A 57,671-nucleotide genomic window follows, 5' to 3' on the forward strand; every position below is an offset into this window, starting at 1 on the left:
CTAAAGGCCCTTCTGCGCTACTGAATAGCTCTCGTTTTTCAGTGGGGCAAAGATAACAACTTATTACTAAGCAAAACAACTTTATTTAACATAAATGTTACTATTTTGTAATATTAAACCCTAAATCGCTGGATAGCAAGGAGAAAAATTTTAAACAAAAAATTCTTATTTCAGATTTATATAAAGCAAAATCAGAAATATACTTCTGAAAGCCATTTTCTAGGGTTTACTTTCTTTGTATATAACGCTTAAAAATTCGGCGTATGACTTTTCAAGACCAATAATATCTCCTGATTTAAGGTTTAAACCTCCTACTCCTAAGTTATCTGGCTTCACTTTTAAGGATGAAATCTGAAAATAAACATTATCATCGGTAGCCTTTGGTTGAATTTTTACTGTAGATCCTAAAAGTTTCTTGGTTGAAACAGTATAGATTTCGCCCGGAATGACCTTTAACTTTAAAAATGATCTGGGAGAAATGATATAGTCTTTACGATTGATACTTATTTTCTGATCTTTTTCAGAGGATGCAAATATATACATCTCTCCGTGTTGAACGGATAATTTTTCTTTAGGTGTATAATATAAGGCTACTTTATAATTAGAAGCATTAAATGCCTGAGGTGTTCCATCTACATTTTCGAAAGGTTTTAACTGAAATGTATTGGCCCCAATCTCTTTTGCTTTTTTATATACTAAGGAAAAGGTAAGTGCGTCATCTTTTGAAAACCCTTGAACTTCTACTTCTCCCAGATAAACGGCATCTGCAATGGTTTCTTCTTTTTTATAAAAGAATTTATCTGTGTTATCGTTTGTTTTTTCAACTTTCGTCAGATAAACATTCTGTGCATTCCATAGCTGCATACACAATACAGAAAAGATGATTGCAATATTCTTCATATATATTATTGTTGTGAAAGTATATCAACACATTCTTCCAGGCTATTTTCCCAATGTTTGGGTTCTATTTTATAAGTTTCTTCTATTTTATCCAAAGACATTGTACTTCTTACAGGTCTTTTAGCCGGAGTTGGATACTGTTCGGTTGTTAACGGATTTAGTTTTACCGGAGATTTTGAAAATTCAGCAATTTTTTTCGCAAACTCAAACCAGGTTGTTTCCGGATAGTTTGAGAAATGAAAAACTCCGTAGGTTTTCTTTGGAGTTTCAATAATGTCCATGATAGCTTCTGCAAGATCGTTTGCATTGGTTGGCTGTCCAAACTGATCAGCAACAATTCCTAATTCTTTTTTCTGAGAGAACAGATTCAGCATAGTTTTCACAAAGTTTTTATTAAACTCAGAATACAACCATGAGGTTCTCAGGATTATTGTTTTGGAATTAATTTCCAATGCCAGTTCTTCTCCTTTTCTTTTTGATTCTCCATATATTCCTATTGGATTGGTGAAGTCATCTTCAGAATACGGAAGGTTGGTTGTTCCGTCAAAAACGTAATCTGTAGAAACATGGATCAGCGTAGATTTATAATCTGCACACGCCTGAGCAAGGTTAGCTACACCGTCTGCATTGACTGCAAAGGCTTTTTCTTTTTCGGTTTCTGCAAGATCTACCGCGGTGTATGCTGAAGCATTGATGCAGTAATCAGGTTTGTTATCATAAAAGAAATCGTTCACCTGGTCTTCGTTGGTAACATCTAAAGTGGATGAGTCTGTAAATAAGAACTCATATTGATGTTCGAAGTCGGGAGCTATTTTTCTAATGCAGTTTCCCAATTGTCCGTTGCTTCCTATTACTGCTATTTTTTTCATTTATTTATTATTAATTTTTAAACTTGGAATGTTATAAGAATTGTTATTTAAGAGTTCTTGGCATTTTGACTTCTTAAAAATTTCACTCTCGATTGAAAGTCCTTTTGAATCAAATCTACATAAAACTTATCAAAAATTTCTTTGATATCCTCAGGGTGAACTTCAGATTTTCTTGTTTTAACATTGAAATAAATAACAGTTACCCAAAGTACGGCATGAATCGTTTTTTCATCTAAGCTTTTCATCAGGATTTCAACTTTTGCAGTTCTATCCTGTACATCAATGGTTTTGCTGCTGATGACTACCTGAGTATTGTATCTTACTTCTTTTATGTAGGCTATTTCGTTTTGAATGGCAATCCATGTACAGCCGGTTTTCTTGGTATATTCTTCATAAGTAAATCCATAGAATGTTTCTACATGATCTTCTCTGGCGTTGAACATATAGTCAAGATATTTTACATTATTCAAATGCCCTATCGGATCGCAATCACTAAACCTAACTTTTACCGTAGTTGATACTTCTTTTCCATTCCGCAAAAATAAAAAAACCACCTCTAAAAGAGGTGGTTAGTTTTATAAATCTTTGTTAATTTGCTGAAATTATTGAACACCTAGTTCTTTCTTTACAGCTGGAGTAGCATCCGGTCCTGCTTTATAAAGGAATGCAGTTGAGTTAGCATCCATAATATAGTCATATCCGTTAGCTTTAGCCACTTTTTCTACTGCATCGTTCAGTTTTTTCTCAACTGGTCCGAAAGCTACATCTTGCTTAGCTTGTAGATCTTTTTGAGCTTTGTCCTGCATTTGCTGAATTTCTTCAGCTAATTTCTTCATTTCAGCTTCTCTTGCTGCGTTTTCGTCAGCTGTTTTTTTCGGAGCTTCTGTTTGATATTGCTGATATTTAGTTTGAGCTGCGTCAGCTTTTTTCTTAATCTCAGCTTGTTTAGTATCTAAGAATGTTTTAAGATCAGCATCTGCTTTCTTTTTCTCCGGCATAGCGTTAAGAACACCCATTACATCTAAAGTAGCAATTTTTTGAGCTTTTGCCATACCTACAGATACAACCATCATTACTGCTGCAAATAATACACTTAATTTTTTCATAACTGGTAAATAAATAATTTAATTTGTTTTTAGATTTTAAAATATAGCAAAAGTTAATTTTACAATTTATTTTTTGCCTTTGCTAGTTGTTTTTTCTTTCTTGTCTGTTCCTTTCAATAAAATAGACAAAACTTTTTCGGTGTAATCATATTTTGATTGAAGGAAAATAACACTAATGTTATTGCTTTTATCAAGAACTATGCCCAATCCGTTTTTTTCAGACATTGTTTTGATAGCTCCCCAGATCTGATCTTGAAAAGGTAAAACAAGGTTTGTTCTCAGTTTAGTAATTTCACCGTTAGCTCCAAAACGTAAACTTGTAGTTGTTTTAATATTTTTATCAAGGTCTACAACTTCTTTTTCTCTCAATTTAAGTTGATCTCCTATCAATAATACTTTTTCACTTTCGAAGGCAGCTTTTTTTCTTTCATATTCAGACTGAAGGTTTTGAAGTTCTGACTCCCAGGTATCAATCTGAGAATTCAATCTTGCTTCAGCTTCTTTATACTGAGGTAATTTATTTAAAATTTCATTAGTATCCACTACTCCTATTTTCTGGGCATTGCTGAATCCAAAAAGCAAAAGTAATGCGAATGTGAAAGTTATTTTAAAGTGCTTCATATTTGTAATTATAATGTTTGGTTCATCAAGAAGTGGTTTCTCCATCCTGACTTATCACCGGATAATGTCTTATCAAGACCTAGTGCAAAGTCAAATCCGATCAATCCAAATGCTCCCATATAAACTCTTACTCCGATCCCGACTGATCTTTTCAGCTGGAATGGGCTGTAAGAACTCCATGTGTTCCATACATTACCTCCTTCAGCGAATGTCAATGCATAGATTTTTGCAGTCTGGCTCATTGAGATTGGGTATCTTAGTTCTAAAGTAAATCTGTTATAGATTGTACCCCCACCTTTCTGAGTGATATCTTCTGCCTGACCTCCTTCTGTAGTAGCATTTTCATACCCTCTTAAAGGAATTAGTTCTCTACCGTCATATCTTCCTCCGAAAAGACCTGTACCTCCCATATAGAATCTTTCAAATGGCGGAGCTCCTAACTGGCTGTTGTATCCATCCATGAATCCCATTTCTGCAGAAGATCTTAGGACAAGTTTTCCAATGATTTCGTTATAAACGTCTGCTTTAAACTTAATTTTATAGAATTCCATCCACTTATACTTGTCAATAGCTGACATTGTAGAGTAATCTTTCTTTTTAAACAAAGAGTATGGAGGAGTCAGTTTTGCCGAAAGTTCAATGTTGGATCCTTGTGTTGGGAAAATCGGGTCAATACCTGCAGAGTTTCTGCTTAACCCAAGGTTGACACTGAAGTTATTGGCTGTACCATTATTTTCTGTAGTATCTCCAAACTGGAATGGATAGTTATTGAAGTCATACTTCTGGAACTGTAATCCAGTATAAAGTGAGAAGTAATCATCCGGCCAGTTTAATAGTCTGTTTAAACCAACTGAAGCGGAGAAGATATTAAGCTTCTGAGCTGCTCCATATTGATCTGTATATCTTACTCTGGAGTTATTCAAACTTACAGAAAGGGCTGTTGGTTTGGTACCAAATAACCAAGGTTCTGTAATGATACTCCATAGTTTTGGAAGTACTGTCCTGCCTGAACCTGAATAGAGAAGGTTTGACCATCTCCCTGAGGTACTGGTTTGAAGTCTTTAAACTTCAGAAAATTCTTTAATGAGAAGTTATTAAAAGTTAATCCTAATGTACCGATGAAGCTGTTACCACCGTAACCTGCCTGCAACTGTACCTGAGAAGATCCTTTTTCCACAAGTTTCCAGTTAATATCAACGGTATTATCCTGCTGGTTTGGCTGAATATCCTGTCCAATCTGCTGAGGGTCAAAGAATGACATCCCTGCTAAATCGAAATAGGTTCTTTTAATTTCTGTTTTCTTGAACAACTCTCCCGGTTTTGTTCTTAGGGCTCTAAGAATAACATGGTCATGGGTTGTAGTGTTCCCCTGCCATGTTACTTTGTTCCAGGTAGCCTGCTCTCCTTCATTAATTCTAACTTCAAGGTTTACAGCATCTCCTGTTACTGATTTTTCAACAGGAGTTACGTTTGAGAAAAGGTAACCGTTATTCATGTAAACAGATTTGATGTCTGAATCATCTTCTTTACCTCCGTCTTCTCCAACCTTTTTGTTGAATCCTACTGCATCGTAAATATCTCCTTTCTTATATCCTAATAATCTCTGTAAGTATTCTGTAGAGTATACGGTATTTCCTGTGAACGTAACGTCCCCGATGTAATATTTCTTACCCTCGTTAAGTTTTACATTGATTTCGTAGTTATTTCTTTTGTTTCTCCATACTGAATCCGAAACAATTTTTGCATCTCTATATCCAAGGGAGTTATAATAGCTGATAAGTCCTTGCTTATCTTCCTGATATTTATCTTCAATGAATTTTGAGGATTTCAAAATTCCCCCGATACCAAAACGCTTTTGCTTTGTTTCTTTAAAAGCCTTATTTCTAAGCTTACTATCGGTTACACTTTGGTTTCCTTCGAATTCAATGTGATCAATTTTGATTCTCTTACCTTTATCTACATTAATTGTCCAGTCTACTAAAGCAGGATCTCCTGCATTTACTTTATCCTGAATCGTAATTTTAGCATCTGCAAAACCTTTTTTAATATAGTCTTTAGGGACATTAGTCTTAAGGCTTGAAACTAAGTTTTGAGTAATTTTAGTTCCCGGCTTAAGGTTATTATCCTTCGCCAGCTTTTCACTTTTAGATTTACCAATACCTTTTCCTGCGAATTTTACTTCTCCAAGTTCTTTCAGATCCTGCAGATAAAATTTCAGAACGATTGTCTGTCCTTCAATGCTTTGAACATAAACTTCCACTTCAGAAAAAGATTGGGTATCCCAAAGTTTTTTTACAGCATTGCTGATTTTCTGTCCTGGAATGTCCACACTTTCACCTTTTGTAAGACCTGTAAATCTTAAGATTTGAGCTGGTGTATATTTTTTTACCCCATCTACAACGATGTCTTTAAGTGTATAAGTTCCTGCCTCATTTTCTGTATGTACAGCATTATTTACTTTTGTGCTGTCTTGTGGATTTACTTGTCCATAAAAATGTGCAGAAGCAGCAAACATAATGATGGGTAATAGTCTAAACTTCATTTTATCGAGTCTTTCTTTTCTTAAATTTTATTGGCCTTTTACTTGCTCCCCGGTTAAACCGTATCTTCTTTCCTTATTTTGATAATCAACAATACATTGGAAGAAAATATCTTTGGTAAAATCCGGCCATAGAACATTTAGAAACTGTAATTCTGCATAAGCAATCTGCCAAAGCAGGAAGTTGCTTATTCTAATTTCACCGCTGGTTCTGATCAGTAAATCTACAGGAGGAAAATCTTTTGTGTAAAGATAGTTTTCAAATAAACTTTCGTTAATATTCTCTATTTCTACTTTTCCTTCTTTTACATCAGAACTTATATTTTTAACGGCTTCCAGTATTTCATTTTGTGAGCCATAGCTTATCGCCAATACAAGGTTTCCTTTTGTGTTTTCTTTTGTAAGTTCTACCACACGTTCCAGCTGCTCTCTTACTAAAGAAGGCAGTTTTTCAAGATTCCCTATCACATGCATTCTTAATCCTTTGCTGAAGATCTCTTCTGCCTCAAGCAATAAGGTCTCTACTAACAGATTCATAAGGGTATTCACTTCTTCAGTTGGACGGCTCCAATTTTCCGAAGAGAATGTATACAATGTTAAGTAAGGGATGTTAATCTCATTACAGGCATTAATAGCATTTCTTACTGCATCAATGGCATTCTTGTGACCGAAAGTTCTTTCTTCGCCACGAGATTTTGCCCATCTTCCATTACCATCCATAATGATGGCTACGTGTTTTGGTAAATTCTCAGAATTTATTTTATCTTTAATCAACGACATATTATTCACAATAACATGGAGGTCTTCCGAACGAATAGGTAAGACCTAAGCTGAAAGTATTCAACCAATCTTTAGATCTTCCATCTCCAATATTTCTCTTATTAATAAACTCTGCTTCTCTTTCTTTAGAAACCGCGTAATAATTCCCTGACTGTAATAATGAACCGCCTGTAGCAGGGTCCAGAATATCAGCATTAAAAGAAGTTTTTACATCTTCGGAAAGGATCTTACTATGATCCAACTGATCCGTCAATGTATATCTGAATGTAGCTTCTGCAAAAATAGCCCATGAGTGGTTGAATTTATACTTCAAACCTACCCCAAAAGGAATATGCATGGTTACTTTTTTTCCTAATGAATAATCTGTAGTCGTTACAAAATCCAATTCATTGATTGGAGCCTGTGCTACACCATCTGCATCTCTTCTGAAATCATTCATAAGGGTTGCTTTAGGAGCATCAAACATCAAAGCACCAATACCTCCGAAGATGTAAGGGCTCAGCATGCTGATCTGCTCATTATTTACTGGGAAAAAGTTATATTCAAACATTAAACTCGCTTCATATACGTTGTTTTTTCCGTATGAATTTCTATTTCTTCTATAATCTTCCTTAGCCGCTTTATCACTAAACTGCACCTGGTTGTATCCTAAATCCAATCTAACAGTCTGATGCGGGTTAAAATTAAATCTGTATAATATACCACCATAAAATGGGATGCCCCAATCTGACACTCTGCTTAAATCCAACGGCTTCTGTAAAATATAATTTGTCCTTCCTACATCTCCCACTAGGTTACTCATACCTAGACGAACTCCCAATTCGTTTCTTTGTGCTTTAACACTTACCATTCCAAGGAAGGCAAGGAAGCTAAACAATAATTTTTTATTCATAAAAGAATATGGATTTATGGTTATTTTAAAATTTAATTTTTGCAAATATAAAACATTTTTATATTAATGATAATCTTAATGTTTAGTTAAAAATAAACAAAAAAACATAATTTGTTATAAAGTAAACGGTAAAGTGGCAAAAATATTCTTTTTTCATAGAATGAAAATACCCTAAATATGAAAAAACCCCCATTAAATGGAGGTTTAATGCTTTATTTTTTATTAAATAATACCTGTACTTTATTTCTGATCCTGATTAATAAAGGCTCTTTATAATTTTTATCTTCATCAAAATATCCGTAACCATAACCGTAGCCATAGCCGTAACCATAACCGTAACCATACCCTTGTTTTGTGTTATAGTCATTATAAACAAGTCCTAAATTATCAATTTCGTTATTATGATACTTTTCCGTAATCATTTTCAGCATGTACTTTTCTGTATATTCATGCCTTACAACATAAATATTAGCATCAGAATGCTTCATAAGTTCATATGAATCGGCAACTAATCCTACAGGTGGGGAATCTATAATAATGAAATCATATTTTTCTTTCAATTCTTCTATAAATTTGATATTTCTCTCACTCATCAAAAGTTCAGAAGGATTCGGAGGGATAGGACCTGAAGTAGCAACATCAAGATTCGGGATCTTTGTTTTGTTGATAATCTGATCAATACCAACTTCTCCTGTCAGATAATTTGAAATACCATATTTATTATCAATCTTGAAATCTCCAAAGATTTTTGGTTTTCTAAGGTCCATCCCTAATAAGATAGTTTTTTTATCACTTAATCCTATTACAGACGCCAAATTAATGGAACCATAAGTTTTTCCTTCCCCCCCGATGGATGATGTGATGAGAATTACTTTGCCTTTTTCAGCATCATTATCCATCAAAAATCTCATATTTGCTCTCACCCCTCTGAAGGCCTCTGATACGGATGATTTCGGCTGTTCCAAAACAGTAAGCATATTTTCATTGCTATTGTTCCCAATGACTCCAAGAAGAGGAATTTTTGTAGCGCTTAATAATTCTTTGATATTTCTGATCTTGTTGTCCAGTACTTCTCCAATCAGGATAAATAATAATGGAATCAACAGCATTCCTGCAATAATTCCAGTCTTTGCGAGCTTTACATTTGGACCAATTGGTCTTTGTCCTAAATTCTTAGCCGGGTCAATTACCGTAATATCAGACTGGTTGGTTGCCATTCTCATCTTGGTATCATTCTGTCTTGCTAAAAGGCTGTTATAAGTAGCTTCAATCATGTTGTACCCTCTTTCTGCATCCATGTACTTTCTTTCTTTTTCAGGGTAAGTAGCTAAATCAGAATTGGCACCTGCCATTTCACGATCTATTTTGTTGATTTCTTCGTAATATCTGGTGTAATAGTTTCTTAAACTGTTAGATGACCCCATTCTTGCTTCATCAATAAGCCTGTTGATTTCTCTCATTGGTTCTGATGACGGCTTATAAATACTAGCCATTTCTACTCTTTTTGCATATAAAGCTTTCAACTCAGAAACCGTTGCAGAAAAGACACCATCTTCAAAACCGGCAGCATTTGTTGCAATCATTTTATCAAAATTCTGAGACTGAAGTGTATTTTTGATATTGTTCAGCGAGTTGATTTTACTTACTATATCTGCTTTTTTAGCTTCAAGCTCTTTTATTTTTTCAAGAGACTTCTCATCCCTGTCTTTAATGTTATAAAGCTTTTCTGTGGTTTTCAAGTAGTTAAGCACCGTTGCACTTGAATCAAGCTTTTTACGAATGCTTCCAAGATTATCTTTTAAAAAGGCATCTGTATTCTTATTAACAATGTTTTTATCAGCAAGTCTCTTTTTCTGAAGCTCTGCAACAGATTTATTCAGGAAATTGACTGTACTGTTCAGGTTATATCCTTTTTTAGTAATAATCATAATAGACCTGATTTCTTTATCAAAGTCTACTCCTGTAGTAGAAACAATTTCATCTACACTCTGATTAATCGTATTCAGTTTTATAATGATATTATCCAGATCAATTTTAGTCGCTACTGGATTTTGAAGCAGTCTAAACCTCAGATTAGGAGAGGTATACCATTCATTGATTTTGATAATTTTATTAGCTGGTCTGTTGTAAGCATTGATGCTTTGAAAACCTTCTGCTTCATAGCTATATAAACTTGTAGTTTCTCCTTCATCAGGCAAAGCTACTTCATAAGTTCCGTTCCCTTTCGGTATTAGCGTAATGGGATAATTGATCTGTTGAAGATGTTTTTTATCAATCTGAAGAAATACTGGTGAATCATCTTTGTCAAGATAAGTAGATTTTATAAGTCCTTTGGTAGAATAGTTTACAAAAAGATCTAATTCTTTCACCAAAAATTCGTTATGAGATCTGGATAAGAGCATTTTCTTTAAAAAAAGTCCATCCTGATTTCCTGTATCTCCCCAAATGAAGTTAATAGACTGATTGGATTGAGTGGGCAAAAATTCGGAGCCTTTACTGGAGGTACTTAATGACAGGTCTGATGCATAAATATTTTGTGCGTAATATTTACTGTAAACCCATGCAATAGCATAACCAATAATCAGCATGAATACAAACCAATACCAGTTTTTAAGAACTCTTCTTAAAAAATGTTCTATATCAAATAGTGCAAACGATCCATACTTTTCCTTCTGGGACTCATTTTTTCCTGCTTGCGTATCTTTTCCGGGAATCATGATTAAAGATTTTTTAGAAGTAAATAAATAGACAATGCAGTAGTAATTACCGAAACTCCTGTTGTTAAAGTCTGGATAGGATCTTTTCCAAATCCATTTAAGCTTTTCGCTCTTGTGTTCAGATAGATTTCGTCTCCGTTCTGGACATAATAGAAAGGTGAATTCATAAGATCTTCACGGGTAAGATCTATTTTGGCAATTTTGATTCCTTCGGGAAGTTTTCTGTGGATAACAATTTCTTTTTTGTCAATTGTTCTGTTTAATCCTCCATTAATGGCTAGTGCCTCCGTAATGGTAAGGGTATTTTTATGAACTACTTTTTCACCTGAAAGCCCTGTAGTTTCAACGTCTCCAAGGATATAATAAGTAATTCCGTCTGTATTCAGACGTACTTCAGATTTTCCTTCCTGGAAATTTTCATTTACTTTTTCCTGTATTTCTTTTGTAATATCATCAAGTGTTCTTCCTTCCGCTTTTACATATCCTATTCCGAAAACATTGATATCCCCATTGGAATCAACTTTCAATCCGTTGAAATAAAAATTAATGTTTCCTCCTCTGCTTACTCCAGCATTAGCACCAATACCACCTGCTAAAGTACCACCTCCTGATGCTGCAGAACTTGTTACACCTCCACCAGAAATTCCGCCTGAAGTATTGTAAGAAGAGTAAAATTGTGCTGCATCTCCTTTGGGAGTTGTCACAATATTAAGATTAAGGATATCATTTTTGGTAATCCTGTACACGGGAATGTTGTAAGGAATAAGACCTTCTTCGTTAATCACAAGACTTTCACTTGGTTGTAAATATCTTACATCCTTTGTGGTAATACACGAGGTAATTAAAAGAGGGAATATTAAAAATAAATATTTAAAGTTCTTCATCATATATAATATTGTTTACAAAAGTAATATTTAATTGTTAATTTTTGTTATTTCTTAAACGATATAGCAAATCCGGCAGATAAGCTCCCAAAAAGCCCAATGAAAGAATCACCAATAATAACATATTTACATCAATATGTCTTAACGAATAAGCTACTCCTACAATCATCAGATAGTAAAGAATAATATAGAAAGTAGATCTTCTATGGGTAAGGTTGAGTTTTAATAGTTTATGGTGAATATGGTTTTTATCTGCATCGAAAGGAGATTTTTTGTTGTAAAGCCTCACTATGATTACATTTAATGTATCCACGATCGGAAGAATCAAAATGGCGACAGCTACCACCGGAGCAGACTGAAGATGATATCTCGGTACATCTATCAGTTTTTTATCAATAAAAATATCTATGAAACAAATGGAAGTAAAGGCCAGTAAAAAGCCAAGCAGCATAGAGCCGGTATCTCCCATAAAGATTTTAAGGGTACGGTAATTAGAAAGATTATAATACAAAAATGCCAATACAGTTCCGATAATAATAACAGACAATACTACCAATGGGTAGTTATACTCTCCCAGACGGTAGTAGCTGATTCCAAACAAAGCACTACAAATGACAGAATAGCCCCCTGCCAATCCATCAATCCCATCAATCAGATTGAAAGCATTAATCAGAATAATAAATGTAACAATACTGAACAGAACACTTACAATATATTCAAGCTCATAAATTCCCAATATTCCGAATAAGCTTCTGATTCTGATATCTGAACCAATAACAATAAGCGCAGAAACAATAATTTGGGCCACCAATTTCTTGTAAGCTCTCATCACAACAATATCATCCATTACTCCTACATAGAGAAGAATAATCAGTGAGGCAAATAAAAACTTATAGAGATCAAAAAGCTCATACGCAAAAATAGAGGCACAGATTCCGATTGAATAAAAGATGGCGATTCCGCCCAAATTGGGAATCTCTCTGAGATGCGAACTTCTCATTCCAGGCTCATCCATCAGGTTCTTTCTTCTTGAGATCTTGACAATGGTAGGTATAGAGAAAAAGGTTATTAAAAAAGAGAATATGAAGCCTAGTCCTATTTTTATGTAGAAAATAGGTATTCCCGATCCGCTTAAGAACAATTCAAAATTTTTCATTCATTTTCTTATTCAGCACTTGACTCCCTCAATAAAAAAAATAATGCAGAACTTATAAAGAACTTATCATCATTTCCTATTGCTCGAAACAACAGCACTTTACATTTGTGTTTACTCAATCAATTTTCTTATCAATCTTTTCTGTCCTGCAAAAAATAAGAGATAAAAAATTTTTTCTTCAACGGCAAAGATAAAATATAATTCTTACCGAAACGACTATACTTCAATATATCTTGGATTTTTATTTGTCTTTCCTTCATAAACAGAACTAATTGATCAGACATATTATAGAATTTTTTCTCTTCTTTCACAAAAGCCAGATAGGCCAAAAACGAATAAATTCCTTCAAAAATCTGAAAGTTTTTCAGTTCTTCTTTTTTATGGGAATATTGGGATTCATTGAATACCTTCTCTACATCAGCCACAGCTTTCAACATGTCTAATCCCTTTTCTGTATGGGTTTTTGTAATAGAATCGGAACGCTCAAGGTACTGATAATGGAAATTTTGAGTCTGGGCTATCACACTACATTCCAGCAAAAGTTGAGGAATCAGTTGGATATCCTCAAAATGCACTCCTTTCTTGAATGTTCTCTGATGAAAAAGTTCTTTTTTGAACAGTTTATTACATGCAAAATAACTAATGTCTGAAAAGATAGAAAAATGTCTATCAAGCTCAATTTTCTCATCCATGTTCGGAAGCTGAGTCAATTTTTGGACTATTTTTCCTTTTTCATCTACTTTCTGAATATTACAGATGACCATTTTTGCCTGATGTTTTTCTGCTAAATGGAACATTTCTTCAAACATGGTTTCGGTAACGTAGTCATCACTGTCTACAAAACCAATATAATTGCCGGTTGCTTTGTCAATTCCAAAATTACGGGCATCGCTTAGACCTCCGTTTTCTTTGGTAAAAGCTTTTATCTTTTCAGGATATTGGTGTGCAAATTCTTGAATTATTTTTCCAGAATCATCTTTGCTTCCATCATTCACTATAATAATTTCAATATCTGAAAGACTCTGCTTCACCAGAGAATCAAGGCATTTTGTCAGATAATTTTCGACATTATAAACGGGAACAATAATGGATACTTTTGAGGGAACATTTGTCATACATTAAATTTTCGTCAGCCTTGCATTCAGCCAGCCCTTTTTGGCTTCATCAAAATCCTTTCTGGAGCAGGGAATGCAATTTTCTATATTTTCATCATCACCAAAATACCACAAATTACTGAAAGTATCACGTTTGAATGCATATTGCCTGTCATCTATTAAGACATAGAACAGTTCATAATGTCTTTCCTTAGGATGAGAATGCTGGATATTAATACCTTCAATCAGATACCATAGCATTTGGGCCAGAAGCTGATGGTTCAATTGGTTTTCTGAATAAATATTATAATTAAAAATCCCAACAGACTTCAGGTTTTCACTTAATCCGATTTCTTTCATATAAGCACAGATCTCTCTTCTGTTTAATCCATTCACTTGCGGATTCATGGAAAAAGGCTCACTGAAGCTTTCTACGGCATCGCAGTTTACAGTAACCAGCTCAGCTTTTCTGAAGAAAGGTTCTGTTTTTTCTGTAGAATTCATCATTTCAGCAAGACGGATGATATCAAACTCTACTTCTTTGATCAGTCTTACGGAATCCATTTCATTCAAATGTTTCTGATATCCTAAGTGATGATAATTTTTAATGGAGAAATTCTTAGCTCCGAAAATCTTGCTTAAAAAAGTATGTTCATTGATCGCTTCCCCCTGCTGAAGGGAAATAATGTTACTGATCTGGGTATAATTGATATTTTTCTGATGAAAATGCAGGGCAGAAAATAATGAAAAAGCAAAGTCATTGGACCCTCCGATAATCACCGGAATGGCTCTTTTGTAATGGCATGCCGACAAAACCTCCTGCAAAATATAATGGGTATCCTGAACAGACTTCCCAGAGACCAGATCTCCAAGATCCACCACAGGAATTTCGAAGTCCATCTGTGAAAGCTTATAAAACTCATTTCTTACTGCAGTAAAGTCCTGTACCTCTGCATCTCCGCCCGCACCTCTGTAATCTGATACAAATAAAAGAACAATACTGTCTTCTTTGATATCTTTTGTAATCCGATTTCCTATCTGCCAGCTTTCTGTTTTGAAATTTCTTGGTGAAATGATAAAGTCTTCGAAATCCATATTTTAATTTGAAATGTAATAATTGATTAATTGCTTGATATAACAAACATACAAAAAACATGGGAACTGAGTAGAATGTGGTATATTTTGTTCATAAAAAAGACTTCAGCAAATTGTTGGCGGTTTATCCAATGATCTTGTAAAAATTTAAAACTGTGAAGTTTCACTTTAAATTTTAGAATAAAAAATCCGTCTCATAAAGTATATGAGACGGACTTTTTATTCTAATTCGTGTACTAAATAATTAGCACTTTCCGAATGATTGGCTGATAATCGTTATTCCAGCTATACTAATAGTAACTCTAACTCCTGTTGGAATTCCCCAAGTTGTACATATAGCCAAACAAGCCTGACCAGCTGTTCCGTTAGGAATACTTAATGGTATGCTGAAACAATATTTCCCAATACCTAATGGTAAATTGATACAAACTTTGTTGTTTTCAACGGTAATAGAGATACACTCTGCTGTTACAAGTAGATAACCTGCGCTTGCTTTCGCAAGGCTTAGATCCGAATCTTTTCCTGATGAACGAAGATTTGCCTGGCTGTCTTCGTTTGATCTTTTTGCTGCTTCTAATGCATTTGAGATAGCTTCTTCGCTAAAATTAAATTCTGCCATGATTTTATAGTTTAGTTTTCTTACTCATTTGGCTTTTCAGAGTCCGCCTCGTTTTTAAAGTGGTTTCTGAGCTCCACCTTTTGTAATATTACGGTGTAAAGCTAGAGAATTAAAACACTGTTTATCACAGTCTTAGTACTGAAATTTCAATTTCCGTATTTATACTTAGAGCTTAGTAACCATCACCATTCGCAAGGTTAATTCTCTAAATAGGGAAATTTATTTTACTAAGATCGTATGCAGTTTTATATTTTTCAACTGATTATCCATGAAAAAAGCACAGATTAAAATCTGTGCTTTTCATATTGTATTAAAAACTATTTATTTCTTAGCTGCCGGTTTCTTAGCCGCAGGTTTTTTCGCTGTTGTAGTTTTCTTGGCAGCTGTTGTTTTTTTGGCTGCTGGTTTTTTCTTTTCTGCGAAGGCTTTCGGATCCTGATCTGTAATCCATTTTTTAACCTCATCTAAAGAAAGTTCTTTCAACTCATCTGCTTCGTATTTGGTATCATCTGCTTTCTTTGGAATTTTGAACATGGCTTTTCCAAACTTGATGAAAGGTCCCCATCTTCCGTTTTCAATAGAAATTTTTTCTTTTTCCCATTGCTGGATATATCGGTTGGCTTCTTTTTCAAGCTTAGCATCGATCAGTTCATTGATATCACTTTGCGAAAGATTGTCAAAGTCGTATTTCTTAGGAACATTTACAAAAATAGCTTTGTATTTGATAAACGGACCAAATCTTCCTGTTCCTTTGGTTACGGGTTCTCCTTTATACGTAGCAATTGGAGCATCAGCCACTTTCTTTTCATTGATGATTTCCTCAGCACGTTTCTGATCTACAGAAAGCGGATCTTCCCCTTTAGGAATACTGATATAAGTTTCTCCCCACTTTACATAAGGGCCAAATCTTCCAACTCCCACAGAAACAGGCTGTCCGTCCACCTCACTCAGATCAAATGGCAATTTGAACAGTTCCAAAGCTTCTTCAAAGGTAATGGTTGCTATATTCTGACCTGTCATTAGTGAAGCGAAAATTGGTTTTTCTTCATCATCCGTTTCTCCAATCTGAATCATTGCTCCAAATCTTCCGATTCTCGCATGAAGATTTTTGCCTGTTTTTGGGTCTACTCCTAACAATCGGTCTCCAGTTGCACGGTCAGCATTTTCTTCTACATCTTCAATTCTTGGATGGAATTTTGAGTAGAAATTCGTCATCATTTCTTTCCATTTCTGATCGCCGCTAGCAATTTCGTCAAAACTTTCTTCTACTCTTGCGGTGAAACCATAGTCCAGAATTTCTCTAAAGTTATCCGTTAAGAAGTCATTTACGACTTCACCGATGTCTGTAGGAATGAATTTATTTTTATCACCACCGAATTTTTCTTCAAGAACGACCTTTTTGATCTTATCTTTTACTAAAGACATTTTGATCACCTCACGGGTATGCGGTTCGATTTCTCTTTTATCTACATACTCTCTGTTTTGGATAGTCTGAATCGTAGGAGCATAGGTAGATGGTCTACCAATTCCTAATTCTTCAAGTTTTCTCACCAATCCTGCTTCAGTATATCTTGCACTTGGTCTGGTGAATTTTTCGGTAGCAGTAATGGTTTTATAATTTAATACCTCACCTACACTTACTTTCGGTAATAGTTTATCATTGTTTTCTTCATCATCATCTTCAGTTTTTACAATACCGTAAGCTTTCAGGAAACCGTCGAAAATAATAACTTCTCCCTGTGCTTCAAAATGATGTGGCAATGATGCATTCCCGATTTCAATTACTGTTTTTTCAATTTTGGCATTGGCCATCTGAGAAGCCAGCGTTCTTCTATAGATTAACTGATATAATCTGTTTAATTGTGCATCAGCTACATTTTTTACTCCAAAATCTGTAGGACGGATGGCTTCGTGAGCTTCCTGTGCTGAAGCAGATTTCGTGGTATAATTTCTTGGAGAAGAATATTCTGCTCCATATTCTGATATAATTTGTTTTTTTGCTCCTTCAATAGCTTCCTGAGAAAGGTTTACGGAGTCTGTTCTCATATAGGTAATGTACCCTTCTTCATAGAGTCTTTGTGCCAGACGCATGGTATTGGTAACATTATATCCAAGTCTTGAGGAAGCCTCCTGCTGTAATGTGGAAGTAGTAAATGGAGCAGAAGCGGAACGTGTACCTGGTTTGGTTTCAACATTCAGAACTTTAAATTCTGCGGTCTTAGCCTGTTCCAGGAATTTTTCTGCTTCTTCTTCTTTTTCAAAGTCTTTTTTCAGTTTAGCAGCAATCTCCTGCTCTGTTTTATTTGAAAAGATCCCGTCAAGCTTAAAACTAGCTTTTGGTGTAAACTCACGAATCTCTTTTTCTCTTTCAACAATTAGTCTCACTGCTACAGACTGTACTCTACCTGCAGACAGTCCCGGTTTTACTTTTTTCCATAAAACGGGTGACATTTCAAAACCTACAATCCTGTCCAGCACTCTTCTTGCCTGCTGGGCATTCACTAAATTCTGATCAATATCTCTTGGATTGTCGATTGCTTTTAGAATGGCATTTTTGGTAATCTCGTGGAAAACAATTCTTTTTCTGTTTTCAGGCTTTAGTTTTAGTTCATCTGCAAGATGCCATGCAATAGCCTCTCCTTCGCGGTCCTCATCGGAAGCGAGCCATACCATATCGGCTTTCTTTACAGCAGCCTTTAATTCGGTCACCAATTTCTTTTTGTCTGCTGAAACTTCGTAATCAGGACTGAATGTAGTAAGGTCTATCCCCATTCCTTTTTTGGGAAGGTCCCGGATATGTCCGAAACTGGATTTCACTTCAAAATCCTTTCCTAAATATTTCTGAATAGTTTTTGCTTTTGCCGGGGACTCTACGATTACTAAATTTTTCGACATTCTAACTAAAAATTTTTGCAAAAGTAAAGCTTTTTTATTATATACTTTTTGTTATACGAGTTTAATTTATCAATCCAAGTGGTTTACACCTTCTTTCAATACAGATTTTTTGAATAACCAAGTCCTTTGTACTGTATGTTTTAGACTATTATATATGGACAAGCATTGAATGATATAGAATTTTTCATCAACCGCAATAGATGCAGGAAATATGTTCAACCATAAAAAGACACAATAAAAAGCCTCATCACACCCCTTACCCCTTCATTTTCAAGCATTATCGTTTTATAATTTTAACAACTGCTTCCGAATTATTTATTCTTATTACATACACCCCGCTATTTAAGGATGACAGATCTGTCTGATTATTTATGAATTTTCCGGATTTTACGAGTTGTCCCAAAGCATTAAAAATCTGAAAACTATATTCTTTATTCACAGCAGCTTTGATATACAGAACATTGGAAACCGGACTTGGATATAAAGTGATCTTATTATCTGCAACCTTAAGCTCAATATTAGCAATGCTCAATGTAGGATCATTAGGTACTACGGTAATTCTAGAGGCTGGACCTTCTTCATTACCACTTGCATCATACTTTATTTTCACACATCGACAGCCCACCCCAAAATAGGGATCGTTATTATCATGAAAAACCATTATTCTATTCGTTGTAGGAGCTGCATCAAAAAGTACATTCACTGATCTTCCTATATAATTTGAGGTTAACGCAGCAGTCCATATAGCCGGATACTGAAAATTAAGGACATTAAACGTCCCCTGCACCGTTTGATTTGTGATCACACTACGGAATCCCCTGGATCCTGAATCAGGATAGTTCCCTATCGGATAAACTGGATTATTAAATATATATCCTATCGTAGCATTGGTAGAGTTTCTTACTCTGGTTCCTAGATAATCTGTAACAATACTATATGATGTAGCTACATTTTTGTCCTTTTTATACCAGGGAGTTTGTCCAAAATCTGCTCCTGAAACCAAAGCCACATTCATCAGATCAGGAATTCTCCAGCCTTCCGGACAGGGATCAAAAGGAGATTTCTTACCTCCTCTTCCCCATCTGTCAAGGGCCAAGTTGGGCTCTGTTGCCAACCAATCTGTTCCGTTGGTATAATTGGGTGTTGTACTGTTAAAAGGAGCCAAAGTACTGGGAATCATATATACCAGAGGATTTCGGACAGAATAGGATATTATTTTGGAAATCCGTTCTATCGGTTTATCTGTAACCTGAACATTTGATGTAGTTGCATAAGTATTATAAGGAACTATATAATTACCCGAAAGATTATTATAATCAGTAGAACTAAGCGTTGTGTATGAGACTAATCCGTTAGCAGCAGCTGTTCCTAAAGAAATAGTATAGAAACTTCTATTATCTGCATTTTGGAAGACAGGGATTGGATCTTTTCGTCCCCACTGATAATGCAATCCCGTAGACGCACGTATTTTTAAAAGCTCATCAGCCGTAGGAGCAAGAGGGTTTATAACATTGGGAAAAACATCTGTAGCACCAAGATTACGATCCATAAAGGTTGTCTGTAATATCACATCTGCTTTATTAACATAATTTATATAGTTAGCCGCTGCTGCAGGAGCTTCTGTAGTATAAGTATAAGACTGTACAGGAGAATCTGTAACCCAGATATGCCAGCTCCAATATACAGGTGCTGATATACTACCGTTATGTAATGTCACTACAGCATTTCCACTTTGATTGGGAGCGATTTCTAAAGATATTCTGGAATCAGTAATCCCCTGCAGCGAAGAGGGTGATGGATTTATAACTGAAATTTTACTGATAAGACTGGTATTGGTAGTCCAGAGAACATTTCCTTTTAAATTATTAAAACTTGAAGGATTCAATATATCAGAATTGTTCAATAATTGACTTTGTACTGAAAATGCTTTGTTTACTGGAATATCAATAACATTAGCTGTTCCACTTTTAACGATCTGATAGGTATTGGGATTGTTAATTCCTTCTTTATATTCTATAACAGCAGGAAGATATTCTGTAGGAAAATCATAGTCATTGAGAAGATATAAAGGATCTTTTATACATCTGCAGCCGTTTGCATCTGAGGTATACATTCCTGACATAGGAAAGTAATAGTAACGTCCTTTAATATTGGGATAATTAGCATCCGGGATATCGAGTTGTGTTTTATCAGGAATCATAGAAAGTCCCCTCACAGTAACAGCCGGAGAAGCATCGAACAGCCGCGCCATAGTAGATGTCCACAATGCTATATGATGCTGATCGCTATATTGCCCCAAATGAGCACTTCTGAGAAGCTGTCCGTTTCCGGGAAAGATTCCCATATCATTTCCCCCTGCTGTTGAGAGGTCAAAACCAATATTAGGATACACTTTAAATCCAGTTATAAAACCGGGAAGACCGGCATCAGTAGGTTTTATAATATGATATTTATTGGTTTCAAAGACGTTTTTCGCCATATTAGTTTTCACTCCGAAAGGTGAAAAGTCTATTCTGATATCATCCACATAGGAGCCGGAAGCCAGATTCGCTACCAGCATAGAGGGTATCCTCCATCCGTTGGGACAGGGATCATAGGGAGATTTATCTCTATACGGCTTCGCCTTATCATCAGTATTGTAAACAGTTTCTATTTTCCCCTGAGCGTTATCAGACCAAAGATTAAGTTCTGAAAGTCTGTTATCCGGCAAAGTTGTAGATTTTCCAAACCAGTTGACCGGCAGATTAACATTATTATTGTAATAAGCCTGACCGGAATTATCTTCTTTATTGACATAGATAAGGCTAAGGGGATTTTTTACGGAAAGTCTTATATTATTTGTTACTTCTGCTGCAGAAAGCAATACGAATTTTCTGAGATCATCAATACTTATGGCATTGGTCATATTTTTGTCCCTCCTATGTCTTACTCTTCCTATAGATCCTGAAGCTTCATAGAAATCATTTCCTCTAGTAACCAAGGGTGGAATCGGATCTTTTCTTCCCCACTGATAAAGAAGCCCTATATTTCGATTCCATTCTGATGCAGTGATAGATTTTGTAAGCGCTCCCAGATTCCTGTCCATCCATTTCCAGTCAATGTCCGGAATCACTTCTGTTGTTCCATCTGATTTCATCCTTTTAACGTTATTGAAACTTTTATAGGACGTTCCGTTCGTAGGATCATCAGTTACCCAGATATGCCAGCTCCAGTAGATTTCTCCGTTTACTTTAAAAGCAATAACGGCATTTCCTTTTTTTGCTTTATTGACAGGAACTTTTATTTTAGCATCCTGACCGGTTCCTGTCATTTCGAGAGTATAGTTTGCTCCGGACTTTATGAGCCCATGGGCATCTTCCCATAAAACATCTGCAGTTACTGTTCCTGCCGGGATACCACTTCCGTTCAGATATCCCCCTCCTTCCCACATGACATATGCTTTTTTTACGGGAATTAATAACCCCTCACTATTCTGATCCGGATCAAAAATGTAGCTATTAGGTGCTTTTTTCCAATCCGGGATCCATATTGTGCTCAATAGATGCATCGGTTTAGCGAGTGAATCCGGACTTCTACTAATCAACACATGATAATCTACTGAGGGAAAACTTTCTCTTATATTACCTCTGGAACAGGTTGCCAATGATATCAGGCAGAAAGTCACCGCTAATTTTCCAACTAACCTTTTCATATCTTATGGATTTGAGTATCATTAGCGGAATGCAATTTTTAAGCCCACATCAATAAAAATAGATTTATTTTATAAATAAAAATAAAATATTCAAATTATGTTATTAATAATTCAAACACAAATCCCATAAACAGCACAAACACAAACTATGCATGGACATAAAAAAAGACAGCTAAAAACTGTCTTTATATTTTAACTTCCAAAATACTATGGAAGGATGTGATTTTTATAACGTTCTATTGAGAATCTTCCCGCTTTGATATTATTAAAGATCGAGAAGACAACGAAATTGAAGACGACAAGTGAAATAATAAATATATAGATTATATTCTTGGTCCTCGAGGACACCACATACATGGTATTTGGAATAATGATATACGAAAAACCAATGAACGCCCCTGCAAGCCTCGATGAGAAAATGGGGTTATTTCTAAAGATAAAATACAGACAAACCCCAAATACAGCATAGTTCCTATGATATTCATAATAAGGATATAGTTCTTTCATCTTATTGTCAAAGGCAAAAAGAAAGAAAGTCAGAATAGCCATCATTACTTCCGGAATACCTATGCCTCCATTCAGACGCTGCACTGTTTCGTCTATATACCCATTGAATCCCTCCACAAGCATATTCTCAGAAGCCATCCCATCCAGGAAGCTACCAAAGCTCCTATATATCTCAAATGGAGACAGAAACACTGAGCCTATAATCATAATAAGCATTATGGTCTTATTCAACGGAACACGGGCCAGCCAATACATGGGAAGAAATAAATAACAAACACTGTGTATACCAGACCCTATGAATATAAAGAATAAATAATGCCAGAATTTCCGTTCTTTAATATAGCGTATCGCAAAGTAAACGATAAAGGTCCCCAGATTTTGTCTTATCTGCCCACTTTCTCCGATAAAGAAGTTGGGAATAAACATAAAAAGGGTAAAAGTAAAAGGATAAAAAGTATTGTCTTCTGTATATTCTACTTTAAAGATCATTGCAATAATAGCAATAACCAGAGTCAACATATAAAAAGGTGCATTGAAAACGTTGAGAAGAATTTTATTAATCAGCGTATACAGCCACTCCACATCCAGGTTTTCTTCTCCTTTCATGTGAAGCATCTTCATAAAGATACTGCTGTAGCTTTTGGTATCAGAATATATATAAATCCCTTTGTAACTTCCGTAGTCAGGACCTACATCATCCCTAAGTCCCACAATGATAATAAAATAAACAGCAAGGAACCAAAACCATTTTTTATCCACCTTTTTTCCATACACTTCCTGAATACTGAAGAACAGCATATAGATGATTGCAATAATATAATATGGATGTAGTAAACTCATGCTTAAATCTCTGATGTTTTTTTAAACTGATAATATGCTGTGATAATTCCTGTCAGAATTAAAGGCAGAAAAAGCCTCACCTCCCAAAAAAGCCCCACTAAAGTAATCATAATAAGGTAAGGGATTGAAAAGAAAAAATATTTTCCAAAAATTCTTCTGTTTTCGTCTTCCGTATAAAGCTTATATATAAAGTAAATCACAATGATCGCAAAGACCAATCCCGCAAGATTAAAAGGGCTTGAAAAATTTCTGTTAATATAAAAACCTTCTACAAAAGTAGTCTCATCCTGAACAAGTAAAGCTCTCAACCCCAGATATGGAACAAGAAAAGCGATTATCAGGGGAATTATTTTTAAAATGATCTGATAATTTCCCTTTTTCAGATCATCAATATTGAAAAATACGGCGGCAAAAAAGGCAATATTCAGACAGGCTGTTTCTCTTACTAATGTAGAAATACCGATAAGACCAATAAGAATAGAAAAGAAAACTATTTTCCTTGTATCTAAATATTTCAGGGTTAAAAACACTCCAGACAGATAGCAAAAGAGTGCTATAGTATCACAATTTGTGGGTGCATATTGAGTAATGACTATAAAAAAAACCGATAAAAGATGGATAATTCTCCTTGCATTAAGATTCAAAATAAGACCTGTTGATCTTAGCTTAAATACAGCATTCAAAATGAAAGAACACAAAATAAAGAATACACTGTTCATCAGGAAAAGCCCATGATAGAAAGGTGTCCCGTTCTTTGACAGAAAATCTTTAAAAGAAGAGAGAGGACCATTGATCAGATTATACATTAAATCTGTCATCTGTACACTCAGATAGTTGGGAATTACTCTGTAAGCATATACCGAGGAAAATAAAAAATCTGGAGTTTTTTCTGATGTTTTCAGTCTTGTATAGGAAGATTCAAACCCATAGTAAGACATAGCAAACAGTAGAAGCGGAAGTACTATTACAAATAGAAATCCGTTTATTTTTTCAACATTTTTTTTCAACATATCTAAAACAGATTCTTATTTTTTTAATAATAATTGTGAATTAAAATACATTTTTTCGAGAGGGAACTTTTGCAAAAGTAGAATATTTTTTTATTCTGCCTAGAATATTTTATTGATTTTCAGTCAAAACTTGTATAGAACTATTTTGATCTAATTCTTAAAAATTTAAATTTGCAGACTTGATTTAAATGCAATGCATCGCTTTTTTATATTTTTATATTATCTGATTTCCAAAAATAAAATCCTATCTGTATTTACAGCCTTAGGAATTGCCGTCTTGTGCCTATTCTTTGCTTCAAAGATTAATTTCGAGGAAGACATCAATCAGATCATTCCTAAAAATGAAAAATCTGATCTTACAGCAAAGGTTCTTAAGCAGCTCAATTTTTCGGATAAGATCATTGTTATTATAGAAAATAAATCCAGTGAAGACAGTTTTCAGCTTTCGGAAACAGCAGATACGTTTTTGAAAAAGATAGAACCTTTACAAAAATATATCGGTTCTGTGCAGGGCAAAGTGAATGATAATGAGATTTCTGAAACATTTGATTTCGTCAGCCAGAACTTACCTCTATTCCTGAATGAAAATGATTACAAGGAAATTGACCGCAAACTTCAGAAAGACAGTATTGCCAAACAGGTAGAAGATAATTACATCTCTTTGGTTTCTCCCACAAGCCTTGTTACAAAGGAATTCATTAAAAAAGATCCTTTAGGACTTACTTTTTTAGGAATCAAAAAACTGAATGCTTTAAACATCAGCAAAGATTTCAAATTGGAAGACAGCTATATTGTCACCAAAGACGGGAAGAACCTCTTACTTTTCATCGATCCTAAAAACAAGAGTAATGATACGAAGGCTAATGAAACTTTTGTAGATCAGCTCAACTCAATAAAAGACGGTATTAATAAACAGTTCAAGGGAAAAACAGAAATCAGTTATTTCGGTTCTCCGGTGATTGCTGTTGCCAATGCGAAGCAGATTAAAAAAGACATTCAGAATACCGTTGTGATTTCCATGACGGTACTTTTGGTTCTTCTGATCTATTATTTCAGAAATGTTTTCACTCCTATTATTGTCTTTTTACCAACATTATTTTCTGTATTGCTGGCTTTACTGGTTCTTTATTTTATTAAAGATAAAATTTCTGCCATTTCATTAAGTGTAGGTGCTATTTTGATTGGAATTACCATTGATTATGCCCTCCACATTCTCACCCATTATAAACACAACAATAATATTGAAGAGCTTTACAAAGAGATCACCCAGCCTATTATATTGAGTAGCGCAACAACTGCTGTTTCATTTTTATGTCTGGTTTTTGTACGGTCTGAAGCATTAAAAGACTTAGGCCTCTTTGCAGCTATTACCGTTATTCTTTCTTCCGTCACAGCACTGATCATTGTGCCTCAACTCTATAAACCTAAAGAAAAGGGAGAACACCTTAACACTAATTTTATTGACAAAATCGGATCTTATCCGTACGAGAAAAACAAACCTCTAATCATTGGATGCTCCATTATCATTCTTGCCTGCCTGTTCGGATTCAGACATGTAGGTTTTAATGAAGATATCGGCGACCTGAATTACATTCCAAAAGAACTGAAAATCAGTGAAGCAAAACTGCAGAAACTTTCTGACATTACTTCAAAATCCATTTATACCATTTCTTATGGAAATTCTGAAGAGGAAGCCTTAACGAGAAATTCTGAATTGAGCAGTTTTCTTGAAAAAGAGAAAAAAGAAGGTAAAATATTAAGCTACAACTCCATCGGAAGCGTTGTTCTTTCGGAAAAAGACCAGCAAAAAAAGATTGAGAAATGGAACAGATTCTGGACTGATTCTAAGAAAAACCAGACTCTATCTGAATTAATCAGCAATGGAAACAAATTCGGGTTCAACAGCTCTGCTTTTGATGGATTTAACGAAGTTTTGCAGAAAAATTATTCTGCATTGAGTCTGAAAGATTATCAAAGAGTAAAAGCGCTTCAGATTTCAGAATTCATGAGCAACGAAAAGGGGTTCTACACGGTTTCCAATGTGGTAAAAGTAGACGAAAAAAAACGGGACACTTTCATCAAGGATATTGAGAAGAAACATGATGCCATTGCTATTGACCGCCAGCAAATGAATGAAAACTTCCTGGGATTGCTGAAAAGAGATTTCAATACGCTGATTAATTACTCTCTTTTAGCGATTGTTCTGACGATTATTGTATTCTTCAGAAATTTTGAATTAACCATCCTTACTATGTTCCCAATTGTTTTGACGGGAGTTGTAACAGCCGGAATTCTTTATTTCTTAGGACTGGAATTAAATATTTTCAGTACTGTGGTTTGCACCCTCGTATTTGGAGTGGGAGATGACTTCAGTATTTTCCTGACACAGGCCATGCAAAAAGAGCATACCACAGGTAAAAACGAATTACCAACTTATAGAACATCCATTATACTTGCGGTTTTTACCACAATACTTTCTATTGGATCGCTGATTTTTGCCAAGCATCCGGCACTGCACTCTTTAGCATTAGTTGCCCTGATCGGAATGTTCTCCGTAATTATTATTACTTCTACTCTATATCCGTTCTGGTTCAGATTCCTGATTACCAACAGAGCAAAAAAAGGACTTTCTCCAATTACCTTAAGAGTGTTCTTCGTTTCAATCTGCTCATTTTTGTATTACGGACTGGGAGGTCTTATATTTTCAGCATTTGGAAGTTTCTTTGTTAAAAATTCTCAAGGGAAAACACTGAATATTATCAAACTTATTTTAGCTAAATTTTTAACTTCTGTGCTTTATTCTAATCCTTTTGTAAAGAAGAAGGTCATTAAAAATCCATCAGAAGATTTCAATAAACCTGCTGTCATTATTGCCAATCATACCTCTTTTCTGGATACGCTTGCTATTGCAATGGCTACCCATAAAATTATTTATCTGGTGAATGACTGGGTATATGATTCTCCAGTTTTTGGAAAGCTGGTAAAGGCTCTCGGCTTTTATCCGGTTTCACAGGGAATTGAAAATGGAATGGACAAATTAAAGGAAAAAATTGCGCAGGGATATTCTCTTGTGGTTTTCCCCGAAGCAGAGCGCTCCTACACCAATGATGTTAAAAGATTCCATAAAGGAGCCTTTTATCTTGCCGAACAATTTGGTCTGGATATTCTGCCACTCTATATCCACGGCAACTCAGAAGTATTACCAAAAGGAGATTTTATTATCTATGACGGAAGCATTACGGTAAAAGTGGGCAACAGAATCAGCAAAGATGATACGAGTTTTGGTAAAAACTATTCTGAAAGAACAAAGAAAATTAACGCCTATTTTAGAAAAGAGTTTGCCAAACTACGTGAAAAGATTGAGGATGAGAATTATTTTAAAAAGAAATTATTCCTGAGCTATCTGTATAAAGACAGTGAAGTGGTAAAAGAAGTAAAAGAAGACTTTAATACCAATAAATCATTATATTTCGAGCTTAATAAACACATACCAAATGATGCCAACATTCTTCATATAGCGAATGATTTTGGGCAGAAAGATGCTTTGCTGACTTTATACCAAGCCGGCAGAAGAGTTTTTTCTCTGATAAAAAATGATGATAAAAGAGCAACGGCAGCCCATAGTTATCTGGCAAAAAGAAGAAAGATCCAGTATATAAAAGACCTTTCGGAAGTAAATAAAAAGATTGATGTGCTTCTGGTCTCAGATAATAATTTTGCAATGGATGATATTCAGGAGCTGCCGGAAAAGATCATTTTTGTGAATACAAAAAACACTTCGTTTAAAAGTGACAATTATGCACTGGAATTTAGTTCTGAATCATTAAAAGTATTTAAAACCAAATAATAAATAGGAAAAACATATTTTTGTAAACGCTAAAGAAAACTAATGAAGAAAAATATACTTATAATATATTATTCACAAACCGGACAACTCGAAGATATTGTGAGAAACATAGCCAAACCTTTTGAAGCCCAAAAGGACGCTTATGATATTACGTATTACAACATTCAGCTTAAAGAAGATTTTCCTTTTCCATGGCCGGGTGATGTTTTTTCAATACTTTTCCTGAATCTTATCTGCAGATTCCCAAAGAAATCCTTCCTCCTTCGGAAGAAATTCTGAACAAAAAGTATGACCTTATTCTTTTTGGATATCAGGTATGGTATCTCACACCATCCATTCCTATTATTTCGTTCTTAAAAAGTGAGTATGCAAGCCGCATTCTTAAAGACACTCCGGTAGTCACCATCTCCGGAACCAGAAATATGTGGATGCTTTCCCAGGAAAAATTAAAGGTTTACTTAAGAGATTTACAGGCTAAACTTGTAGGGAATATTGCTCTGGTAGACAGGCACGACAATTATACCAGCGTATTGACAATTCTTAGATGGCTTACAACAGGCCAGAAAGAAAAATCAGGGATGCTTCCCGCTGCAGGGGTTTCCGACGAAGAAATTTCAGGATCGGTAAAGTATGGCGAGATTATTGAAAGACATTTTAAGAATAATGACCTTACTCATTTGCAGCCAGATCTTGTGAAAAACGGAGCCATTGAAATCCGCGCATTTTTGGTACGCGTAGAGAAGGTGGGAAACAAAATTTTCACAGTATGGTCTAACCTGATTATCAAGAAAAAAGAAAAACGTCCATTGCTGATAAAATTCTTTAAGGTATATTTGATGGCAGCGATATGGATTATCTCACCTGTCGTTTTGGTTTTACACCTGCTTACAACCCCTATATTTTGGTTTAAAAGACAAAAACAAAAAAGATATTTACAAGGAATTAATTTAAAATAGAATGTACGACGTATTTATAACAAAAGCATCAAAATACTTACCCAATGAGCCGGTAGCGAATGATGAAATGGAGACTTATCTTGGGCTTATCAATGATGCGCCATCTAAAGCAAAATCACTTATCCTAAGAAATAATAAAATCACGACAAGATACTACGCTTTAGACAAAGAAGGAAACCCTACCCACTCTAATGCGCAGCTTACTGCAAAAGCAATCGAAGGACTTTTTGACGAAAATTTCAAAAAGGAAGATATGAAATTATTATCGGTAGGAACTACTTCACCGGATCAGATCCAGCCTTCTCACGCTTCTATGGTACATGGTGAACTGAACATCGGAAAATCTATTGAAATTAATACTTCAACAGGGCTTTGCAATTCAGGAATGAATGCGTTAAACTATGGATTCCTTTCCGTAAAAGCCGGTGTACAGGACAACGCAGTATGTGCAGGTTCTGAAAGAATGTCTGCATGGATGACTGCTGACAAATTCAACCATGAAGCTGAAAATTTAAAATTACTGGAAGAAAGACCTATCATTGCTTTCAAAAGAGAATTCCTGAGATGGATGCTTTCTGATGGCGCAGGAGCTTTCCTTCTGCAAAATAAACCAAGAGAAACCGGAATTTCTTTAAAGGTGGAATTCATTGATTTCTACTCTTATGCTCACGAAATTGAGGCATGTATGTATGCCGGATGTGACAAGCAGGAAGATGGAAGCCTGAAATCATGGGCAGATTACCCTTCTGACGAATGGCTGAAGCAATCTATTTTTGCGATCAAGCAGGATACTAAAATCCTTGATAAATATATTCTTGTAAAAGGAGCAGAAAGTTTAAGATCATCTTTTGACAAACATAATCTGGATCCTGAAAAAATAGATCACGTATTGGCACATATTTCTTCAGGATACTTTAAAGACGGACTGAAAGAAGAATTTGCTAAAAAAGGAATGGACTTCCCTGCAGAAAAATGGTTCTATAACCTTTCTGAGGTTGGAAACATCGGCGCAGGATCTATATTTATCGCCCTTGAAGAGCTGATGAACTCCGGAACATTGAAAAAAGGAGAAAAAGTACTTCTTTGCGTTCCTGAAAGTGGAAGATTCGCTTACTCATGTGCTGTATTAACCGTTTGCTAATGGAACACAGACTGCCAACATCCGATAAAGATTTTGTAGAAAGTCTTATCCCGCAAAGGTTTCCTTTTGTGATGGTGCATGAATTATCAGAGTATTCTGAGAATCACCTTTTATCTGGTTTTGAGATTAAAGAAGATAATCTTTTCATCCAGGACGGTTTTTTTCAAGCTTCAGGTCTGATTGAGCACCAGGCACAGAGCGTTGCTCTGCATACAGGATACAAATATTATCTGTTGGGGAAAGATGCTCCTACGGGATATATCGGAGCCATCAAATCTTTTGAAGCCGAAATACTACCTAAAGTAGGAGACCATCTGAAATCTGAGGTTACCATCCTTAATGAAGTAATGGGAGTTACGCTGGTAGATATTGTTACAAAGCTGAACGGTGAAGTAATTGCAAAATCTCAAATGAAAACCGCTGTAAAATAAACTGGAAATGGAAATAAAGGAAGAGAATATCATCAATATACACAACTTTTTACCGCATCGTGAACCGATGTTGATGGCAGACTATATTCTGGAACTGACCAAAGAAAAAGTAGTGACTTCCTTTGAAATCAAAGAAGATAATATATTTGTTCACAACAATGAGTTCGCGGAAGCCGGATTAATAGAAAACCTGGCCCAAACCTGCTCTTCTATCCTTGGACAAAGCTTCTTTGAAAATCCTGAAGCCGATACTAAAGTGATTGGATTCATTACCAATATCAAGAAGATTGAGATTTTTGCTCTTCCAAAAGTGAATGACAAAATCATTTCCAAGGCATCTCTTATTTCACAGTTTGAAAATATATGCCACATCTTCTGTGAAACATTTAATAATGATGAATTATTGATCAGAGCAGAAATTAACCTGTTCATTCAGGAAGTAAAGTCGTAAAGATCAATGCAACATAGAATATAAAAAGCTGTACAAAACGTACAGCTTTTTTATTCTCAACCTTACTAAATGAATTTGTGAAAATTTGTGCAATCCATTTGTGCTATTTGTGTTTAAAAAATATGTTTTAGCTAAAGCCCGCTCCTATTGAATTGATTATAAAAAACCTTACATAAAAACGTCCGTTTTTTGTTTATTTACACATCCATCACAATCCTTCAAAACAACTGATAAACAATACATTACAGACTTAAAAACCTCATCATCAGATGAATTATTTCACGTGAAACATTTTATAAATCCGTGAAACTCTGATGGTCAGGGAGAAACAGTTTCAAACAACAAAAAAGCGGAACATTTCTGTCCCACTTTTATCATTATTTTAAACAAAAGGATTAGTATCCGAAGATCTCTTCCAGAGATACTTCCTGAAACTCACCCATTTTGTTGATCGATTCCATATTCAGGTTTTCTTTCTTACCGATAATGGCTGTATTGTATTGTACAGGTTTCACCTCAGTATTGTAAAATCCTGTAAGCTGCGGCAATGTCAGCCCCTGAATTTCTGCATATACATCTTTTCTGATATCATAATCAACGCCTAGTTTTTTCAATGCTAACTGATTGAAGAAGATATTTGTTCTGTTGATTCTGTTAGACGCAATCTGTTTCAATGCAGAACCTCTTGCATTTTCAAACTGTGCAGGGATTTGTGGTAAAGATACCATCAGCTCGTTCATTGCATTTACGGCTAAAGGAAGTTTGTTGGACTGTGTTCCGATATAATTTGTAACATAGTTTGCTTTCCCTTTTTCCGAAGCATTCGCATAAGAAACATAAGCCGTATAAGCTAATGACTTACTTTCTCTGATTTCCTGGAAAACAATAGAAGATAAACCTCTTCCGAAATACTCGTTGAAAACATTTATTTTTCCAAAATTACTAAGATTTACGGTATTGGCTTTTGCAACTTTTGACATTTCCATCTGCACCATATCATAATTGGTGAAATATACTTTCCCTTGTGTAGCCTGTTCAGCATATTCTTTTGCCTGTGCCGGCTGAAGACTTGTATTGGTGATAAAAGGCTTCACAGCTTTTTCCATACCTTTCTGATCCTGTCCGTAAAGAAGCACCTGATAAGGGTATTGGTTCAGCGTTTTCACTTTCTTCATCAATTCTACGGCGTCAATGCTCTCAAGGCGTTCTTTGGAAACGATGTCTGTCATTCTTGAGTTTTTACCATATTTGGCATAGTTGGAAAGAGCAGCCATAATTCTCACTTTATCTTTCTTACCTGCAGCTCTTGATTCAAGAATTGTTTTTACTGTCTGAGCATAAATTGCTTTATCCGCTTTTACATTCGTCATCCAGTGATTCATCAGCTCTGCCCCTTTCTTCATATTACTTTCAAGACCACTTAATGTAATGATCATCTGGTCATTTGAAGTTCGCAGACTGTAACTGATTCCAAGTTTATAAAACTCTTCTTTCAGCTGTTCCGGAGTATATTTATCCGTTCCAAGATATTCAAAAAGAGTTCCTGCAATAGAAAGTTCTTTATCATTATCTGTTCCGAAAGGGAAAACATAACTGATCTGAGCGATCTCGTTATACTTGTTCTTCACGAAACTTACTGTCTTATCTTTAATTTTTGAAGTCTGAATAGCAGTTTTAAAATCAATAAATTCAGGCTTGATTTCAGGTACTTTTGTATTCAGAATATCCTTAAGGAAAGGAGACTGAGCTTCTCTGTTTAGTTTAATAGGGGTAATTCCTGGATTCTGTACACGTACAAGCTTGTCATTCACACCTTTTTCTTTATAAATAACAACATAATTGTCTTTATAGAAATCGTTGGCAAATTTCACAACGTCAGCTTTCGTAATCTTATCATACTGATTGATTTCATCAAGCTCCTGCTCCCATGTTCTTACATTGATATAAGAATCATACAATTCAGTCGCTAATCCGTCAGCTGTTTCCCAACTCTTCATACGCTGAACTTTTTTATCATTTACGATGGCTTTCAACATCCAGTCCGGAAACTGTCCTTTTTTCACAAGATCCAGCTGATCCATCAGGAGCTTTTTCGCTTCATCAAAGCTTTGGCCTTCTTTAGGAGTTACTACCAGTCCAAACGTCCCGTACATTTTGTAAGGTGACTCATAAGCCCCTGCTCCAAGCGTTTTTTGCTTTTGGTTGATATTAAGGTCAATTAAACCTGCATCTCCTCTGTTACTTAAGATTTCAGATACTACGTCTGCCAGTCTTGCTTCCTGAGTTCCATAAGAATCTGTTCTCCATGCAATGGTCATTCTTGGCGTAGTAGGGCTTTTTACAGTTCTTGTCACAATGCTGGTCATCGGCTCTTCCGTAACCATCTTTTTCATTGGAAGTTCTTTGTATTTGAATGCTCCGAAATACTGATCAACTAATTTTATAGTTTTGTCATAATCCAGGTCTCCAACCAATACTACAGCCATGTTATTAGGCACATAATACGTATCAAAATATTTGTGAATCGCTTCCATAGAAGGGCTCTTCAAATGTTCTGAAGTCCCAATTGTAGTTTGCTGTCCGTTCGGGTGTTTTGGGAAAAGAGCCTGCATTAATGAATAGAATACAAGACGGCTGTCATTATCCTGAGCTCTGTTGTATTCCTCATATACCGCTTCAAGTTCTGTATGGAAAAGACGCAATACCAATTCTGAAAAACGCTCTTTTTCTACTTTTAACCATTTTTCTAATTCATTGGAAGGAATATTATTTTTATAAACCGTTTCATCCAGAGAGGTATGAGCATTTGTTCCTGTAGCTCCTAATGAAGAAATGGCTTTATCATATTCATTAGCGATAGCATATTTAGAGGCTTCCTGAGAAACTTCGTCAATTTTTTTATAAAGTTCTTTCTTTTTTTCAGGATCTTTTTCTGCTTTATGCTGCTCATAAAGATCAGAGATCTGCTTTAGTAAAACTTTTTCTTTTTCCCAGTCCTGAGTTCCCAGATGTGAAGTTCCCTTGAAAACCATATGCTCCAGATAGTGAGCTAATCCGGTGTTATCACTTGGATCGTTATTGGATCCTGTTCTTACCGGAATATAAGTCTGAATTCTCGGGGCATCATCATTTTTTGCCAGATACACCTTTAATCCGTTTTTCAGTGTATACACACGCACTCCGGCCTGATCATTCTTTACAGCTTCATAAGAATACCCTTGAGCATCTGTCAGCTTTTGGGTCTCGAATTTCTGTGCCATTGCGCTGATCATACAGAAAAGCGAAACAGAAATAAAAAACTTTTTCATAGTTGTTATTTAATAATTATTTTTCTATCCAAATTTCTAGACATTAGTCTTATTTATACAGACACTTGTTACAAGAGAACCGTTACAAGTGGAAATAATAAATCTTAAAAGAATATTTTAAGATTATTTTACAGATGATTAGTTAAAGCTTTCCTTCTCAATGGGAAAAATATAATCTGGTTTTATTAGGATGCTGGAGATTTATTGAAGATATTACATCTATTTCACTCCACTAACTCTCTCAGATTTAATATGATTTACATATAATGTATTTTCACTATTTTAGCCACCTGATTAAAAGAATCAAAAACAGGTGAAGAATTTTTCATCTGGAATCTAAAAAAATGAACATTATTTAGATGAAAAAACAAGACCTGCCTCAAGACGAAAGTAACCTGAAATCCGCCAACATGACTGAAGTTCTGTATGTGACGGATGAGAACGACAACTACACGACAGCAAACAGTACAGGCTGGGATGCCAAGAAAGCTGCTCTGGATGAATCTATGGAACTTATTTATGAGAGAATTGAGGAAGCAAAGCAAAATGTAGCCAACAATATAGCAAGCCCTATTGCTTATTACATGGAACTGAATAAAATGGATCTGGGAGTCCTTGCTTCTTATGTAGGAATGTGGCAATGGAGGGTAAAAAGACATTTTAAACCCAAAGTATTTAAAACACTAAGCGAAAATGCACTGAAAAAATATGCCGATGCATTCGGTATTTCAGTGGATGAATTAAAAAACTTCAACGGAAAATAAATGAAATGGGCAAGAAACAATGCCCCTTCCATTTGACCAATGAAAAGATATAATCAGCAAATGAAATTAAACTTTGAACACCATCAGACTGCACATTGCGAAAACGGTGTTGCTTCTAATCTACTGCTTAATAAAGGCCTGAAACTAAGCGAACCCATGATCTTCGGGATCGGTTCCGGACTGTTTTTTGTCTATCTTCCTTTTTTAAAGGTAAATTTTGCTCCGGGCTTCAGCTATCGTCCGATGCCGGGTGCTATTTTCAGTAAAGCAGCCAAAAGATTAGGAATTAAAATCAAAAGAGAAAAATTCTCAAATCCTAAAGATGCTCAAAAAGCTCTTGAAAGAAATCTGGAACAAAATATCCCTACAGGACTTCAGGTGGGCGTTTTCAACCTTACCTATTTCCCTGAAGAATATAAATTCCACTTCAATGCCCACAACCTTGTGGTATACGGAAAAGAAGACGGAAAATTCCTGATCAGTGATCCGGTAATGGATTATACCACTTCTCTTTCCGAGGCTGAACTGGAAAAAGTAAGATATGCGAAAGGAGCACTTCCTCCAAAAGGACATATGTACTACCCTGTGTATGTTCCGGAGAATGTGAATCTTGAAGAAGCCATCAAAAAAGGAATCAAGGATACCTGCAAAAATATGCTGGCGCCTGTGCCTCTTATTGGAGTAAAAGCAATGAGATGGGTAGCCAAAAGCATCCCGAAATGGGCAGAAAAGAAAGGCACAAAAGTCACCAACCATTATTTGGGCCAATTGATCAGAATGCAGGAAGAAATTGGAACAGGAGGCGGAGGATTCCGATTTATTTACGGAGCATTTCTTCAGGAAGCAGCTGTTATTCTTAAAAATGATGAGCTGAAGGAATTGTCAAAAGAAATCACTTCTATTGGTGACCTTTGGAGAGACTTTGCCGTGGATATTGCCCGTGTTTATAAAAACAGAAATTCAAAAAGCAATATCTATAACGAACTTTCAAAAACGATGCTCCACATTGCAGATCTGGAAGAGGCTTTCTATAAAAAACTAAGAAAAGCGATCTGATATGGCAGAACATATGATTGAGATCAAAAACTTATACAAGAAATACAAAAATTCTGATGAGTTTTCTGTAAATGATATTTCTTTGAACATCAGCAAAAATGAAATCTACGGAATTCTCGGGCCTAACGGAGCAGGAAAAACAACCTTGATTTCTATGCTTTCAGGACTCATAAAACCTACGTCAGGACAGTTTACCATCAATGGTTTGTCTCCACAGAAAGATGGTTTTAAAATCAGACAGATTATCGGGATTGTTCCGCAGGAATATGCTTTATATCCTACACTTACAGCTAAAGAAAATCTGATGTTTTTCGGAAGTCTGTATGGTTTGAAACACAATCAGCTTAAAAAAGCCATTGATGAATCTCTGGAAATCATGGGACTTTCAAAATTCGCCAACAAACAGGTAGGACAGTTTTCAGGAGGAATGAAACGCCGTTGCAACCTCATCGCCGGCACTCTTCACAATCCTAAGGTGCTCTTTCTGGATGAACCGACTGTAGGGGTGGATGTTCAGTCTAAAAAAGCAATTATTGATTATCTTCTGGATTTAAATAAACAGGGAACCTGCATTATTTATACTTCCCATCACCTTTCTGAAGCGGAAGAATTCTGTACAAAAATTGCCATCATCGACCATGGAAAAATTCATGCTGTAGGAACGCCTGAAGAACTTGTTTCACAGATTGCCAATGCCGAAAACCTTGAAGATGTTTTCATTTCATTAACCGGAAAAGAATTAAGAGATGTTGTTGTATAAACTGTGGAGAAGTTTTATTAAGGAAATTCTTCTGCTGAAAAGAGATATCGGGGGAATTGTCATCATCTTTGTGATGCCTTTGCTTTTGATTGTAACGATTACCCTTATTCAGGATTCTACCTTTAAAAACCTTGAAGGCTCAAAAATCCCAATTATTTTCATCGATCAGGATAAATCTGAAGTTTCAAAAAATATAAAAGCAGAACTGGAAAACAGTAAAACATTCCAGCTGCTGACCAACTTCAATGAAAAATCGGCTCAGGACGCTGTCTTTTCTGGAGATTATCAGATGGCGATTGTCATTCCGGAAAATTTAACGAAAGATTTAAATTCCAATATTGATTCTAAAGTTCAGACCATTGTAAGTTCATTCGGACTGGAAGGAGATTCTGCAAAAGTAAAAACAGCAGCTCCTAAAGCGAAAGAAATTCACTTATACTTTGACCCTGCTACCAATGCCGGATTCAAAAATTCTGTGATGAATTCTGTGAATAAAATGGTTTTTGAGATTGAAAATAAAAAGATCTACAAAGCATTCCAGGATCAGCTGGGAACTACGGAAAATCTCGACGAAAATAAAAACCTGATCAGCTTTAAAGAAATCACTCCCAAGAAAGGAGAAATGGACGTAATGCCGAATTCCGTTCAGCACAACGTTCCTGCATGGACTCTTTTTGCCATCTTCTTTATTGTTGTCCCTTTATCCATCAATCTGGTAAAAGAAAAAAGCCAGGGAACAAGTGTAAGAGCAAGAATAAGCCCTACGCCTTATTTTGTCCATATTTTAGGAAAAACATTTACCTATCTTATCATCTGCCTTATTCAGTTTTTACTGATGGTTGCCGTAGGAATTTACCTTTTCCCTTATATGGATCTTCCCGCTTTTGATGTATCCGGAAAAATGTTCCAGCTTGTGACAGTTACCTTATTTGCAGGATTAGCAGCTATTGGATTTGGAGTTTTATTGGGAACTATAGCCGATACACAGGAACAATCTGCCCCATTTGGAGCAACCTCTGTAGTTGTACTGGCAGCTATTGGCGGAATCTGGGTTCCTGTATTTTTAATGCCGGAATTCATGCAGACCGTAGCGAAATTCTCTCCTATGAACTGGGGATTGAATGCCTATTATGATATTATTTTAAGAAACAGCGGAATTGGTGGCATTGCCAAAGAACTGGTTTTCCTTTTTCTTTTCTATATTGCTACCGTAGCTATTTCTATATTTTACGAAAGAAAACAAAATGCAGTCTAAAGAAAACATATTAACCTGTACTGAAGAAGTAAGAGTACGCTTCAATGAAACAGACCCACTGGGAATTGTCTGGCATGGGCATTATATCGTGTATTTTGAAGACGGAAGAGAAGCTTTCGGACGTCTGCACGGTCTTACTTATCTTGATATTCAGAATGCAGGATTTGTAACGCCTATCGTAAAAAGTACCTGTGAGCATTTTCTTCCTTTAAAATATGGAGAAACATTCAAAATTGTAACCACATTTATCAATTCTGTTTCTGCTAAGCTTATTTATAAATATGAGCTTTTCAATCAGGAAGACCAATTGGTATGCACCGGGGAAACGATTCAGGTGTTTCTTGATAGCAATGGAAGTTTATGCCTGTACAATCCGGAGTTTTTTCAAAACTGGAAAGATAAAATGGGATTATCATGAGCAAGGAAATTTATATCACAGACTACAATTGTGTAACTCCGTTGGGTTTCACTATTGATTCCAACTGGAATGCTCTGTTAGAAGGACATTCAGGGGTTGCTTTGCATAAAATCATAGACAATCAGGATGCTTTTTATGCTTCTATGATTAATTCTGACAAACTGAATGAAGAATTCAACAGATTCTTTGCTCAGCATACAATTGATTTCACAAGACTGGAGAAGATGATTCTTTTAAGCTTACAGCCTCTTGTTGAGAAGCATTCTATATCAGAAGACACGGCTTTTATTCTTTCCACAACAAAAGGAAATATCAGCCTGTTAAAAAACCAGTCTGAGTTACCGGAAGGCGTTTATTTATCAAAATTAGCAGAAAAAATTGCTGCCTTTTTTGGATTTAAAACAAAACCAATCATCATTTCCAATGCCTGCGTTTCAGGGGTGATGGCTATTTCCGTAGCCAAAAACATGATTCAGGCAGGAAAGTATAAAGATGCCTTTGTGATTGCAGGTGATGAACTTTCTGAATTTGTTATTTCAGGATTCAATTCATTTCAGGCGATAGGATCAGGGCCTTGCAAACCTTATGATAAAAACAGAGACGGAATCAATATCGGAGAAGCAGCAGCAGCAGTTTATGTAACTGGTTGTCATTCTGACGAAGGAAGAATCTCACAAAACGAAAAATTCCGCTTTAAAGTGCTTGGAGATTCTGCCGTTAATGATGCCAACCATATTTCCGGTCCTTCAAGAACAGGTGACGGTTTATATGCCAGTATCAAAAATGCAATGACTGAAGCGAAGGTTTCTCCGGAACAAATCGATTTTATTTCTGCCCACGGAACGGCTACTTTATATAACGACGAAATGGAAGCCATTGCCTTCAATAGAATGGATCTTCAGAATATTCCGCTCAACAGTATGAAAGGATATTACGGCCATTGCCTTGGTGCATCCGGACTTCTGGAAAGTATTGTTGCTATGGAAAGTGCTCTTCACAGTACTCTGCTTCCTTCAAAGAATTTTGAGGAAACAGGAGTAACCCAACCTTTGAATATCATCAGAGAAAATAAAACTGCAGAAATTAAATACATTCTAAAGACCGCTTCTGGCTTTGGAGGTTGTAACGCGGCTGTTGTGCTGGAAAAATGTTAAACTGAAAGTGATGAAGAAAACAAACACCTGTACCATAGAACATTCAAAAATAATCGTTGATGGAAATCTTATTTTTGAAAGCCCAAGCGAAACCTTTCAGGAATTTGCCAAAGAAGCTTATAAAAATTTAGAACTCACCTATCCAAAGTTTCATAAAATGGATCATTTGAGTAAACTGGCTTTTCTTTCCGCCGAAACCATTTTGAAAGATAAAGATCACAGCAGAACAGCTATTGTTTTCGCTAACAGGTCTTCCAGTCTGGATACCGATTTCAAATATCAGGAAAGCATCAACAATCAGGATAACTTCTATCCAAGTCCTGCCGTTTTCGTCTATACTTTACCCAACATCTGTGTAGGAGAAATCAGCATTAAACACAAAATGCAGACAGAAAATGCTTTTTTCGTGCTGGCTGATTTTGATGAAGAATTTTTAAATGCCTATTCCGAACAGATTTTACAGTCAGGTAAGGCCGACAAAGTATTATGCGGCTGGGTGGAATTGTATCAGGAAAATTACAAAGCTTTTGTATATTTGCTCACCTTATAAAAATGTAACAATATAACAGTGTAATGATGTAATGATCTTCATGATATGCTGAAGCACTGATAAACCTACTTAATTATGGAAAACTTAAAAACAGAATTGAAACACAAAATTATTGATGTTCTTAACCTTGAAGATGTATCTGTAGAAGAAATTAAAGATACTGATCCGTTATTCGGAGGTGGATTAGGATTAGATTCTATTGACGCTTTGGAACTGATCGTTCTACTTGATAAAGACTATGGAATCAAATTAGCAGATCCCAAAAAAGGAAAAGAAATTTTCCAATCTATCGATACGATGGCTAAATTCATCGAAGACAACAGAACAAAATAAATTAATGTAACAATCTAACAGTGTATCAATGTAGCAATTATTGGTAAATTGTTAGATTGATACATTGTTACATTATTGAATACCATGAGTCAAAAAATTGCCATAACAGGAATGGGCATCATTTCCTCCATTGGAAACAATGTGGAGGAAAATTTTATTTCATTACAATCCGGAAAACACGGAATTTCAGATATCAAAATGTTTGAAACCCGTCATGCCGGAATCATTAAAACAGGTGAAATAAAACTATCCAATGAAGCGCTTGCAGAAAAACTTCAGCTTGATGAAGACAATAATATCACAAGAACGTCTTTATTGGGAATGGTTGCTGCTAAAGAAGCTGTAGAAAGTGCCGGAATTTCAGATATCAACAGCTGCAGAACCGGGCTTATATCTTCTACCAGCGTGGGAGGAATGGACATCACTGAAAAGTATTTCTACTCTTACGAAGACTTTCCTGAAAAGCAAAAATATATTGACGCTCATGATGCCGGAAATTCCTCATTGGCTATTGCCGATTATCTGGGATTAAAAGGGATGGTTTCTACTATCAGTACTGCCTGTTCATCAGCAGCCAACGCGATTATGATGGGGGCTAAACTTATTAAAAACGGAGTTTTGGACCGTGTTATTGTAGGAGGAACAGATTCTCTTTCAAAATTTACGCTGAATGGTTTCAATACCCTGATGATTCTTACGGATTCTTATAATACTCCTTTTGACAATAACAGAAAGGGACTTAACCTTGGGGAAGCTGCCGCTTTCTTAGTTCTTGAATCTGAAGAAATCGTCAAAAAAGAAAACAAAAAAGTTCTTGCTTATCTTTCCGGATATGGAAATGCTAATGATGCACACCATCAGACCGCTTCCTCAGAAAATGGACAGGGTGCATTTCTAGCGATGCAGCAAGCCCTTAAAATCTCCGGATTAGAAAAAGAAAGTATAGATTATATCAACGTTCACGGAACGGCTACTCCCAATAACGATCTATCCGAGGGAATTGCTATGATTAGAATCTTCGGAGAAAACAAAGTTCCTGAATTCAGCTCTACGAAAGCGTTTACAGGACATACTTTGGCCGCTGCTGCAGGAATTGAAGCTGTATTTTCAATTTTAGCTATGCAACACAGCGTGGTCTTCCCGAACCTGAATTTTAAAACAAAAATGGAAGAGTTTGATCTCACTCCTGTCACCGAATTGAAAGAGAAAAACATCAATCATGTACTTTCTAACTCATTTGGATTTGGAGGAAACTGTTCAACCTTAATTTTCTCAAAATCATGAGTTCAGTATACATCAACAGTGCATCCTGTATCTCAGTTCAGGACACTTTAAACGAAAATATTCTTCAGAACCTTACTTCTGAGAGTTCTTCCAATATCATTAAGGCAATAGAACCTAATTACAAGGAGTTCATTCCGCCTGCAATGATCAGAAGAATGTCTAAAACGGTAAAAATGAGCTCTGTAGCATCGCATTACGCATTGAAAGAAGCTGGAATTGAAAAACCGGATGCCATCATTGTAGGAACCGGAATGGGCTGCTCTCAGGATTCTGAAAAATTCCTGAAAAATGTGATTGACAACCATGAAGAATTCCTTACGCCTACTTTTTTTATCCAATCTACTCACAATACGGTAGCAGGGCAAATTGCTCTGGGGTTACAATGCCATGCGTATAACTTCACGTATGTAAACACTTCTTCTTCTCTGGAGTTTTCCTTACTGGATGCTCAGCTCCAGATCAATGACGGAGAAGCAGAAAATGTTCTGGTAGGTTCTACAGATGAACAGACAGACAGAACAATGGAGCTTTACTGCTTAAATAATACAATAAAAAAAGAAGCAGATCTTCCTGCTGATTATTTGAATTCTAAGACCAATGGAGTGATCTGGGGTGAAGGTGCCAGCTTTTTTGTAGTAGGAAAAAATAGAACTGAAAACTCTTACGCCAAGCTTAAAAATATCCAGATCAGCAATAAGGTTGAATTGAATGAGGTAAAGGATTTTATCCAGAATTTCTTAGTTCAGAACAATCTTTCAAATAATGATATTGATGCAATTATTTTAGGATTCAGTGGAGATGCACAATCAGATATGTATTATACAGAAGCCATGAATCTGTTTCCGGATTCAGCACAGCTGTATTACAAACATTTGAGTGGAGAATTCAATACGGCAAGTGGTTTTTCAACCTTTATAGCCTCTCATATCTTGAAGGAACAGCAGATTCCGGAAATCATGATGATCAATTCTGAGAAAAAAGAGAGCGTTAAGAATGTCCTTCTTTACAATCATCTGGCGGGTAATGATCACAGCTTGGTATTACTGGAAAATGCTTAATTTACGAGAGGTAATAATAGCAGTGCTATTGTCATTCTGACGAAGGAAGAATCTCGGCTTTATATTATAGATTCTTCATTTCGCTCCGCTACATTCAGAATGACAAGATGGGTATAAATCCAGGAAGTTTAACAATAAAATAATCAGCAATGAAACATTATCCCTTCATCCTGTTCTATCTTTTCTGTAACGCTTTTATTTATGCGTTCCACGGAAGTATTTGGGTGTATCTGTTTTGTTTCTTTGCTTTTTCTGTGGTGGTTGTCTGGGGCTCATTTGATATTGAACTGGGATATTTTGTCAACAGCATTACTCATAAAAGGACCAGACTCAAAGAAGTGGCTCTTACTTTTGATGACGGACCTACTGAATTTACCCCAAAGTTTTTAGACCTGCTTAAAGAACATCAGATAAAAGCCACCTTTTTCTGTATCGGAAAACAGATTGAAAAATATCCTGAAACGTTTCAGAGAATTATTGCAGAAGGTCATACGATTGGAAATCATACGTTATCACATTCCAATTCTACAGGGTTTTTATCGACTTCAAAAATGATTGAGGAGATTGAAAAATGTGATGAGCTCATGAAAAATGTGGGAAATATCAACACTAATCTCTACCGACCTCCGTTCGGAGTGACCAATCCCAATATTGCAAAAGCAATAAAAAAGACAAATAAAATAAGCATCGGTTGGAATGTCCGATCATTGGATACCATCATTGATGATGAGAAGAAAATCTACAGCAGAGTAACCAAAGGCTTGAAAAAAGGAAGTATTATCCTTCTTCATGACACTTCGGAAAAGACCTTTCGGGTACTGAGCAATTTATTAGTATTTTTGGAAGACAAAAAATATTCAACTTTTACTGTTAATACAGTGATAAATTCAAATAGAAATGATTAAAAATATTGCTTTCGGGGCATTCTTACTGGTTTCAGGGTTCTTTTTTGCACAAAACACCGCAATGTCAGGAGCTGAAGCCAAAGCATTTGTATCGAAGGTTTCTTCAGATACGAAAGAAATCAAGACTTTACAGAGTGATTTTACCCAGACCAAAAAAATGGATTTCCTGGATAAAAGCATTGTTACTTATGGAAAAATGTCTTTGCAGACGCCCAACATGTTAAGCTGGAAATACACAAAGCCATACCAATACAGCATTGTTTTTAAAAGCAATAAAATCTTCATCAATGATCAGGGGAAAAAATCTTCTGTAGATGCCAAGAGTAAAACATTTGAAAAAATCAATAAACTGATTGTAGGAAGCTCAAACGGAACCATGTTCAATGATCCGGAGTTTACTGTGACCTATTTTAAGAACGGAAATTACAACGTAGCGAAGTTTATTCCTAAGACATCGCAGCTGTTGAAATACATTAAGCAGATTGAACTATTTTTCCCAAAGAACCAGTCGACAGTTTCCCAGGTGAATATGACTGAAGCTTCCGGGGATACTACGAATATTGTTTTCAAAAATACAAAGATCAATGCTTCCATTCCTGCGTCAGAGTTTTCTTTATAGCCTGATTCTGATCCTGACTGTTTCCTGTAAGTCGTATCAGTTAACAGAAGCAAAGCCTGTCTCTTCTTCTGAAAAGATGGTAGAAAATTTATACTTCTCTTCCACCGAAGATTATGTATACAAATGCCAGATGGATATTTATAAAAACCATGTGAGTGGAATTCTGATCATCAAAAAACTGAATGAAACGACACATCGCGTCGCTTTAACCTCAGATTTTGGAAATAAACTGATTGATTTTGAGGTTTCTGACAATGATTTTAAACTGAATTATGTACTTCCTGACCTGGATAAAAAAATCGTGATTAACTTTCTGAAAAATGACTTCCAGCAGCTTCTGAAAAGGAAATATCCGGTCAATGAAAGCTTTGAAAATGATCATGCAAACATCTATCTTTCAAAAATCGAAAAGAAAAGCTATTATCTGTTTTTCAACAAAGAAAATAATTTACTGAAACAAATTATCTATACGAAAAACGGCAAGGAAAAAATCGATTTCACTTTTGATGCAAAAAGACCTATCTTCGCAGATAGCTTAAATCTACAGCACAAAGACTTTAAGATCAATATAAAACTATTTCAGATAACCGAAACAGAATAAGAACTGTACAGCATACAAGTATAGTTTCAACCCAAAGTGTATTGTACATTTAATCTTAAAAAACAAGATCATGCAAACCATTCTTACAGATTTTTATACTTTAACCTCATACGATAAGACAGAAGACGGAAAGTTTACTGCTCATATTCATCTTAATAAAGACCATGAAATTTTCAAAGGTCATTTTCCTGGAAATCCGGTAACTCCCGGTGTTTGTATGATGCAGATTATTAAGGAACTGACTGAAGAATTTACAGGTTCAAAATTATTTCTGAAAACAGCTTCGAATGTAAAATTTATGGCGATTATCAATCCTTTTGAAACACCTGATCTGGTACTTCAACTGGATATTGCTGAAAATGAAGAAGATGTTAAAGTAAAAAACACGACTTCTTTTGGCGAGACTATTGCATTGAAATTGTCTGTAAGCTATAAAAAATTACCATCATGAAACTAATCTTATCATTCTTTGCAGCATTTGTTTTTTTCTTTCAGTCTGATCTTGAAACATTGAGAAACAGCTATGCTAAAGCCAATGAATCTAATAGTAATACACAAAACTTCATTGAAACAGCGGACAAACAATCCGGTTCTGATGCAGTAACGGTAGGATATAAGGCCGCAGCAAAGATTATGGAAGCCAAAATTGCCAAAAGCAACAGAAAAGCTCTTGTAAAAACAGGAGCAACAAGTCTTGAAGCGGTTATCAAAAGTAATCCAAATAATGCAGAATTACGTCTGATCAGATTAAGCGTTCAGGAAAACATTCCAAAAATTGTAGGATACCGTGGAAGTTTGAAGGATGATAAAGCTTTCCTGTTAAATAATTACAGCAAACAGAATACAGCTTTAAAAGGCTATATCAAGAGGTTTGCTATGCAGTCTAAAACCATTACAGAGGCCGAAAGAGCCATTTTAAAATAAAAAAATGTTCCTTGCTGAAGTACAAGACGTTATTTCTGAAAAGAAGATATGCGTTTTAATACCTACCTACAACAATGAGAAAACCCTGAAGAGGGTTATTGACGGTGTTCTCGAATACACCGAAAGTATTATTGTGGTTAATGATGGTTCCACAGATTCTACTCCACAGATTCTATCTCAATATCCTCAGATTACAGTAATTTCCTTACCGGAGAATAAAGGCAAAGGAAACGGGCTTAAAATCGGCTTTAGAAAAGCAAAAAAAGCGGGATATGATCATGCCATTACCATTGATTCGGATGGGCAGCATTATCCGGATGATATCCCTGTATTTGTAGAAGCTCTTCTTGAGGAAAAAGAAGAAGTTCTTCTGATTGGAAACAGAAATATGTCTCAGGATGGTATTCCTAAGAAAAGCAGTTTCGGAAACCGTTTTTCTAATTTCTGGTTTTGGTTTGAAACCGGGATCAAGCTGGAAGACACACAATCCGGTTACAGACTTTATCCTTTACATAAAATTCCAAAGAAATATTTTACCCCAAAGTTTGAATTTGAGATCGAAATCATTGTAAGAACTGCATGGAGACATGTTCCGGTAAAAAATGTTCCGATCAAGGTTTTGTATGATCCGGCAGAGCGGGTTTCGCATTTCAGGCCCTTCAAGGACTTTACAAGAATCAGTATTCTGAATACCATTCTGGTAACCATTACTTTATTTTATATTATTCCGAGAAATTTCCTGAATAATTTCAAAAAAAAAGCTTTAAAAAGTTCATCCAGGAAGATGTCCTAGAAAGTGACGGAAGCAACCGTACAAAAGCATTTTCTATAGCACTGGGAGTTTTTATAGGACTTTCTCCTTTCTGGGGATTCCAGACGCTTCTGGTCATCAGTTTATCTGTATTGTTCAAACTCAACAAAGTACTTGCATTTGTAGCTTCCAATGTGAGCCTTCCTCCTTTTATTCCTTTTATTATTGCAGCGTCTCTGTTTCTGGGAGCACCATTTGTAAGTGGTGACAGTGATATTTTAAGTCAGGATTTAAACTTTGAACTGATTAAGAATAATCTTCTGCAATATATTATCGGCAGTTTTATTTTAAGTACCACACTTTCTGCCGTTGCAGGTATGGCTGCTTTTTTATTTTTGAATAAAGTAAGCCCGGAAAACAATTAAAAAAGCCCGGAACAAAGTTCCAGGCTCATCACAATTAGTTATTATAATTCCTATTTGGAAACAATAATCTTTTGAGAATAGTCAATTGAATCATTATTGACTTTTACAATATAAGCTCCATTGATCAGCTTTTCAGCACTGATTGTATTTTGCTTATTAAGGTTAACGCTTTCCTGTGAAATCAGTTTTCCTGTGAAATCATAAATAGAAACCGTTGTAATTCCTGATAATTTCATATCGGATGGAGTTTTTATCGTGAATTCATTTCTTACTGGATTTGGATAGATGGATATTCCTTTAGAGTTGTTGATTTCTTTTACAGCCAATAAACATTCTGCAGGAACTGAAAAATCTTCTACCTGATCACTTATATCCGCTAAAGGCTGATTTGCACCAAATTCCAAGCCGTTAAGAGCTCCAGCAGAAGCATTTACTCCTAAACCTCTTTTAGCAAATGTATTCCAGATCATACATTTATTTTGTCCTCCTGTAGATGCCTGGTCAGCAGCGAGAATGGCATCTCTACCCTGTGCAAATGTAGGATTACATGGCTGCAATTTAAGAGCATCCATTACCAACTGTAAAACTCTTGCGCTTCCACTATTCGGATCTGCAAGAACATTACTGTTGTATCCATATTTTTCTACATATTTCCAGTTAAGATCCCAAAGCATTGAGCCCCAAATAAATCCGATACTGTGAACGTCCGGTACAGTAACAGGAATTCCCTGAATACTTGTACTTATTTTCATTCCGTTTGTACGTCCATAAGTATAATCATTGATCGCAAAATCAGGTGAATATTTTGCAGGTCTTATTCCTCCACCGGTTGTAGCCTGTCCTGAAGCAAAAGTTCCCATACCTCTAGCCATAGTAGAAGTATCTCCCGGTCTGGTTGTCATCATCAAAGCGAAGAAGTCTGACCATCCTTCACCCATCTGCTCATTAGATGAAATATAAGATAAACAAGAACTTCCTGTTCCGGTTAGACGGTTAGAGATACCATGACCATATTCGTGGCTGATTACTCCATTATCCAAACTTGCATCTTTATAAACTGCATCTGTTTTTATTGTTGCATTTCCTACAATACCGTTAGTTAGGTCATTCACTAAAAACTGACCTTCAGTCATACCTACCATAATTGAAGGAATAGTGATGGTAGCATCTGTTCCTCCCATCCCTATAGGTGTATTACTTGACGGGTGATATTGTATAACCCCTACTGCTCCTGCAGTCTGTAAGTTCTTTGTTTTTACAGCAAAACCACATCCTGCAGCATTGACTACTGCAATTTTTCCGATAAGGCTTCCGGCTGTAACTGCAGTACATGCGTCAGCTGGAGTAGAAAGAGCAAGATCTCCTGTTACAGGTGGATTTCCCATAATCTGAGGTCCGAAATTCGCAGTAGTGGCTATCGGAGCTCTGGCGGTATAAGTAGATGGTGAATTATAATAAAGATATCTTACATTTCCACTCGGTGAAAAAAGAAACATCTGCATTCTTCCGCTTGTTCCATCAGCTCCAGGATTAAAGTTGGCATTATTAAGACCGCTGCCATCTCTTGATTCCGCAAGAACAGGGTCGTTACCTACTCCTCCGTTTCCAAAATTGTTTACCTGATAGTTTCTTGCAGATTCCGTAAATCCAAACTTATAAAATACATCGTGCATTTTATTGGAGTTGTAGAATAAATTGGTTACTGCTGCTGAAGTATAGGTAGTGTGGGCAGCCGTTATATCTAAAGGAAAATCAAACGCTCTGTTTGCTCCTCCGTCAGGAGAGAATTGTGGTAAATTGGTGTTATTTTCGTCAGTATATGCGAAGGCATTATTACCTCTTGTTATCGTATAATGATTAGTCCCATCAGAATGCCAACCTTCCGGAGATGCCGTAAGATCCCATGGGTTTGTAAGTAATGTTCTTGCACCAAATGTAGGTGCTTCTGTTGGAAATGCAAATACATTATAAGATGCATTATCAGGTACTAATACAAAATTTGCAGGGGTCTGTAAGTTTGCAGCAGCTATATTGGCAGGTAAAGAGGCCGGAATATTCTGTACGAATGATTCAGAGTGATGATCAAAAGCTTCATCATGGAAGCTACAAGATAAAGTTGTATTTTCCTGATACAAAATAGAGCCGTCATCTGTACTTATGATAGTGTTCCAAACATTACCCGTCCCTTTTTCTTCAACATAGAACTGATACCCTAGTATCAATTCTCCACCTTTGCAAAATAAACAGAATTAGCCACAATTGGCGTTTCTTTTCCGTCAATATTCTTTACGGAAGATAATCCATTCAGTTTTTGAATTGTACTCGCCACTAAGGCATCTTTTCTACCACTTTCCTTTCCTTTAATAGCAGAAGGGGATTTCTTAATAAAACTATCCGCAAAGTTTAAAACTTTACCCTCTCTGATTAAAACGTTGGCAGAACTTCCAAAAACCGGAATACCATTAATCGTTTGTTGTATCCCTACAACATCTCCATTTAAGCTCTTAGAAGGATCTACATTAATGATTTTAAATGCTTTCAGTTCAGGATTCACTCCTTGAAATGATGCCTGAGCAGAATTAACATAATCCTTAATTGTCTGTTCGTATTTTTGCGCAGATAATGCACTTACGCTGAAAATAGAACAAAACAACAACAGCTTAACACTTAGTCGAATTTTTTTCATTTAGATTACTTTTAACTAATATCAATAGGTTAGATTTGATAGTTAGTAGGAAAATAATCTAAAATGTTACAAATAATTACAACATATATTCAAAAAAATCAAATAAACTAAATAAATACATTCATTTTACATCAACCTCTTAAAATAAGTTTAAGAATTATTGTAAAATAAATTGTGTAAGATCTTTTAAAAATTGTTTGTCAACTTTTCCTTTTGTCTCGTAATCTTTTGGAGAAGGTTTCCCAGAACCAGCTATAAATAAATGACTTAACAAAGGATACCATTTAAATACAGCCGTTTTATTATTTTTCAATGTTTCTTTCCAAAGGTTGAAATCTTTCTCAGTCACCTGATAATCTCTACCCCCTTGTGCAAAAAACATAGGATCTTTGATTTTCTTCACCTCATTAAGCTGATTGTAATTTTTCAAATATTGCCAGTATGCTGCAGGCTGTCCCAAAGAAAGTTCTTGTGCCGGTGAACTCAAATTAAATTGGGATGAGTTTAAAAATGCGACCTGCTTTTTTATTTCCTCAACAGCTTCGGCAGGAACCTTTGTGGGATCCAAAGTGTGAAGATATTCATATTGTTCAACCAAAAGATCTTGAAGTGGTCTTGCATTTCCAGCCATAAAAATATACTTTGAAGCCTGAGCTTTTTTTGCAATTTCAGGCATCAGATAAGCTCCCTGACTGTGTCCCAGAATGATAATCTGATATCCTTTAAAATCTGCATTATTCTTAAAATAATTGGCTGCATTTACTGCATCATTGATGGTTTCCTCTTCTACCGTAGACTTTTCATTGAATGACTCCGGATAGGTATAAGTTCTTTTGTCATATCGGTAAGAAGCAATTCCGTTGTTTAAAAGATATTCTGCAATATCTTTAAACGGCTTGTTTTCTCCAATAGTTTCGTCTCTATCATGTGCTCCTGAACCATGAACAAAAATAACCAGCTTCTTTTTATTGTTAGAGGGAGGAAGCAGTAATGTTCCTTTCAATTCAATAGCATCACTTTTTATTTTCAGAGTGGTTTTCTCATCTGGTTTTTCAAATGTTTTATGAGGAACTAAAAAGAAACCCAGCAATTTATTACCCTCACTAAAAGTAAGCTGAACATCGAGTTTTGTTTTTTCAAATTCTGTATAGTAATAATAGATATTTCCTTCGTTGTTCACTTCCAGGATATTTTTTAATCCTCCTATTTGCCCCTGAAGCTGTTCTGTAACGGCTTTAAGTTGTTCCACAGGAATCTGTCCCGCTACCGATGAATCAAAATAAGAATGTGCTTTTTCTATGTTTTTATCTATTAATAAAGCTTTGATGAAAGTATTACCGATTTCTTTTCTGTCCTGAGAAAATGACAACAGAGAGTATACGGCAAGAAACAGGGTTAAAAGTTTTTTCATATAATCAGTTATTTATAAACCACATCAGAAAATGACAATGGAGTCATCATTATGGTTACAAATATCGCAATAATTACCAAAGCCAGCTGTGTGATATGGTAGGTTTTTTCTCTTTCGTTCTCATTGATTTCAAACGTAAATTTTATTTTATCCGGTCTTCGGATAATCAACCAAATAAATAGAAGAATGAACAAGTTCATAATGACAGGGAATACAAGAAATATTTTGCTACCATAATTGTCTTTCATATTTCCATAACCATGAATCACGATAGTATCTGGTATTGAGCTGTAAACGGTACACAAATACACTGAATAACAGATAATAATGACAACAGGAATGCAGAATAGCAGTTTTATATATTTAGGGATCATTTCAGTTTCTTTAAGGTCTTTTTCAGGCTTTTTTCTACATTTTTTCTGTCGGGAACAGTTGTAATTTCTTTCGTCAGAGCTTTTTCAAATTCAGCTTTTGCCTTTGAATATTCTTTTTTTCTAAAATAATACTTTCCTGATTGATAATAGACCTGCCAAAATTCAGGATTCATAGACTGATAATAAGGAATAAGATCATCTGACAATAAAATGTCTTTATTTTCAGCAGCCTCATTGATTTCTTTGCCCAACATTTTAGATTGCTCATAGTGCTCAAATTCTTCAGAATCGGCAAACGGATCTCTTGCAATATTCAATTCTGTTTTTGCCTGAAGGCTTTGTCCCACATTTTTCCGGAAAAATTTCATTCAGATCATAACATACAAATTCTCCCAGCTGATAAGGATTGGAAGACACCCAAACCAGTTTTTTCTGAGGTGAAAATATAACAGCATGATGAGCCAGAAGCTGATTGAGCGCCTTCTCATTTCCATAACCAATACTTTCATCTTTTAAGCCGGATCGGTTTCTTAAAATGAAAGCCATCTTTGCCGGAGTTATCTTTTTTTCTTCCTGCAAAAGTTCCTGCAATTTTTCATAACGGTATTCGGAATGACTTTCTTCAATCTGTTTCTGATTTCTTTTGTCATTTTTATAGGCTTCGGATTGAAAATGGTTGGTGCAAAGAACCCTGCTGGTATTCTGTACCCTGTACACTCCGAAATTTTTAGGTGAAACTTCAATAATGACTGCATTTTTGTCTGCAGCACTTCCTACAAGAATGGATTCTGAAACGAAAACTTCTCTTTTTTTAGCAATGGCAATCGCTTCTTCTATATTTTTAGCATATTGCAGAATTTCTCTTGTTACAAGAGAAATAGGAGTCTTTGCCGTTAGAGGAATCTTTGACTTTCCTGCATTAATGGTTACCGTAATTCCTTCTTTATTCATCCCGGAAACTACGCCGATCATTCCTGGCCAGCTCACAGACATGTAAGGGATTCCTTCCTCCGGCTGAACAAATTCTACCAGTTTATTTTTGCAAAATCATCTCCTACATAAAAATCGAAATTTCTTCCGATTAACAGGTCACCATCTTCGGTATTTTCGTTCCATACCGCAAGAGAAGTACAGCCTACCATAGCCAGATCCTGCATTGCATGTCCGATATCGTGAGCTCCGTGCAGATAAAGGTTTCTTAAATAGTTAGGAGCAATAAAATCATACTGACTGGATGAATATTGTGACAAACCATACAATTCGGCCTGATAATCTTCTCTTACATTGAGGTACATTTTTCTGTTGTACCATTTTAAAAAACCTCTCAACAATCTTTGTCTGAATTTTGACGGTACAAAACCTTCCACTTTTGAAAAGAAAACACCTTCCTGTTGCTGCATCAGACTTTGTGTCAATGCCCCGTTATTATATCCCAGCTGCAAAGGATTTCCTTTTATATAGAGTTCCCAGAGCTGTTGTTTATTTTTGGTAAGATAATTCTGATTGTAACTGAAAGTACTGTCGTTGATCCGGGTTACTACCGGAACCTCTACAGAATATTGTTTTACATCGGGAATGTGTTTAATAGACTTCGATATTCCGCAGGAAGTGAAGAAAAGACAAAAAGTAAGATAAAAAAGAGCTCTTCTATAGGCTGAATGAAAGGTATTCGTTTTTTTCACTTTAATTTTTATTAATCATTTGTGTAAGCCTCATGTCTATCGTTTCTTTTCCCAAAATCTCTGCACAGGTATTGAAAGCTCCGATAGTAACGCCTAAAATCCCATGCATATTAACAGATTGCCCGGTTAGAAACAGATTATCAATTTTGGTACGGGGAGAAACCATTGTTTTAAGTGGATTCTGCGAGCTTTTCATGTATCCGTACATATTTCCTTCAAAATTCCCGATATAGTCTCTGTAAGACAAGGGAGAAGAAGTATATATCGTTTTAATAGCATGCCTTAGATTAGGAATTTTCTTCTCCAGCGCATCCAGCAGTTTTTCTGTTTTTTCAAGTTTAAATCTTTCATAAGCGGCTCCTCTTTCATGTTCGTCTGCTACGGTATTGAAAGTATTTTCCCATTCTTTCACCTCATCAAAATCCATATAAGAAATAGCGGTAAGACTTTCTGCGAATTCAGGATGATGCTTAGAGGGCGTGGAAGAAAGCATATACGTTTCCGGCCATGATTCTTTGCTGTAACGGAATGCATTCCAGACCTGTTCTTCCGATGAATAGTGGTATCTGTTGTAATTGAAATTCGGAAGATTCTTAGGCTGTAAAACCAGATAAATACTAAAACATGATGAAACCGGCTTCCAGCTTAACACCCTATTCAAAAAAGACTTTTTCAGTCTTTCCTCTCCTATCAGCTTAATGGTGGAACGGATCTCAATATTTGAAATAAATTGTTTTGCAGCGTATTCTTTTCCTGCTTTTGTTCTTACAGCAGCCAGTACATTATTTTCATTAAAAACAAAATCAGAAACTTCCGAGTACTTGTGTACTTCAGCTCCATATTCACGAAGTTTTCTGATGAGAAGTTTAGAAATCTGGCTTCCTCCTTTTACGCATTTATAAGCACTTTGGATATAAGAGTTTACCGTTAAAGCATGTACATAAAAAGGAACATTTTCAGAATCTCCGGCATATAAAAAATTGGACCCCAGTAAAACCGACTGAAGTTTTTTGTTATGAGTAACAGATTCTATGAATCTTTTGGTGTTAAGATGCAGAATTTCTTCGTTGTAGCTGTCTTTTCCCACCACATGGTATCTTGGAAACTGGCTGCATACATACTGAATCTCTTCACAGTAGTCTTCAAGGTTTTCTTTTTCTTCCGGAAAGTATTTGGAAAGCTGTTCTACAAAGTTGTTGTAGCCTTGTGCGTGTGGATATTCTATTTCCTCGTCTCCGAAACTGATTCTGTCATAGCCGTCTACATCCATCAGCTGCAGCTCAAGATCATCTATGATTTCAAGATAAGAAAAGAACTGGTTCAGATTCTGGCCTTTGCTTAAACCTCCGAGATAATGAACACCAGTATCAAAGATAAGTTTGTCCCGTGAAAAGGTCTGCAGATTTCCACCGTATTGGTTATTTTTCTCCAGAACGCATACTTTCAGACCTTCTTTCGCCAAAATAAGAGCTGAAACAAGACCTCCCAATCCGCTGCCGATTACAAGTATGTCGTATTCTTTTTTCAAAGGAGAATGTGCTTTTAATAATTAAGAAACAGGGAATTTAAGATATTTAAAGATTACTTTCGTAAAGTAAGCATAGAAATTTTGTAAGTGATCTTAAATTTCGGTAAATCTTAATGGTTTTTAGTTTTTTATTCGTTTTTATGGGATAAAAATAGAAAAATTAATCAACATCATCCCAAAAATCAAAATAATTAAACCATTGAAGCGGATATTTTTTCACCATGGTTTCAAGATTATCAACATAAGACTGTAAAAGTCCCTGAGAATCACGGTTTTTGATATTCTGAGCTACTCTTGCATACAGATGGTAATGAAGATTTTTCTCTTTCATCACATAAACGTACACTACAGGAACACCCAATCTTGAAGCAATCAAAAACGGACCAGCCGGAAATTTTGCGCTCTTCCCCAGCAATTCAGCTTCCAGATATTTGGATCCTTCAAAATAACGGTCTCCTGTAAAGCAGATCAGTTCATTATTGGACAAAGCCTGATTAATCTCAAAGATATGAGACATATCTTCTTTAACATAAATAAATTTGATATTACTTTCTTTTACAGCAACGCTTTCCAGATATTCCTTAATCACAGTAACTTCCTGATCCGTAGTGACCAGATTGATCTGACAGTCAAAATCAATATCTGCAAAAAATGTTCTGCAATTTCAAAATTACCGATATGAGCACTGATCAGTACCCCTCCTTTTTAGCGGCTAAAAGATTTCTGAGGTTTTCAATGCCATCAAACTCATAGGTATATTTTTCTCTGAGCCCGGCAGAAATAGCCGTTTTATCAATCAAAACTTTCCCGAAAGTAAAATAGCTTTTAAATATTGAGGCTTTGGATTTCCAGTATCCGTAGTTGAGTCTTTTCTGAAAGTAATAAAGAATGTACTGGTTGCTTTTCTTCTGGAATAATGAGTAATAGGCTGCCACAAAGTAAAGCACCCCATATGAACTTCTGATTCCGATATTTCTAATACACCATACGAATATTCTGTATCCGAGTACTGTTCCTTTAGATTTACCTTTCCACTTGTTCATATATAGAATTTAATATAACAGAGAACCAATGTAGCAATATCTTTTTTGAAGCGTCTGTTATCAGATCGCTGCGATATTATTACATTGGCCCATTTTATAGAATAAAGATTTACTTAATAACTAGGCGTTTTTTTCAGCAATCTTATGTTCAATCGTTGTATAGAAATCGTCAAATGTTATCATTTTCTTGAAATCTGCTTCTCCTAATTTCACCCCGAAATTAGATTCAATTACTACTACCATGTCGATATAATCTAAGCTGTCTAAGCCCAGTGTATTTTTAAGGTTGGCATCATTACTGATTTCGTCTCCGTCAACCTCAAATTCGTTGACCAGAAAATCATTAACGATGGCAACTATTTTTTCCCTTTCCATGTTTTTAATCAAATTTTTTAACTATTAGTGCAGAATTGGTTCCCCCAAACCCAAAAGAATTCGACAAAAATACATCAATTTTTTGATTTTTTGTTTTTGCGACTAAATTTATCTTTTGTGCTTCATTATCAGGGTTTTCCAGATTGATATTTGGAGCAACAAAATCGTTCTGCATCATCAGAATAGAGTAGATAACTTCACTTGCACCTGCCATCCAGCACTCGTGTCCGGTCATAGATTTGGTAGAACTTACCAGAACTTCACTCCCGAAAATTTCGTAGATAGCTTTTGCTTCATTGGCATCACCAATTGGAGTAGAAGTTGCATGAGCATTGATATAATCGATGTCTGAAGCTTTTAATCCTGACTGTTTTAAGGCTCTGTCCATTGCCAAAGCTGGTCCATCCACATTGGGTGTTGAAATATGACCTCCGTTTGAAGAAAAACCATACCCGATAATTTCTGCAATGATTGGAGCCCCTCTTCTTTTGGCAGATTCTAAGCTTTCAACGATCAGGCTGGCTGCGCCACCACTGGGAATCAATCCGTCTCTTTCTGCATCGAAAGGTCTGGATGCTTTTGTAGGCTGATCTTCTCTGGCTGAGAACACTCCCAATCCATCAAAACTCGCCATGGAATATTTATTGGTTTCCTGAGCTCCTCCACAGATAATCATATCCTGAAAACCATTTTTGATCATCATATAAGCCAATCCCAAAGAATGGGAACCGCTTGCACAGGCTGCACTGATGGTAAGATTGATTCCTTTCAGTTTAAAAATGGTAGAAAGGTTCATCGTTACGGTTGAGTTCATTGATTTGAAGATCGCTCCCGATCCCATCAATGTTGTATCTTTCTTTTCTCTTGCAATGTCGATAGATTCTACGACTGCCTGAGAAACACTGTCGTTGCCATATAAAATTCCCACTTCATGAGAATCTAAGAATTCTTCATCCAGATTGGCCTGTTTTAAAGCGTCAATGGTAGCCAGATAAGCATATTCGCTTTCTTCGCCCATACTGATACGCTGGCGTCTGTTTAAAAGGTTTTTCAGATCAGGTTTAGGAACAACTCCTGTAAGGCCAGACCTGAAACCGAATTCTTTTCTGTCCGGATCTAAAACAATACCAGATTTTCCTTGATATAGGGATTCTCTGACCTCTTCTAAAGATGTCCCGATGCAGGAATAAATTCCCATTCCGGTAATTACAACCCTATTTTCCATGTTATGAATAAATTCCTCCGTTAATATTAATCACTTCTCCTGTAATGTAAGAAGATTTTTTAGATGCTAAAAATGCTACAAGATCTGCCACTTCTTCTGCTTCCCCGAATCTGTTGGCAGGTATCATTGCTTTCAGTTCTT

Annotated in this window: 44 protein-coding genes and 6 pseudogenes (1 of these 50 running past the window's edge); 21 read left to right on the forward strand and 29 right to left on the reverse strand. The window is 35.7% G+C overall.

Annotation, left to right across the window (positions count from 1 at the left end; translation table 11 throughout):
• Positions 1 to 219: 219 nt before the first annotated feature.
• From BOQ62_RS14560 to BOQ62_RS14645, 18 genes and pseudogenes are all read right to left on the reverse strand, one after another.
• The gene (locus BOQ62_RS14560; RefSeq protein WP_129040616.1) at positions 220 to 900 is read right to left on the reverse strand and encodes a hypothetical protein; all 681 of its coding nucleotides are present in this window, start codon (positions 898 to 900) and stop codon (positions 220 to 222) included.
• Between the two features lie 5 nt (positions 901 to 905).
• A complete protein-coding gene (gene rfbD / locus BOQ62_RS14565; protein ID WP_129040618.1) occupies positions 906 to 1,769 on the reverse strand; it encodes a dTDP-4-dehydrorhamnose reductase in 864 nt (287 codons plus the stop codon).
• Between the two features lie 47 nt (positions 1,770 to 1,816).
• A complete protein-coding gene (locus tag BOQ62_RS14570; RefSeq protein ID WP_129040720.1) occupies positions 1,817 to 2,308 on the reverse strand; it encodes an acyl-CoA thioesterase in 492 nt (163 codons plus the stop codon).
• A 63-nt stretch (positions 2,309 to 2,371) separates the two neighbouring features.
• Positions 2,372 to 2,875: an OmpH family outer membrane protein gene (locus tag BOQ62_RS14575; RefSeq protein WP_105702431.1), complete on the reverse strand. Its 504-nt coding sequence runs from the start codon at positions 2,873 to 2,875 to the stop codon at positions 2,372 to 2,374.
• Between the two features lie 66 nt (positions 2,876 to 2,941).
• On the reverse strand, positions 2,942 to 3,496 hold the full coding sequence (locus tag BOQ62_RS14580) for an OmpH family outer membrane protein (RefSeq protein ID WP_121489799.1): 555 nt from the start codon (positions 3,494 to 3,496) through the stop codon (positions 2,942 to 2,944).
• Between the two features lie 8 nt (positions 3,497 to 3,504).
• Positions 3,505 to 6,038: pseudogene (gene bamA / locus BOQ62_RS14585) on the reverse strand (outer membrane protein assembly factor BamA).
• Positions 6,039 to 6,065: 27 nt separating this feature from the next.
• A complete protein-coding gene (locus tag BOQ62_RS14590) occupies positions 6,066 to 6,815 on the reverse strand; it encodes an isoprenyl transferase (protein ID WP_129040619.1) in 750 nt (249 codons plus the stop codon).
• Between the two features lies 1 nt (position 6,816).
• The gene (locus BOQ62_RS14595) at positions 6,817 to 7,707 is read right to left on the reverse strand and encodes a DUF6089 family protein (protein ID WP_129040621.1); all 891 of its coding nucleotides are present in this window, start codon (positions 7,705 to 7,707) and stop codon (positions 6,817 to 6,819) included.
• Positions 7,708 to 7,919: 212 nt separating this feature from the next.
• The gene (locus tag BOQ62_RS14600; RefSeq protein WP_129040623.1) at positions 7,920 to 10,424 is read right to left on the reverse strand and encodes an exopolysaccharide transport family protein; all 2,505 of its coding nucleotides are present in this window, start codon (positions 10,422 to 10,424) and stop codon (positions 7,920 to 7,922) included.
• Positions 10,425 to 10,426: 2 nt separating this feature from the next.
• Complete coding sequence (locus tag BOQ62_RS14605; RefSeq protein WP_129040625.1) at positions 10,427 to 11,311, reverse strand: polysaccharide biosynthesis/export family protein; 885 nt, start codon at positions 11,309 to 11,311, stop codon at positions 10,427 to 10,429.
• Between the two features lie 34 nt (positions 11,312 to 11,345).
• Positions 11,346 to 12,464 carry a glycosyltransferase family 4 protein gene (locus tag BOQ62_RS14610; protein ID WP_129040627.1) on the reverse strand — a complete coding sequence of 373 codons (1,119 nt, stop codon included), beginning with the start codon at positions 12,462 to 12,464 and terminating at the stop codon, positions 11,346 to 11,348.
• Between the two features lie 111 nt (positions 12,465 to 12,575).
• A pseudogene (locus BOQ62_RS14615) lies at positions 12,576 to 13,579 on the reverse strand (glycosyltransferase family 2 protein).
• A 3-nt stretch (positions 13,580 to 13,582) separates the two neighbouring features.
• Positions 13,583 to 14,653 (reverse strand): formimidoylglutamase, encoded by a 1,071-nt coding sequence (locus tag BOQ62_RS14620; protein WP_129040631.1) that lies wholly within the window; start codon positions 14,651 to 14,653, stop codon positions 13,583 to 13,585.
• Between the two features lie 244 nt (positions 14,654 to 14,897).
• On the reverse strand, positions 14,898 to 15,272 hold the full coding sequence (locus tag BOQ62_RS14625) for a hypothetical protein (RefSeq protein ID WP_129040633.1): 375 nt from the start codon (positions 15,270 to 15,272) through the stop codon (positions 14,898 to 14,900).
• A gap of 321 nt (positions 15,273 to 15,593) precedes the next feature.
• Positions 15,594 to 18,167 carry a type I DNA topoisomerase gene (gene topA / locus BOQ62_RS14630; protein ID WP_129040635.1) on the reverse strand — a complete coding sequence of 858 codons (2,574 nt, stop codon included), beginning with the start codon at positions 18,165 to 18,167 and terminating at the stop codon, positions 15,594 to 15,596.
• 277 nt (positions 18,168 to 18,444) lie between these two features.
• Entirely contained in the window at positions 18,445 to 21,858 is a 3,414-nt protein-coding gene (locus BOQ62_RS14635) for a T9SS type A sorting domain-containing protein (RefSeq protein ID WP_129040637.1), read from the reverse strand.
• A 207-nt stretch (positions 21,859 to 22,065) separates the two neighbouring features.
• Positions 22,066 to 23,205, reverse strand: a complete 1,140-nt coding sequence (locus BOQ62_RS14640; RefSeq protein ID WP_228414183.1) for an EpsG family protein — start codon at positions 23,203 to 23,205, stop codon at positions 22,066 to 22,068.
• A 2-nt stretch (positions 23,206 to 23,207) separates the two neighbouring features.
• On the reverse strand, positions 23,208 to 24,215 hold the full coding sequence (locus BOQ62_RS14645) for a hypothetical protein (RefSeq protein ID WP_129040638.1): 1,008 nt from the start codon (positions 24,213 to 24,215) through the stop codon (positions 23,208 to 23,210).
• Between the two features lie 193 nt (positions 24,216 to 24,408).
• On the opposite strand from BOQ62_RS14645, the gene BOQ62_RS14650 reads away from it, so the two are divergent.
• The 5 genes and pseudogenes from BOQ62_RS14650 (at position 24,409) to BOQ62_RS14670 (ending at position 31,041) form a co-directional block, all read left to right on the forward strand.
• A complete protein-coding gene (locus tag BOQ62_RS14650; RefSeq protein ID WP_129040640.1) occupies positions 24,409 to 28,062 on the forward strand; it encodes an MMPL family transporter in 3,654 nt (1,217 codons plus the stop codon).
• Between the two features lie 42 nt (positions 28,063 to 28,104).
• Positions 28,105 to 29,018 (forward strand): annotated as a pseudogene (locus tag BOQ62_RS14655) (dialkylrecorsinol condensing enzyme DarA).
• A gap of 1 nt (position 29,019) precedes the next feature.
• Positions 29,020 to 30,159, forward strand: coding sequence for a beta-ketoacyl-ACP synthase III (locus tag BOQ62_RS14660; RefSeq protein ID WP_129040642.1), 1,140 nt, complete (start codon positions 29,020 to 29,022; stop codon positions 30,157 to 30,159).
• Positions 30,159 to 30,590: a hypothetical protein gene (locus tag BOQ62_RS14665; RefSeq protein WP_129040644.1), complete on the forward strand. Its 432-nt coding sequence runs from the start codon at positions 30,159 to 30,161 to the stop codon at positions 30,588 to 30,590. Before BOQ62_RS14660 ends, BOQ62_RS14665 begins: the two co-directional genes overlap by 1 nt.
• Positions 30,591 to 30,597: 7 nt before the next feature.
• Complete coding sequence (locus BOQ62_RS14670; protein ID WP_079243425.1) at positions 30,598 to 31,041, forward strand: ABC transporter permease; 444 nt, start codon at positions 30,598 to 30,600, stop codon at positions 31,039 to 31,041.
• Between the two features lie 395 nt (positions 31,042 to 31,436).
• On the opposite strand, the gene BOQ62_RS14675 is transcribed toward BOQ62_RS14670, so the two are convergent.
• A complete protein-coding gene (locus tag BOQ62_RS14675; protein WP_129040646.1) occupies positions 31,437 to 34,349 on the reverse strand; it encodes a M16 family metallopeptidase in 2,913 nt (970 codons plus the stop codon).
• Between the two features lie 359 nt (positions 34,350 to 34,708).
• On the opposite strand from BOQ62_RS14675, the gene BOQ62_RS14680 reads away from it, so the two are divergent.
• The 16 genes and pseudogenes from BOQ62_RS14680 (at position 34,709) to BOQ62_RS14755 (ending at position 47,206) form a co-directional block, all read left to right on the forward strand.
• Positions 34,709 to 35,113 carry a hypothetical protein gene (locus tag BOQ62_RS14680; protein ID WP_129040648.1) on the forward strand — a complete coding sequence of 135 codons (405 nt, stop codon included), beginning with the start codon at positions 34,709 to 34,711 and terminating at the stop codon, positions 35,111 to 35,113.
• A gap of 60 nt (positions 35,114 to 35,173) precedes the next feature.
• Positions 35,174 to 36,169, forward strand: a complete 996-nt coding sequence (locus tag BOQ62_RS14685) for a BtrH N-terminal domain-containing protein (RefSeq protein WP_076595525.1) — start codon at positions 35,174 to 35,176, stop codon at positions 36,167 to 36,169.
• A gap of 1 nt (position 36,170) precedes the next feature.
• Positions 36,171 to 36,929, forward strand: a complete 759-nt coding sequence (locus tag BOQ62_RS14690) for an ABC transporter ATP-binding protein (RefSeq protein ID WP_129040650.1) — start codon at positions 36,171 to 36,173, stop codon at positions 36,927 to 36,929.
• On the forward strand, positions 36,916 to 38,184 hold the full coding sequence (locus BOQ62_RS14695) for an ABC transporter permease (protein ID WP_129040652.1): 1,269 nt from the start codon (positions 36,916 to 36,918) through the stop codon (positions 38,182 to 38,184). Before BOQ62_RS14690 ends, BOQ62_RS14695 begins: the two co-directional genes overlap by 14 nt.
• A complete protein-coding gene (locus tag BOQ62_RS14700) occupies positions 38,174 to 38,602 on the forward strand; it encodes an acyl-CoA thioesterase (protein ID WP_129040654.1) in 429 nt (142 codons plus the stop codon). Before BOQ62_RS14695 ends, BOQ62_RS14700 begins: the two co-directional genes overlap by 11 nt.
• The gene (locus BOQ62_RS14705; protein ID WP_129040656.1) at positions 38,599 to 39,756 is read left to right on the forward strand and encodes a beta-ketoacyl synthase N-terminal-like domain-containing protein; all 1,158 of its coding nucleotides are present in this window, start codon (positions 38,599 to 38,601) and stop codon (positions 39,754 to 39,756) included. The genes BOQ62_RS14700 and BOQ62_RS14705 overlap by 4 nt, the downstream gene beginning before the upstream one ends.
• Positions 39,757 to 39,766: 10 nt before the next feature.
• Positions 39,767 to 40,306, forward strand: a complete 540-nt coding sequence (locus tag BOQ62_RS14710; protein WP_129040658.1) for a 3-oxoacyl-ACP synthase — start codon at positions 39,767 to 39,769, stop codon at positions 40,304 to 40,306.
• A gap of 75 nt (positions 40,307 to 40,381) precedes the next feature.
• The gene (locus BOQ62_RS14715) at positions 40,382 to 40,639 is read left to right on the forward strand and encodes a phosphopantetheine-binding protein (protein ID WP_050019739.1); all 258 of its coding nucleotides are present in this window, start codon (positions 40,382 to 40,384) and stop codon (positions 40,637 to 40,639) included.
• Positions 40,640 to 40,723: 84 nt separating this feature from the next.
• Positions 40,724 to 41,923 carry a beta-ketoacyl-[acyl-carrier-protein] synthase family protein gene (locus BOQ62_RS14720; RefSeq protein ID WP_129040660.1) on the forward strand — a complete coding sequence of 400 codons (1,200 nt, stop codon included), beginning with the start codon at positions 40,724 to 40,726 and terminating at the stop codon, positions 41,921 to 41,923.
• Positions 41,920 to 42,981, forward strand: coding sequence for a beta-ketoacyl synthase N-terminal-like domain-containing protein (locus BOQ62_RS14725; RefSeq protein ID WP_129040662.1), 1,062 nt, complete (start codon positions 41,920 to 41,922; stop codon positions 42,979 to 42,981). Before BOQ62_RS14720 ends, BOQ62_RS14725 begins: the two co-directional genes overlap by 4 nt.
• 149 nt (positions 42,982 to 43,130) lie before the next feature.
• Complete coding sequence (locus BOQ62_RS14730) at positions 43,131 to 43,886, forward strand: polysaccharide deacetylase family protein (protein WP_129040664.1); 756 nt, start codon at positions 43,131 to 43,133, stop codon at positions 43,884 to 43,886.
• Positions 43,879 to 44,505 (forward strand): LolA family protein, encoded by a 627-nt coding sequence (locus BOQ62_RS14735; protein WP_105702395.1) that lies wholly within the window; start codon positions 43,879 to 43,881, stop codon positions 44,503 to 44,505. Before BOQ62_RS14730 ends, BOQ62_RS14735 begins: the two co-directional genes overlap by 8 nt.
• Positions 44,471 to 45,106, forward strand: a complete 636-nt coding sequence (locus BOQ62_RS14740) for a hypothetical protein (RefSeq protein WP_129040666.1) — start codon at positions 44,471 to 44,473, stop codon at positions 45,104 to 45,106. Before BOQ62_RS14735 ends, BOQ62_RS14740 begins: the two co-directional genes overlap by 35 nt.
• Positions 45,107 to 45,176: 70 nt before the next feature.
• Positions 45,177 to 45,557, forward strand: coding sequence for a 3-hydroxyacyl-ACP dehydratase (locus tag BOQ62_RS14745; RefSeq protein ID WP_129040668.1), 381 nt, complete (start codon positions 45,177 to 45,179; stop codon positions 45,555 to 45,557).
• Positions 45,554 to 46,030 (forward strand): hypothetical protein, encoded by a 477-nt coding sequence (locus BOQ62_RS14750; protein WP_129040670.1) that lies wholly within the window; start codon positions 45,554 to 45,556, stop codon positions 46,028 to 46,030. The genes BOQ62_RS14745 and BOQ62_RS14750 overlap by 4 nt, the downstream gene beginning before the upstream one ends.
• 4 nt (positions 46,031 to 46,034) lie before the next feature.
• Positions 46,035 to 47,206, forward strand: a pseudogene (locus BOQ62_RS14755) (DUF2062 domain-containing protein).
• A gap of 50 nt (positions 47,207 to 47,256) precedes the next feature.
• Here the strand turns inward: BOQ62_RS14755 and BOQ62_RS14760 are convergent.
• The 10 genes and pseudogenes from BOQ62_RS14760 to fabG all read right to left on the reverse strand — a co-directional run.
• Positions 47,257 to 49,428 (reverse strand): T9SS-dependent M36 family metallopeptidase, encoded by a 2,172-nt coding sequence (locus tag BOQ62_RS14760; protein WP_129040672.1) that lies wholly within the window; start codon positions 49,426 to 49,428, stop codon positions 47,257 to 47,259.
• A complete protein-coding gene (locus BOQ62_RS14765) occupies positions 49,425 to 49,892 on the reverse strand; it encodes a hypothetical protein (RefSeq protein WP_129040674.1) in 468 nt (155 codons plus the stop codon). Before BOQ62_RS14765 ends, BOQ62_RS14760 begins: the two co-directional genes overlap by 4 nt.
• Before the next feature lie 157 nt (positions 49,893 to 50,049).
• Positions 50,050 to 51,303, reverse strand: a complete 1,254-nt coding sequence (locus BOQ62_RS14770; RefSeq protein ID WP_129040676.1) for a DUF3887 domain-containing protein — start codon at positions 51,301 to 51,303, stop codon at positions 50,050 to 50,052.
• Positions 51,304 to 51,311: 8 nt separating this feature from the next.
• Positions 51,312 to 51,677 (reverse strand): hypothetical protein, encoded by a 366-nt coding sequence (locus BOQ62_RS14775; protein WP_129040678.1) that lies wholly within the window; start codon positions 51,675 to 51,677, stop codon positions 51,312 to 51,314.
• A pseudogene (locus BOQ62_RS14780) lies at positions 51,674 to 53,359 on the reverse strand (C45 family autoproteolytic acyltransferase/hydolase). Before BOQ62_RS14780 ends, BOQ62_RS14775 begins: the two are co-directional and overlap by 4 nt.
• A gap of 1 nt (position 53,360) precedes the next feature.
• Positions 53,361 to 54,887 carry a phytoene desaturase family protein gene (locus tag BOQ62_RS14785; RefSeq protein ID WP_129040680.1) on the reverse strand — a complete coding sequence of 509 codons (1,527 nt, stop codon included), beginning with the start codon at positions 54,885 to 54,887 and terminating at the stop codon, positions 53,361 to 53,363.
• Positions 54,888 to 55,047: 160 nt separating this feature from the next.
• Positions 55,048 to 55,930: pseudogene (locus tag BOQ62_RS14790) on the reverse strand (lipid A biosynthesis acyltransferase).
• A gap of 120 nt (positions 55,931 to 56,050) precedes the next feature.
• Positions 56,051 to 56,305, reverse strand: a complete 255-nt coding sequence (locus BOQ62_RS14795; protein WP_105702438.1) for an acyl carrier protein — start codon at positions 56,303 to 56,305, stop codon at positions 56,051 to 56,053.
• 4 nt (positions 56,306 to 56,309) lie between these two features.
• Positions 56,310 to 57,530 (reverse strand): beta-ketoacyl-[acyl-carrier-protein] synthase family protein, encoded by a 1,221-nt coding sequence (locus tag BOQ62_RS14800; protein WP_129040681.1) that lies wholly within the window; start codon positions 57,528 to 57,530, stop codon positions 56,310 to 56,312.
• A gap of 1 nt (position 57,531) precedes the next feature.
• On the reverse strand, positions 57,532 to 57,671 hold the 3' end of the coding sequence (gene fabG / locus BOQ62_RS14805) for a 3-oxoacyl-ACP reductase FabG (RefSeq protein ID WP_129040683.1). It continues 592 nt past the right edge of the window; 140 of the gene's 732 nt are visible here — the last part of the coding sequence; its start codon lies beyond the right edge, outside the window; its stop codon occupies positions 57,532 to 57,534.

The organism is Chryseobacterium sp. CH21 (assembly GCF_004119445.1).
Lineage (GTDB): Bacteria > Bacteroidota > Bacteroidia > Flavobacteriales > Weeksellaceae > Chryseobacterium.

Bases quoted from the DNA above. Each gene is read 5' to 3' on its own strand.
- BOQ62_RS14560 (WP_129040616.1), bottom strand. From the start codon at position 900: ATGAAGAATATTGCAATCATCTTTTCTGTATTGTGTATGCAGCTATGG.
- rfbD (WP_129040618.1), bottom strand. From the start codon at position 1,769: ATGAAAAAAATAGCAGTAATAGGAAGCAACGGACAATTGGGAAACTGC.
- BOQ62_RS14575 (WP_105702431.1), bottom strand. From the start codon at position 2,875: ATGAAAAAATTAAGTGTATTATTTGCAGCAGTAATGATGGTTGTATCT.
- BOQ62_RS14580 (WP_121489799.1), bottom strand. From the start codon at position 3,496: ATGAAGCACTTTAAAATAACTTTCACATTCGCATTACTTTTGCTTTTT.
- BOQ62_RS14590 (WP_129040619.1), bottom strand. From the start codon at position 6,815: ATGTCGTTGATTAAAGATAAAATAAATTCTGAGAATTTACCAAAACAC.
- BOQ62_RS14595 (WP_129040621.1), bottom strand. From the start codon at position 7,707: ATGAATAAAAAATTATTGTTTAGCTTCCTTGCCTTCCTTGGAATGGTA.
- BOQ62_RS14600 (WP_129040623.1), bottom strand. From the start codon at position 10,424: ATGATTCCCGGAAAAGATACGCAAGCAGGAAAAAATGAGTCCCAGAAG.
- BOQ62_RS14605 (WP_129040625.1), bottom strand. From the start codon at position 11,311: ATGATGAAGAACTTTAAATATTTATTTTTAATATTCCCTCTTTTAATT.
- BOQ62_RS14610 (WP_129040627.1), bottom strand. From the start codon at position 12,464: ATGAAAAATTTTGAATTGTTCTTAAGCGGATCGGGAATACCTATTTTC.
- BOQ62_RS14620 (WP_129040631.1), bottom strand. From the start codon at position 14,653: ATGGATTTCGAAGACTTTATCATTTCACCAAGAAATTTCAAAACAGAA.
- BOQ62_RS14625 (WP_129040633.1), bottom strand. From the start codon at position 15,272: ATGGCAGAATTTAATTTTAGCGAAGAAGCTATCTCAAATGCATTAGAA.
- topA (WP_129040635.1), bottom strand. From the start codon at position 18,167: ATGTCGAAAAATTTAGTAATCGTAGAGTCCCCGGCAAAAGCAAAAACT.
- BOQ62_RS14635 (WP_129040637.1), bottom strand. From the start codon at position 21,858: ATGAAAAGGTTAGTTGGAAAATTAGCGGTGACTTTCTGCCTGATATCA.
- BOQ62_RS14640 (WP_228414183.1), bottom strand. From the start codon at position 23,205: ATGAGTTTACTACATCCATATTATATTATTGCAATCATCTATATGCTG.
- BOQ62_RS14645 (WP_129040638.1), bottom strand. From the start codon at position 24,215: ATGTTGAAAAAAAATGTTGAAAAAATAAACGGATTTCTATTTGTAATA.
- BOQ62_RS14650 (WP_129040640.1), top strand. From the start codon at position 24,409: ATGCATCGCTTTTTTATATTTTTATATTATCTGATTTCCAAAAATAAA.
- BOQ62_RS14660 (WP_129040642.1), top strand. From the start codon at position 29,020: ATGTACGACGTATTTATAACAAAAGCATCAAAATACTTACCCAATGAG.
- BOQ62_RS14665 (WP_129040644.1), top strand. From the start codon at position 30,159: ATGGAACACAGACTGCCAACATCCGATAAAGATTTTGTAGAAAGTCTT.
- BOQ62_RS14670 (WP_079243425.1), top strand. From the start codon at position 30,598: ATGGAAATAAAGGAAGAGAATATCATCAATATACACAACTTTTTACCG.
- BOQ62_RS14675 (WP_129040646.1), bottom strand. From the start codon at position 34,349: ATGAAAAAGTTTTTTATTTCTGTTTCGCTTTTCTGTATGATCAGCGCA.
- BOQ62_RS14680 (WP_129040648.1), top strand. From the start codon at position 34,709: ATGAAAAAACAAGACCTGCCTCAAGACGAAAGTAACCTGAAATCCGCC.
- BOQ62_RS14685 (WP_076595525.1), top strand. From the start codon at position 35,174: ATGAAATTAAACTTTGAACACCATCAGACTGCACATTGCGAAAACGGT.
- BOQ62_RS14690 (WP_129040650.1), top strand. From the start codon at position 36,171: ATGGCAGAACATATGATTGAGATCAAAAACTTATACAAGAAATACAAA.
- BOQ62_RS14695 (WP_129040652.1), top strand. From the start codon at position 36,916: ATGTTGTTGTATAAACTGTGGAGAAGTTTTATTAAGGAAATTCTTCTG.
- BOQ62_RS14700 (WP_129040654.1), top strand. From the start codon at position 38,174: ATGCAGTCTAAAGAAAACATATTAACCTGTACTGAAGAAGTAAGAGTA.
- BOQ62_RS14705 (WP_129040656.1), top strand. From the start codon at position 38,599: ATGAGCAAGGAAATTTATATCACAGACTACAATTGTGTAACTCCGTTG.
- BOQ62_RS14710 (WP_129040658.1), top strand. From the start codon at position 39,767: ATGAAGAAAACAAACACCTGTACCATAGAACATTCAAAAATAATCGTT.
- BOQ62_RS14715 (WP_050019739.1), top strand. From the start codon at position 40,382: ATGGAAAACTTAAAAACAGAATTGAAACACAAAATTATTGATGTTCTT.
- BOQ62_RS14720 (WP_129040660.1), top strand. From the start codon at position 40,724: ATGAGTCAAAAAATTGCCATAACAGGAATGGGCATCATTTCCTCCATT.
- BOQ62_RS14725 (WP_129040662.1), top strand. From the start codon at position 41,920: ATGAGTTCAGTATACATCAACAGTGCATCCTGTATCTCAGTTCAGGAC.
- BOQ62_RS14730 (WP_129040664.1), top strand. From the start codon at position 43,131: ATGAAACATTATCCCTTCATCCTGTTCTATCTTTTCTGTAACGCTTTT.
- BOQ62_RS14735 (WP_105702395.1), top strand. From the start codon at position 43,879: ATGATTAAAAATATTGCTTTCGGGGCATTCTTACTGGTTTCAGGGTTC.
- BOQ62_RS14740 (WP_129040666.1), top strand. From the start codon at position 44,471: ATGCTTCCATTCCTGCGTCAGAGTTTTCTTTATAGCCTGATTCTGATC.
- BOQ62_RS14745 (WP_129040668.1), top strand. From the start codon at position 45,177: ATGCAAACCATTCTTACAGATTTTTATACTTTAACCTCATACGATAAG.
- BOQ62_RS14750 (WP_129040670.1), top strand. From the start codon at position 45,554: ATGAAACTAATCTTATCATTCTTTGCAGCATTTGTTTTTTTCTTTCAG.
- BOQ62_RS14765 (WP_129040674.1), bottom strand. From the start codon at position 49,892: ATGAAAAAAATTCGACTAAGTGTTAAGCTGTTGTTGTTTTGTTCTATT.
- BOQ62_RS14770 (WP_129040676.1), bottom strand. From the start codon at position 51,303: ATGAAAAAACTTTTAACCCTGTTTCTTGCCGTATACTCTCTGTTGTCA.
- BOQ62_RS14775 (WP_129040678.1), bottom strand. From the start codon at position 51,677: ATGATCCCTAAATATATAAAACTGCTATTCTGCATTCCTGTTGTCATT.
- BOQ62_RS14795 (WP_105702438.1), bottom strand. From the start codon at position 56,305: ATGGAAAGGGAAAAAATAGTTGCCATCGTTAATGATTTTCTGGTCAAC.
- BOQ62_RS14800 (WP_129040681.1), bottom strand. From the start codon at position 57,530: ATGGAAAATAGGGTTGTAATTACCGGAATGGGAATTTATTCCTGCATC.